The following is a 57,212-nucleotide window of genomic DNA, read 5'->3' on the forward strand; positions in this document are numbered from 1 at the left end:
CCAGTCAGTGATGACTGGGGTTTTTTGCTTTTCGCCAAAGCATTCGTCAACACCAACGCGCGAATGACCACAACAAGGCAGACGTAAAAAAACCCGATGAATACATCGGGCTTTTACCAGTTGAATCAGCTGAAAATCAGGCAGCAAGACGCTGCTCGATCGCAGCCTTGGTTTCTGGCAGTTCCTTCGGCAGATGGTGCTCCAGCTGCTTGAAGAGTTCTTCATGAAGCTTCAATTCGGCCTCCCACGCGGCCTTGTCGATGCTGGTCACTGTGGCAAATTGCTCGGCGCTGAAGTTCAGGCCGGTCCAGTTCAGATCTTCATAGCGCGGGCTCACGCCGGTCAGGTGCTCGATGCCTTCCGTCTGGTTGCCCTCGACGCGGTCGATCATCCATTTCAGCACACGCATGTTCTCGCCGTAGCCGGGCCAGACGAACTTGCCGTCGGCGCCCTTGCGGAACCAGTTGGTCGTGTAGATCCTGGGGAGCTTGGCGCCCGAAGCCTCGAGCTTCTTGCCCAGGTCGAGCCAGTGCTGGAAATAGTCGCTCATGTTGTAGCCCATGAAAGGCAGCATGGCGAACGGGTCCCGGCGAACGATGCCTTGCTGCCCCGCCGCTGCAGCGGTGGTTTCCGAGCCCATGGTCGCGGCCATGTACACACCTTCCACCCAATTGCGGGCCTCGGTCACCAGCGGCACGGTCGTCGAGCGGCGGCCGCCGAAGATGAAGGCGTCGATGGTCACGCCTTTCGGATCGTCCCACGCATCGTCGAGCGCCGGGTTGTTTGTGGCGGCCACGGTAAAGCGTGCGTTCGGGTGGGCGGCCTTGGCGCCCGTTTCCTTGGCGATTTGCGGAGTCCAGTCCTTTCCCTGCCAGTCGATCAGGTGGGCCGGCAGCGCCTTGCCTGGCGCATCCTGCTCCATGCCTTCCCACCACACGTCCCCATCGTCCGTCAGCGCCACGTTGGTAAAGATCACACCGTCGTCCAGGCTGCGCATGCAATTCGGATTGGTCAGCATGTTGGTGCCGGGGGCCACGCCGAAATAGCCAGCCTCGGGGTTGATGGCGCGCAGCGACCCGTCGGCCTGCGGTTTGATCCAGGCAATGTCGTCGCCGATGGTCGTGACCTTCCAGCCTTCGAAGCCGGCGGGTGGCACCAGCATCGAGAAGTTCGTCTTTCCGCAGGCGCTGGGGAACGCCGCGGCCACGTGGTACTTCTTGCCTTCAGGATTCGTCACGCCCAGGATGAGCATGTGCTCGGCCAGCCAGCCTTCGTCGCGGCCCATGTTCGATGCGATGCGCAGCGCGAAGCATTTCTTGCCCAACAGCGCGTTGCCACCGTAACCCGACCCGTAGCTCCAGATCTCTCGGGTCTCGGGGTAGTGAACGATGTACTTGGTTTTATTGCAGGGCCAGGACACGTCCTCCTGTCCGGCCTCGAGCGGTGCGCCCACGGTGTGCACGCAGGGCACGAAGTCGCCATCGGCGCCCAGCACCTCGTACACGGCCTTGCCCATGCGGGTCATGATGCGCATGTTGACCGCCACATAGGGCGAGTCGGAGAGCTCGATACCGATGTGGGCAATGGGCGAACCCAGCGGGCCCATGCTGAACGGCACGACATACATCGTGCGGCCTTTCATGCAGCCGTCGAACAGCGGCTGCAGCGTGGCACGCATTTCGGCCGGCGCCATCCAGTTGTTGGTCGGGCCGGCGTTTTCCTCCTTCGCGGAGCAGATGTAGGTGCGGTCTTCGACACGCGCCACGTCGCTCGGGTCGGACACCGCGAGGAACGAGTTGGGGCGCTTGGCCGGATTGAGCTTCTTGAAGGTTCCGGCGTCCACCAGCTGCTGGCACAGCAGGTCGTATTCTTCCTTGCTGCCGTCGCACCAGTGAATGGCTTCGGGTTTGCACAGCGCGGCCATCTCGGCCACCCAAGCGATCAGTTTCGCGTTCTTGACGTATGAGGGCGCCTGAATGGTCAGGCCCTGCATCATGGGTGCGTTCATCGGAAAATCTCCTAAGTTGAAAAATCGTCTTTCCGAACGGGGCGCCGAGCCTGCTCAGGCTCGGAGGTCCGTTTGAGAAAACGTTTCGCTTCGGGAGACTGCGTCAACGCGGGCCGCACAGCCCGCGGACAAGAGCGCGACTGCCTGTCAGCGTCAGGCCAGAAAGACGGCGATCGACGCCAGCAGCAGCATCAGCACGCCGCCGGCCAGCGGGAGCACCAACGGCATCAGGTGAACGACCGACTCGACGGCGTCTTTTTCGACAGCGGCGGCATGGCTCGGCTCGGTGGGAGGGGGGTTGGACATCGGGAAGTACCTCGAATACGCAAATTGACAGACTCCAGCCATTTTACCGGCGGGTAGCCTCCGGCAGGTCTAGGGGGTTGCGAGCCCCTCGATCAGGTTAACCGGGGGTGATCTCGCTGCTCAATGCTGCTCCTCGGCCTCGAAGCCAGCGTCCTTCAGCGCGACCAGCACGCTGGCCAGGTGCGCCCGCCCACGGGTCTGCAGGACCAGTTCGATGTCGACGTTCTGGGCTGCCAGCATGGTGAAGGCGCGCTGATGGTGAACCTCGTCGACGTTGGCGCCCGCTTCGGCCACAGTGGCCGTGATCTCGGCCAACGAGCCCGGCACATCGCGCGCACTGACGCGCACGCGGGCCAGCCGCCCAGCCCGCACCATGCCGCGTTCGATGATGGCCGCGAGCAGCAGCGGATCGATGTTGCCCCCGGAAAGCACCAGCCCCACGCGCTTTCCCTTGAAGCGCTCCGGGTGCCGGATCAATGCCGCCAGGCCCGCGGCGCCGGCACCTTCGACCAGCGTCTTCTCGATTTCGAGCAGCATCAGCACGCCCTGCTCGATGTCGCCCTCGTCCACCAGCAGCAGGTCGTCGACCTTGCTCGCAATGATTTCCCGTGTCAGTACCCCCGGCGTGCCGACCGCGATGCCTTCGGCGATCGTGCTCTTGCCCTGCACATGGTGCGTGCCCTTGACGGCATTGACCATCGCCGGAAAGCGCGTGGTCTGCACACCGACGATCTCGATGTCGGGCCTGCGCGCCCGTGCCGCCACCGCCATGCCTGCGATGAGCCCGCCGCCGCCGACGGCCACCACCAACGTGTCCAGGTCTGGCACGGCGTCGAGCATCTCGAGCGCCACCGTGCCCTGGCCCGCGATGATGGCCTCGTCGTCGTAGGGATGCACGAACGTCAGCCCCTCGCGCTGCGCAAGCTCCAGTGCATGGGCGCGTGCCGCGTCGAGCGAGTCGCCGTGCAGCACCACTTCGGCGCCGAAGCCCCGCGTGCGCTCGATCTTCACGCCGGGCGTGAAGCGCGGCATCACGATCAGCGCACGCAACCCGAGCCGTTGCGCGTGATAGGCCACACCCTGCGCATGGTTGCCGGCAGACATGGCGATGACTCCGCGTGTACCGTTGTCGGAAAGATCGACCAGCTTGTTGCACGCACCCCGTTCCTTGAACGAGGATGTGAACTGCAGGTTCTCGAACTTCAGGAACACCTGGGCACCGACGATCTCCGACAAAGTGCGCGATTCCACGCAGGGCGTGTTGAGCAACTGACCCTGCAGGCGCGCCGCGGCGCGCTGGATTTCTTCGATTCCGACCATGGCGCGCATTGTGGCTGGAATCGCGCCATCAGGGTTTTTACCGTTTGCGAGTCTTCCCGAAGCCAAAAGTCTGCGTTATGGTCTCTCCGAGATTTTCCTCGTTGGAGGTTGCCTGATGGCCAAGCGTGCGGGTGTCGATGTGGTGGCTGCTGCGGTACGCGGGCAGGCATTGCCGTCGCCCGGCCTCAAGGAAGCACCTGTGCTGGAGCTCATGTGCTCGCACTTCGTGCTCACGCTCGCGGCCAAGCAGGGGCCGCGTTTCAATGTGCGGCGCGACATCAACGGCCTGCTGTCGCTCACCGGGCGCCATCTGGTGTGGCCCGCCGCGGTGTTGCATCGGCTGCGCGAATTCCTCGGACGCCGCTGCGCCGGCAACGAGGCGTGGAAGGGCGTCGAGAACCTCGACGGCCGCACGCTGCTGGAGCGGCACGGCGTGTGGCGCGGCCCGTACGAAGAAGGCACGCTCTTCTTCTACCTCGACGAATACGCCAAGGACCAGCCGAAGGACCTGCTTTCCGTGCTGACCGTCACGCGCGACTGGCTCACGCATGCGCTGCGCAAGCAGTCGACGCTGGTCGAGAAGAACATCGAAGCGCTCGCGGGCCTGCTGCAGCTCAACAAGGCCGAGCGCGCGCTGCTGCTGTACGGCACGCTCGCGCGCTACCAGCGCGACCTGCGTTCGCTGCTGGTCGAGTTCAAGGTCAACAACGCGCCCGAGGCCTACGCGGCCATCGCGGACATTGCGGGCGTGAACGCCAGCGAAGTGGGCGAAGCCCTGCGTGCGGGCTCCCGCCTCGAGCGCATCGGCCTCGTCGAGAACCTGATTTCCGAGCACAACATCACCGACCTGGCCGACCTCATGAAGGTCAGCGAGAAGCTGCCGCCGGTGCTCATGCGCGAGTACCGCGACCAGAACGAACTGATGGCCGTGTTCACGCGGCCCTCGGCCAAGAGCGCGCTCACGCCGCACGACTTTTCCTTCGTGCAGGAAGACGCGCAGATGCTCGTCACGCTGCTGCGCGCCGCGGTGGCGCGCAAGGAGCCCGGCGTCAACGTGCTGCTCTACGGTCCGCCCGGCACCGGCAAGACCGAGCTCGCCAAGGTGGTCGCGCAGGCTGCCGGCCTCGAACTCTTCGAGGTCGAATATGCTGACCGCGACGGCAACTCGCTGAGCGGGCGCGACCGCTACCGCTCGCTGCAGATCGCACAGGTGTTCCTCAAGGGCAGCGCGCACGCCGCGCTTCTGTTCGACGAGGTCGAGGACGTCTTCCCGCCCATCAGCACCGAGGCCGCGCAGTTCATGGCGCGCGCCGAGCAGGTTCCCGCGCCCACCAGCGGCAGCGTCAGCGGCAAGGCCTGGGTCAACCAGATCCTCGAAGCCAACCCCGTGCCCACGCTGTGGGTCACCAACCGCATCGAGCAGATCGACCCCGCCTTTCGCCGCCGCTTCGCGTACCACCTCGAGCTGAAGTCGCCGCCACCCGGCGCGCGCGAGCAACTCGTGAAGAAGACGCTCGAAGGCGTGGTCGTGTCCGAAGCCTTCACGGCCAAGCTGGCCGAGCGCAAGGGCCTCACGCCCGCACAGATCCGCACGGCGGTGCGCTTCGCCGGACTCGCGCGAACCGACGATGCTTCGGTGGAGGCGCTCATCGAGCGCCAGTTGCGCAACGCCGACCTGGCCTTGGGCACGCTCGATGCCGGCCGCGGCGAGCGCCGCAGCGTCACCACCTACGACCTCGACATGCTCAACGTCGAGACCCGCTTCGAGATCCCGCGCGTGGTCGAGGCGCTGAAGGCGCGCGGCCACGGCACGCTGTGCTTCTACGGTGCGCCCGGCACCGGCAAGACCGCGCTGGCCGAGCACATCGCCAAGGCCATCGGCCGGCCGCTCATCATCAAGCAGGCGAGCGACCTCATGAGCAAGTACGTCGGCGAAACCGAGCAGAACATGGCCGCCATGTTCCGCGAGGCCGAGAACGAGAAGGCCGTGCTGCTGCTCGACGAGGCCGACAGCTTTCTGCAGGACCGGCGCGGCGCGCAGCGCACCTACGAGGTCACCGAGGTCAACGAGATGCTGCAGGGCATGGAGCGCTTCAACGGCATCTTCGTGTGCACCACCAACCTGCTCGACCGGCTCGACCAGGCTGCGCTGCGGCGCTTCACCTTCAAGATCAAGTTCATGCCGCTCACCACGGCGCAGCGCGAGCGCATGTTCGTGACCGAAGCGCTCGCGGGCGACAGCGAACGGATGACCGGCGTGCTGAGCACCCGGCTCGCGCGCCTAAGCCAGCTGTGCCCGGGTGATTTCGCCGCCGTGAAACGGCAGACCGATATCCTGGCCACCGAGTTTTCGGCCGACGAGTTTCTCGACCAGCTCGAAGCTGAGCACCGCATCAAGCCCGAAGTGCGCGAGTCGCGCGGCATGGGCTTCGTGCAGTAGAGAAGAAACAGCGCAGAACAGAACCGCGTGGGATGCCCGGCAAGCGCAGCGCGGGCCGAGCGGTCGCCGGTTGCGAAACATCCGTCCGCCATTGCGGGCACAAGGAGGAGCACATGGGCTTTCGAGCGATCGACCTGCGGCGTCTGCCGCGTCCTGGCGCCTGGGTTGCACATGCCGCGCTCGCTGCGGGCTGCCTGCTGGCGGGCTGTGGGGGCGGTGGCGGAGGGGGCGGCGGCGCGGGCTTGCCGATCGGCCTGCTCCCCGGCGTCACGGCGCCGCCCGCCGGTGGCGGTGACGGCGGCGACAGTGGCATCGTGCCCTCGGCCACCGTTGCCGGCCAATGCGCCGTGCCGCGAAGCGGCACCAACCCCGCCACCGGCGCTGCATTTCCCGACGGCGCCGGCTCGCTCGACACCGAAAAGCGCTGGGTGCGCAGCTGGATCGACGAAACCTACCTCTGGTATGCCGAGGTGCCCACCACCCTCAAGGCCAGCGACTACGCCACGCCTGTCTCCTGGTTCAACGTGCTCAAGACGCCGGCCACCACGGCCTCGGGCCGCGCCAAGGACCGCTTCCACTTCACCTACGACACCGAGGTGTACCGCCAGCTTTCGCAAGGCGGCGTGTCGGCCGGCTACGGCATGCAGACCGCGTCCGTGCGCAGCTCGCCGCCGCGCGACATCCGCATTGCCTTCGTCGAGCCGAATTCGCCGGCCGACCGGCTGGGCCTGCGACGCGGCGCGAAGATCCTCGGAATCGACGGCGTCGATGTCGTCGGCAGCACCGGCACGGCCAACGTCAACGCAATCAACCGCGCCCTTGCGCCGCAGGCCGTGGGCGAATCGCACAGCTTCACCTTCGAGGTGGGCGGCACGCCGCAGGCCGCGGTCACGCTGAAGGCGGAGAACGTCACCAGCACGCCGGTGCAGAACGTCCAGGTCATCGACACCGGCGGCGCCCGCGTGGGCTATCTGCTGTTCAACGACCACATCACCACGTCGGAGGCGCTGCTCATCGATGCGGTCAATTCGTTCAAGCAGGGCGCCGGCATCAGCGACCTGGTGCTCGACATGCGCTACAACGGCGGCGGACAGCTCCTCATCGCCAGCCGGCTGGCCTACATGATCTCTTCGCCGGCGGTGACCGCGGGCAAGACCTTCGAGCAGCTGGTCTACAACGACAAGAACCCGTTTCGCCAAACGCTCGCGCAGACCCTGACGCCCTTCGTCGGCACCAGCCGCAGCGGCCAGGCGCTGCCCACGCTCGGCCTGTCGCGCGTCACGGTGCTCACCGGTCCCGACACCTGTTCGGCCAGCGAGTCGGTCATCAACAGCCTGCGCGGCGTGGGCGTCACGGTCAAGCTGGTGGGCGGCACCACTTGCGGCAAGCCCTACGGCTTCATTCCCCAGGACAACTGCGGCACCAGCTACTTCGCCATCCAGTTCAAGGGCACGAACCAGAAGGGCGAGGGCGACTACAGCGATGGTTTCGCACCCGACTGCACCGTGGCCGACGATTTCACCCACCCGCTCGGGGACAGCGCCGAAGCCCGCCTGGCGGCCGCACTCGCCCTGCGCGGCAATGGCGCATGCCCGGCGGCCGGCTCGACCAAGGCCGCGGCCAGGTCAGGCCTTGAAAAGTCGCAGGCCGCACCGGCGCTGGAGCAGCCCTACCTGCTCGACCGCTCGCCGCTGCGCGAGAACCGCCTGATCGAGGCTGCGCCCAACCCGGGCTGATCCGCGGATCTTCCCCGCGGAAAACCCCTAGGCCATGGTGCTTGCCACGCACATGGCTCGCGCCGTAGAGTTTGGCAAACGTTTGCGCAAAGCTTTGCGCAAACGTTTTTATTTCGGTTCTCCCGAGCGGAGGGAGACCGAAAACCAAACCTACAACTCAGGGAGAAAAAAATGCGCAAATGGCTAGCGACGATGTTCGTCGTCGTCATGGCGGTACTGGCGGGATGCGGTGGCGGAGGGGGCGGTGGCGCGGGCATCGGCCTCGGGTCGTTCGGCTCCCAGGGCGCCACGGCACAGAAGATCATCATCGACAGCGACTACAACACCATGAGCGACGACGGCCAGCTCGGCGTCATGGCCGCACAGCTGCAGGCGCAAGGCAAGGTGCAGGTCATGGGCATCAGCGTGGTGTCGGGCAACCAGTGGCTCAGGCAGGGCGTGGCCGACGCGCTCATGTCGGTGGAGCGGCTGGGCGTGGGCGAGCGCATCGGCGTGTACGTGGGAGCGAACTACGCGCTCAACCACACCTTCGCCGACGTCGAGGCAGAAATGACCGCGGGCGCAGGCGGCGACGGCTACCTGGGCGCCTGGGGCGGCCCGGAACCCAAGACCGACGCCGACCTGAAGCCTTCGCCCGACGGCTTCGCGAAACACACCGTGGTGCAGCGCAAGAGCGCGGTCGACTTCATCGTCGACACCGTGAAGGCCAACCCGGGCGAGGTCACGATCCTGGCCATCGGCCCGCTCACCAACATCGCGCTGGCGGTGAGGCAGAACCCCGAGATCGTTCCGCTCGTCAAGCAGATCATCTACATGGGCGGCGCCATCGACGTGCCGGGCAATACCACCAAGGCCGCGGAGTTCAACTGGTGGTTCGACCCCGACGCCGCGCAGTTCGTGGTGCGCCTGCCCATTCCGCAGGTGGTGGTGCCGCTGGACGTGACCGACACCGTGTTCCTCACCAAGCCCCTCTACGACCGCATCGCGCATCCGACCCGGCCCACGGCCGTGACCGACGTGTTCCAGAAGCTCAACGGCTACGGCTTCGACGGCAAGAACGGTTTCGAGACCAATGCCAGCTACACGCAGAACATCTGGGACACGCTGGCGCTCGCCTACCTGATCGATCCGAGCTATGCCACGCGGACGTCGGAGCGGTATGTCGACGTCGTGGCCAAGCCGGGCGCGGCCGACAACGGCCGCTCCATCGGCTACACCGCGCAGCCGGCAGGGCCTGCGCTGCAGAAGATGACGGTGGTGCAGAAGTTCGACAACGCGCGCTTCTTCGAGCTGTACGTCGACCTGCTCACGCGGCCGGTGCCGGTGGTGTTGCCGGCCGCGACGAACTGAGGGCGTCATAAGCCATGCTTATCTAAACGCAACCAGGAGACGCGTTCCCAACAGGTGTTGCCTTGCGGATACTCGCCCACGTTCGCACACCGCGGACGTTCAACGAATCCGAGGCAGACAACGCCGTGTCTTTCGTCGCCCCTTCCGACACTTGCGCCATCGCCGGCGTCGACAGCCATGCCCATGTGTTTGCGCATGGCCTGCCCCTGGCCGCGGCGCGCCGTCATGCGCCCGACTACGAGGCCACGCTGGCCGAGTACCTGGCGTTGCTCGATGCGCACGGCGTCTCGCATGGCGTGCTGGTGCAGCCCAGCTTCCTCGGCACCGACAACAGCTTTCTGCTCGGCGCGCTGCGCACCTGTCCCGCGCGGCTGCGCGGCGTTGCCGTGGTCGACCCGGCCGCGGCAGACGAGGCCCTGCTGCCCGCCATGGCCGAAGCCGGTGTCTGCGGCATCCGCCTCAACCTGGTGGGCCTGCCGCTGCCCGACTTCTCCCGGCCCGAATGGACGTTGCTCTTTGCCCGTGTGCAGGCGCTGGGCTGGCATGTGGAGCTGCACCGCGAATCGCGCGACCTGGCACGGGCTGCGCAGCCCGTGCTCGATGCCGGCTGCGCGCTGGTGGTGGACCATTTCGGCCGACCCGCGTCGGCGACGGCCAATGCCGATGAGGGCTTCGCCTGGCTGCTGGGCGCCGCGGGCTGCGGGCGCCTCTGGGTCAAGCTCTCGGCCGCCTACCGAAATTGGCCCGGGGCCGCCGGCGCCGTGGCCGCGCGCGCCGCCGCCCAGGCGCTGCTGAAAGCCTTCGGCCCCGCGCGCATGGTGTGGGGCAGCGACTGGCCGCACACCCAGCACCGAGAGATGGCCGACTACACCACCGCCCACGCGGCGCTGGCCGACTGGGTGCCCGACGCCGCCGCGCGCCGCCGCATCCTGGTCGATACGCCGGCCCGTTTGTTCAAGTTCAAGACAGGAGACATCAATGACCAATGAACTCTCGCGCGCACGCTTGCTGCGTGCCCTTCCGCGTGCCCTTGGTGGCGCTGCGCTGCTGCTCGCCGGGTTCTGCGCCCACGCCGAGGCCTGGCCGTCCAAGCCCGTGCGGCTGGTCGTGAGCTATCCGCCGGGCGGCACGGTCGACGCGGTCGCGCGCATCGTCGCGCCCAAGCTGTCGGCGAAGCTGGGCCAGCCGGTAGTGATCGACAACCGCGGCGGTGCCGGTGGCGCCATCGGCGGCGACCTGGTCGCCAAGAGCGCCCCCGACGGCTACACCGTGATGCTCGATGCCTCCAACCATGCGCAGAACCCGGCACTGCGCAAGATGCCTTTCGACACGCTGCGCGACCTGGCGCCCGTGTCGCTGCTGGTGAAGGTGCCCAACGTGTTGGTGGTGAACCCGTCGGCGCCGATCCAGAGCGTGGCCGACCTGATCGCGCAGGCCAGGGCGAAGCCGGGCGGCATCAACTACGCCTCTTCCGGCAACGGTTCGGCGCAGCACCTGGCGGGCGAGCTGTTCGCCTCGATGGCGGGCGTGCAGATGACGCACGTGGCCTACAAGGGCGGCGGTCCCGCGCTCACCGACGTCATGTCGGGGCATGTGCCGGTGTTCTTCGCCAGCCTGGCGTCGAGCCTGCCCTTCATCCAGGGCGGCAAGCTGCGGGCGCTGGCCGTCACAGGCAAGGCGCGTTCACCCGCCCTGGCGCAACTGCCGACCGTGGCGCAAGCCGGCTTGCCGGGCTACGAGGTCTATGAGTGGAACGCGGTGTTCGTGCCGGCCGGGACGCCTGCGCCGGTGGTGGAGCGGTTGTCCAAGGAGCTCGCGGCGACGCTCAAGGATCCCGAGGTGCGCGCCCGGCTCGAAGCCCTGGGCGCCGAAGTGATCGGCTCCAGCCCGGGCGAACTCGATGCGTTCCGCCGCGCCGAGATCGCCAAGTGGACCCGGCTTGCCAAGGACAACAAGATCCAGATGGAGTGAGGCCGGCCGCCGCACGGTGCGCGTGTCAGCCGGCCAGCATGGCCGCGAAGGCGTCGGCGAAGGTCGGCCGCGACCGCGCCAGCCACAGCGCTGACAGTTCGAAGGCCGGCAGCGGCGCGCCGTCGCGCACTTCGGCATAGCGCACCCCCTCGTGCTGCAGCGCGCGCACCGAGCGCGGCAGCAGGGAGCAGCCGAGCCCTGCGGCCACGCAGGCCAGCACCGTCAGCGTGCGGTTGGCATCCTGCACCACCCGCGTCTCGTGGCCGGCGCGGCGCAGCGCGCCCAGCAACTGGGCGCGCAGTGCGGGGATCTGCTCTTCGGGAAACCACACCAGCCCGTGCCGTGCGATGTCGGCGAGCGACACGCAGCCGTCCTCGGCCATCGGCCAGGCGGCGGGCAGCGCGGCCACCATCGGCTCCTCGCCCAGCCGCAGTTCGTGCACCCGGGCCGTGACCGTCACCGGCGGATGCAGCAACGCGATGTCGATGCGTCCGCCCTCGAGCGCGGCCACCTGCTCGGCATTGCTCATCTCTCGCAGCACCACGTCGAGCTGCGGGTGCGCCGCGCGCAGCCGGCGCAGCGCGTTCGGCAGCACCTCGTAGACCGCATGCGTGACGAAGCCCACCGTGAGCCGGCCTGCGCGCCCGGCGCCCATGGCGCGTGCGCGTTGCGCGGCCGCGTCGCCGTAGGCCAGGCTGGCGCGCAGGTCGTCGAGGATGGCAAGGCCGGCGTCCGTGAGCGTGGCGCCGCGGCGCGAGCGCGTGAAGATGCGGATGCCGAGCTCCTGCTCGAGGCGGTTCAGCGTCTGCGTCAGTGCGGGCTGCGCCAGCCCGAGCCGCTCGGCCGCCTTCGTGAGACTGCCCGCCTCGGCAATCGCGACGATGCAGCGCATCTGGCGGGTGTCCATGGCAGGCCCCTCCCTCAGAACGCTTCGCAGACCCTCAGCACCTCGGCGCCATAGGCCTCGAGCTTCTTGGTGCCGATGCCGCTGATGCCCTGCAGGTCTTCGAGCGTCGCGGGTGCGCGCTCGGCAATGGCGGCCAGCGTGGCGTCGTGAAAGATCACGTAGGCAGGCAGGTTGTGTTCCTTGGCCACCTCGGCGCGCCAGGCCTTGAGCGCCTCGAAGCGCTTCTTGCCGGTGTCGTCCAGCGAGGCGGCGGCCGGCGAGGGCGCGCCCTTGGCCACCTTCTCGCGCCGGGGCTTGCGCTCCGCCGGCGACGACACCGACTCGCGCAGCGACACCATGGCCTCGCCCTTGAGCACCGCGCGCGAGCCCTCGGTGAGCTTCAGCGTGTTGAACGCCTCCGCGTCCACCGCCAGCGCGCCGGTGGCGATCAGCTGGCGCAGCACGCCGCGCAGCGCCACCTCGCTGAACTCCGCGCCGATGCCGAAGGTGCTGATGCGCTCGTGCCCGAACTGCTTGACCTTCTCGGTCGACTTGCCGCGCAGGATGTCCATGATGTGCCCCGCGCCGAAGCTGATGCCGCTCAGCTGCTGCACGCGGTAGATGGTGCTGAGCAGCTTGCGCGCGGCATCGGTGCCGTCCCACACCTGCGGCGGGTTCAGGCAGTTGTCGCAGTTGCCGCAGGGCGTGCTCTGCTCGCCGAAGTAGCCCAGCAGGCGCACGCGCCGGCAGTCGCTGGCTTCGGCCAGGGACAGCAGGGCGTCGAGCTTGCCGCGCATCACCTGCTTGAACTCTTCGCCGGCCGGGCTCTCGTCGATCATGCGGCGCTGGTTCACCACGTCGTTCAGGCCGTAGGTCATCCAGGCGTCGGCGGGCGCGCCGTCGCGGCCCGCGCGGCCGGTTTCCTGGTAGTAGCCCTCGATGTTCTTGGGCATGTCCAGGTGGCCAACGAAGCGCACGTCGGGCTTGTCGATGCCCATGCCGAAGGCAATGGTCGCGACCATCACCACGCCTTCCTCGCGCAGGAAGCGGTCCTGGTGCTTCTGGCGCACCGCCGCATCGAGACCCGCATGGTACGGCAGCGCGTTGATGCCCGCGTCGCGCAGCGTCGTCGCAAGGTCTTCCACCCGCTTGCGCGACTGGCAATAGACCACGCCCGCATCGCCTTCGTGCTCGCGCTCGATGAAGCGCAGCAACTGCGTGGTGGCGTCCTTCTTCTCGACGATGGTGTAGCGGATGTTCGGCCGGTCGAAGCTGGAGACGAACTGGCGGGCTTGTTCGAGCTGCAGCCGCTCGACGATGTCGGCCCGCGTCAGGTCGTCGGCCGTGGCGGTGAGCGCGATGCGCGGCACGCCGGCATAGCGCTCGTGCAGCACGGTGAGCGCGCGGTATTCGGGGCGGAAGTCATGGCCCCACTGGCTCACGCAATGCGCCTCGTCGATCGCGAACAGCGACAGCTTGCCGCGCTCCTTCAGCGAATCGAGCTGCGACAGAAAGCGCGGCGTGTTCACCCGCTCGGGCGCCGCGTACAGCAGCGTGATCTCGCCGCGCAGCATGCGGCGCTCGACGTCCTGCGTCTGCTCCCAGTCGAGCGTGGAATTGAGAAAGGCCGCGTTCACGCCGGCCTCGTGCAGCGCGCCCACCTGGTCGTGCATCAGCGCGATGAGCGGCGACACCACGATCGACACGCCGTGCCCCGCGCGCTGGCGCGCGATGGCCGGAATCTGGTAGCACAGCGACTTGCCGCCGCCCGTGGGCATCAGCACCAGCGCGTCGCCGCCGCCCACCACGTGATCGACGATCTCCTGCTGGGCCCCGCGGAACTGCGAATAACCGAAGACCTCGTGAAGGATGTCGGCGGGTGCGCTGCTGCCGGAGGCGTCGATGGGGCGGGGAGCGAGAGAGGACACAGGCAACAAACAGTTATGACGCTATGAAATTAACAGCTTCCGCGCTGGAGCGGACGTCGATTCGACTTGGGTTCCAGCTCCTGCTGGCGAAGGGCGATTGTCGCTTGCCGATGCGCACGCAGTCAGCAGGCCGGAGCGCCTTGGAGCGTGGAGAATTGACCAGTTGCCGTGCCATTCAACCAAATCCATTGTCCGTGTCCCGTACCCGTGATGTGCTTGCGGGTCGATGCTTCGGCCATTCGCCCCGGCCTGCTGTTCAATGTCCATCAAGCTCCCCATCAATCTCGACGACCTCCTGCATCAGCGCACCGTGGAGGGTGAGCGCATCGAATACAAGGCCGGCTGGAACCCCGACGCGATCCTGCGCACCGTCTGCGCATTTGCCAACGACTTCGCAAACCTGGGCGGTGGCTATGTGGTCGTCGGGCAAGACTGCGATGCCGATGGCCAGCCTCTCTTTCCTCCGGTGGGCCTTGCCGACCACCAGCTCGACAGGATCCAGCAGGAGCTGCTCGCGCATTGCCAGTTGATCCAGCCGCCTTACTTCCCGGTGCTCGGTATCGAAGAGGTCGAGGGCCGCAAGCTCATCGTGCTGTGGGCGCCGGGCGGCCAGACCCGGCCTTACAAGGTGCCGGCGTCTGTCACTGCCAAGCACAAGAGCTGGCACTACTACATTCGCCGGTATTCGAGCACGGTGTAGGCCAAAGGCGAGGTCGAGCAGGAGCTGTTGAGCCTCACGGCCAAGGTGCCGTTCGATGATCGGTTCCAGCAGATGGCGCGTTTAGACGATCTGTCCCAGCCCCTGATGGAAGCCTTCTTGCGCGATGTCGGCAGCGAGTTGGCCGATGACGCGGCTGCGCTCCCCTTGGAGGCCTTGGGTCGGCAGATGAATGTGGCGGGAGGCACTGTCGAAGCGCCCATGCCCAAGAACGTGGGCCTGCTGTTCTTCAACGATGCACCCGAGCGCTTCTTTCCGGGCACGCAGATCGACGTGTTGTGGTTTCCCGAGGGTGCGGGTGGTGACCGCTTCGATGAAAAGACCTTCAAGGGGCCGCTCGGGCGCATCACGCGCGAGGCGCTCGACTACATCCGACGCAACTACCTCGTCGAAACAGTCATCAAGCATCCACAGCGCGCGGAGGCTGAACGGGTCTGGAACTTCCCCTATGCCGCGATCGAAGAAGCGGTGGTCAACGCGGTGTATCACCGCTCCTATGAAGAGCGAGAGCCGATCGAGGTTCGCATCGACCGCGACGAACTGGTGGTGCTGAGCTTTCCGGGGCCGGACCGCTCCATCACGTTGGCCGATCTCCAGGCGGGCCGCGCCGTGAGCCGTCGCTATCGCAACCGGCGCATCGGCGAATTTCTGAAAGAGCTCGATCTGACCGAGGGGCGCGCCACTGGCATCCCCAAGATCTTGAAGGTGATGGCCGCCAATGGTTCGCCGCAGCCCGTGTTCGAGAGCGACGACGAGCGCACCTCGTTCCTGATCCGGCTGCCGGTGCACCCCAAGGTGCGGACAGTGCCGGAAGTCACCCCGGAAGTCACCCCGGAAGTCACCCCGGAAGTCACCCCGGAAGTCACCCCGGAAGTGGCGCGAGTCATCGTGGCCCTGGGAGGCGAGTGGCCGCGCCATCAGCTCCAGCAGGCTCTGGGCTTGAAAGACGACGAGCACTTTCGCAAGGCGTACCTGTTGCCATCGCTTGAAGCCGGAATGATCGAAATGACGTTGCCCGACAAGCCTCGCAGCAGCAAACAGCGCTACCGCCTGACCGCCCGGGCCCGGCAATGGCTGCAACAACACACCGGTGCGGCCGCTCCGTGACCGGAGTGGACCGGCACTGGCACGAGGTTTGCAACAGTCACCCCCGTCCCGCAGCCTCTCTTGTCTAGACAGCAAACCGGTGCATTTCCCTGAGAAGTGCACCAAAAAAGACCTTCCGGGTTATCCTGTATATACAAGTTGGGGCGCTTGGCAACAATGCGAGGCGCGCGCAGCCCCGTCACCGGGATGTACCGCCGAGCCTTTCCAAAGAACAGAACCAGGAGTACCCATGGTCAAGACGACGGTAGTTGTGAAATTCGCTTCGCTGCTGGCAGCCGCTGCATGTGCAGCGGGCATGGCCCAGACGGCCGCCGCCCAGGAAACGAAGATTGCGCTCGGCATGTCCGGCTGGACCGGCTTCGCGCCGCTCTCGCTGGCCGACAAGGCCGGCATCTTCAAGAAGAACGGCCTGGACGTCGACCTGAAGATGATCCCGCAGAAAGACCGCCACCTGGCGCTGGCCTCCGGCGCGATCCAGTGCGCGGCCACCACGGTGGAAACGCACGTGGCCTGGAACGCCAACGGCGTGCCCATCGTGCAGATCTTCCAGATGGACAAGTCCTACGGCGCCGACGGCCTCGCGGTGCGCGGCGACGTTGCCAAGTTCTCCGACCTCAAGGGCAAGACCATCGGCGTGGACGCGCCCGGCACCGCCCCCTACTTCGGCCTGGCCTGGATGCTCAACAAGAACGGCATGACGCTGAAGGACGTGAAGACCACCACGCTGTCGCCGCAGGCCTCGGCCCAGGCCTTCGTGGCCGGCCAGAACGACGCCGCCATGACCTACGAGCCCTACCTGTCGACCGTGCGCGCCAACCCCGCCGCCGGCAAGATCCTGGCCACCACGCTCGACTACCCGATGGTGATGGACACCGTCGGCTGCGCGCCCACCTGGCTCAAGGCCAACGCCAAGGCCGCCGCGGCACTCACCAAGTCGTACTTCGAGGCGCTCGACATGATCAAGGCCGAGCCCGAGAAGTCGAACGAGCTCATGGGCTCGGCCGTGAAGCAGAGCGGCGAGCAATTCGCCAAGTCGTCGGCCTTCCTGCGCTGGCAGGACAAGGCCGCCAACCAGAAGTTCTTCGCGGGCGAACTCACCAGCTTCATGAAGGAAGCCACCCCCATCCTTCTGGAAGCCGGCGTGATCCGCAAGGCGCCCGAAGACCTGGCCGTGACCTTCGATGCAAGCTTCGTCAAGTAAGGCGATGCAGCAGGTGCCTGCCGCCGTGTCGGCGGCGGTGCCTGCGCAGGCCGTGTCCTTCAAGCCCGCGCGCAGGCGCGGCCTGGCGCCGCTGGAGCCCATCGGCGCGCGTGCGCGCGTGCTGCTGGGGCTGGCGTTCTTCGTCTTCTTCGTGCTCGTGTGGACGCTCGCAACGCTCGGCGGCTTCGTGCCGCCGACCTTTCTCGCGAGCCCGCCGACCATGGTCAAGGAAGGCTGGCTGCTCTTCACCGAGTACGGCTTTCTGGGCGACATCGGCATGACCGTGTGGCGCGTGTTCGGGGGCTTCCTGATGGCGGCCGTGTTCGCGGTGCCGCTGGGCATTGCCATGGGCACGTGGAAAACGGTGGAGGCCTTCTTCGAGCCCTTCGTCTCGTTCTGCCGCTACCTGCCGGCCTCGGCCTTCATTCCGCTGCTGATTTTGTGGGCGGGCCTGGGCGAGATGCAGAAGCTGCTGGTGATCTTCATCGGCTCGTTCTTCCAGATCGTGCTGATGGTGGCCGTGACCGTGGGCGGCGCGCGGCGCGACCTCGTCGAGGCCGCCTACACGCTGGGCGCCAACAGCCGCGGCGTCGTGGCGCGCGTGCTCATTCCGGGCGCGGCGCCGGGCATCGCCGAAACGCTGCGCCTGGTGCTGGGCTGGGCATGGACCTACGTGATCGTGGCGGAGCTGATCGGCTCGTCCTCGGGCATCGGCCACATGATCACGGACAGCCAGGCGCTCTTGAACACCGGGCAGATCATCTTCGGGATCATCGTGATCGGCGTCATCGGCCTGTTGTCCGACTTCGCTTTCAAGGCGCTCAACCGCCGTCTCTTTGCATGGGCCGCACTGTGATGACGACGCAGAACCAACTCTCCATCCAGGGCGTGTCGCGCGTCTTCACCGGCACCAAGGGCCAGCGCACGCAGGCGCTGCAGCCCATCGACTTCGAGGTGCGCGAGAACGACTTCGTCACCATCCTCGGCCCCTCGGGCTGCGGCAAGTCGACGTTGCTGCGCATCGTGGCGGGCCTGGACTTTCCGACAACTGGCCAGGTGCTGCTCGACGGCGAGCGCATCGACGGCCCGGGCGCCGACCGCGGCGTGGTGTTCCAGAGCTACACGCTGTTCCCCTGGCTCACGGTGGCGCAGAACATCCGCTTCGGCCTGCGCGAGCGCGGCATGAGCGAGGCCGACCAGAAGGAACGCAGCGAGTTCTTCATCGCCAAGGTGGGCCTGCGCGGTTTCGAGCAGCACTTTCCCAAGCAGCTCTCGGGCGGCATGCAGCAGCGCACGGCCATTGCGCGCGCGCTGGCCAACGACCCCAAGATGCTGCTGCTCGACGAGCCCTTCGGCGCACTCGACAACCAGACGCGCGTGCTGATGCAGGAGCTGCTGCTCGGCATCTGGGAGTCGGCGCAGAAGACGGTGCTGTTCGTCACGCACGACATCGACGAGGCGATCTTCATGGCCAACCGCGTGGCGGTGTTCAGCGCGCGGCCGGGGCGCATCAAGACCGAGATCGCGGTCGACTTTCCGCATCCGCGCAGCTACACCATCAAGACCTCGCCGGAGTTCATGGACATCAAGGCGCGGCTGACGGAAGAAATTCGCGCCGAGTCGATGGCCGCGGCGGAGCACTGAAAGCACGATGAAACGCGACCTGCCGACCCTGGCGCTCTATGCGCAAGTCAAGGACCACATCTCCCGCAAGATCCAGGACGGCACGTGGCCGCCCGGACACCGCCTGCCGTCCGAGCACGAACTGGTCGCCCAGTTCGGCATGGCGCGCATGACGGTGAACCGCGCGCTGCGCGAACTGGTGGAGCAGGGCCGCATCACACGCGTGGCCGGTGTCGGCAGTTTCGTGGCCGAGAACAAGCCGCAGTCCACGCTGCTGCAGATCGCCAACATCGCCAGCGAAATCCGCCAGCGCGGACACGATTACCGCTGCGACATGATCGAAGTCGAACGCATCGCCGCCTCGCCGGACGTGGCCGCCTGGCTCGACCTGCGCGCGGGTGCGTCGGTGTTCCACAGCGTGTGCCTGCACCTGGAGAACGGCACCCCGGTGCAACTCGAGGAGCGCTACGTCAATCCGCAGGTCGTGCCCGACTACCTCGAGCAGGACTTCGCCGCCATGCCGCCCAGCGAGTACCTGGTGCGCAACGTGCCCTTCGACCAGATCGAACACGTGGTCGATGCCGTGCTGCCCACCGCCGAACAGGCCGAGCGGCTCGCCATGGAACCCACCGCCCCCTGCCTGCTGCTCACGCGCCGCACCTGGAGCCGCAACACGCCCGTGACCTGGGTGCGCTGCCTGCATCCGGCCTCGCGCTACAGCCTGGGCAGCCGCTTCAAGGCCGACGGCAACGCCACCTTCGGCTGATTTTTTTGTCCACGACGACCTTTCGTTTTCTCTCGCCCCTACTTGTATAGACAGGTTCACATGCCAAGCACACCCACCACCTCCTCCGAAGCCTCCCTGACCCTCACGCTGAAGCCCGGCCAGGTCGACCTGGCGATGCTGCGACGCATCCAGGCCGGCGGTGTTCGGCTGGCGCTCGATCCGTCGGTGCAGGGCGGCATGAAGAAAGCCGAAGCTGCGGTGCGCCACATCGTCGAGAACGACCAGGTCGTCTATGGCATCAACACCGGCTTCGGCAAGCTGGCGAGCACGCGCATCGGCAACGACCACTTGGCCGAGCTGCAGCGCAACCTGGTGCTGTCGCACAGCGTGGGCACCGGCGAGCCGCTGGCCGCGCCGGTGGTGCGCATGGTTCTCGCGACCAAGGCCGTGAGCCTGGCGCGCGGGCACTCGGGCGTGCGGCCCGCGCTGGTCGACGCGTTGCTGGCGCTGTTCAACGCCGGCGTCACGCCCAGCATTCCGTGCAAGGGCTCGGTGGGTGCCTCGGGCGACCTGGCGCCGCTCGCGCACATGGCCTGCGTGCTGATCGGCGAAGGCGAAGCGACGCTGGCCGACGGAGCGGTCGTCGGCGGTGCCGAAGCCATGCGCAGCATCGGCCTCGAACCCTTCGTGCTCGGCCCGAAAGAAGGCCTGGCGCTGCTCAACGGCACGCAGGTGTCGACCGCACTCGCGCTCCACGGCCTGTTCGGCGCGGAAGACGTGTTCGCCTCGTCGCTGATGTCGGGTGCGCTGTCGCTCGAAGCCATCCAGGGCTCGATCAAGCCCTTCGACGCACGCATCCACGCGGCGCGCGGCCAGCTGGGCCAGGTGGCAGTGGCCGGTGCCGTGCGCACCCTGCTCGAAGGCAGCGAGATCGTGCCCTCGCACGCCGACTGCGGCCGGGTGCAAGACCCGTATTCGGTGCGCTGCATCCCGCAGGTGATGGGCGCCTGCCTCGACAACCTCGCGCACGCCGCGCGGGTGCTGGTGATCGAAGCCAACGCCGCCTCCGACAACCCGCTGGTGTTCTGCGACACCGGCGAGGTCATCTCCGGTGGCAACTTCCACGCCGAGCCCGTCGCCTTCGCGGCCGACATCATCGCGCTGGCCGTGAGCGAGGTCGGCGCCATCGCCGAGCGCCGCATCGCGCTGCTGCTGGACACCGGCCTGTCGGGCCTGCCCCCGTTCCTGGTGCGCGACGGCGGCCTCAACTCGGGTTTCATGATCGCGCAGGTGACGGCTGCCGCACTGGCGTCGGAGAACAAGTCGCTCGCCCACCCCGCCAGCGTCGACAGCCTGCCCACGTCGGCCAACCAGGAAGACCATGTGTCGATGGCGACCTTCGCGGCGCGGCGCCTGGGCGACATGGTCAACAACACGGCGGTGGTGGTCGGCATCGAAGCCATGGCCGCTGCGCAAGGCATCGAACTGAAACGCGGGCTCAAGAGCTCGCCGCTGGTCGAGGCCGAGTTCACCGCCATCCGCAAGAAGGTCGCCTTTCTCGAACGCGACCGCTACCTCGCGCCCGACATCGAAGCCATGCGCCTGTGGGCGCTGAAGGCTGCCATGCCGGCCGCGCTGCGCGACATCCTGCCCAGTCACTCGTAAAACACCACCCGATTAGGAGAACCACGCCATGAACGCTCCCGAGAAATTCGCTCTGAACAACCCTGTTGCCACCGACCCGCGCCACGACCCGACGCGCGTGATCCGCGCCCCGCGCGGCAGCGAGCTCAACTGCAAGAGCTGGCTCACCGAAGCCCCGTTCCGCATGCTGCAGAACAACCTCGACGCCGAGGTGGCCGAGCGGCCGCAAGACCTGGTGGTGTATGGCGGCATCGGCCGTGCCGCGCGCGACTGGGCCTGCTACGACCAGATCCTCGCGTCGCTGAAGGAACTGAACGACGACGAGACGCTGCTCATCCAGTCGGGCAAGCCCGTGGGCGTGTTCAAGACGCACGAGAACGCGCCGCGCGTGTTGCTGGCCAACTCGAACCTCGTGCCCAAGTGGGCCAACTGGGAGCACTTCAACGAGCTCGACCGCCTGGGCCTGTTCATGTACGGCCAGATGACGGCCGGCAGCTGGATCTACATCGGCAGCCAGGGCATCGTGCAGGGCACCTTCGAGACCTTCGTCGAAGCCGGCCGCCAGCACTACGACAACAGCTGGGCGGGCAAGTGGATCCTCACGGCCGGCCTGGGCGGCATGGGCGGCGCGCAGCCGCTGGCGGCCACGCTGGCGGGCGCGGTGTCGCTCAACATCGAGTGCCAGCAGTCGAGCATCGATTTTCGCCTGCGCACCCGCTACGTCGACAAGCAGGCGCGCGACATCGACCATGCGTTCGAGCTCATCAAGCAGCACACCGGCGCGAAGGAAGCCGTATCGATCGCGCTGCTGGGCAACGCGGCCGACATCTTTCCGGAACTCGTGAAGCGCGCGAAGGCCGGGGCGCACAAACCGGACCTGGTCACCGACCAGACCTCCGCGCACGACCTGATCAACGGCTACCTGCCTTCGGGCTGGAGCGTCGCGCAATGGCAGGCCGCCATGAAAGACCCGGCGCAGCACGAGGCGCTCACGAAGGCAGCCGCCCGGTCGTGCGCCGTGCACGTGCAGGCCATGCTCGACTTCCAGGCCATGGGCATTCCCACGGTCGACTACGGCAACAACATCCGCCAGGTCGCGTTCGACGAAGGCGTTCAGCGCGCGTTCGACTTCCCCGGCTTCGTGCCCGCCTACATCCGTCCGCTGTTCTGCGAAGGCAAGGGCCCGTTCCGCTGGGTCGCGCTTTCGGGCGACCCCGAAGACATCTACAAGACCGACGCCAAGATCAAGGAGCTGTTCCCCGAGAACACCCACACCCACCGCTGGCTCGACATGGCGCGCGAGCGCATCGCCTTCCAGGGCCTGCCGGCGCGCATCTGCTGGCTGGGCCTGGGCGAGCGCCACATCGCCGGGCTGGCCTTCAACGAGATGGTGAAGAACGGCGAGCTGAAGGCGCCCATCGTCATCGGCCGCGACCACCTGGACACCGGCTCGGTTGCGAGCCCCAACCGCGAGACCGAAGCCATGAAAGACGGCACCGATGCGGTGAGCGACTGGCCGCTGCTCAACGCGCTGCTCAACACCGCGGGCGGCGCCACCTGGGTCAGCCTGCACCACGGCGGCGGCGTGGGCATGGGCTACTCGCAGCACTCGGGCGTGGTGATCGTGGCGGACGGCACCGACGCGGCGGCCAGGCGCATCGAGCGCGTGCTGTGGAACGACCCGGCCACGGGCGTGATGCGCCACGCGGACGCGGGCTACGACATTGCGGTGGCCACGGCCAAGGCCAAGGGGCTGAAGCTGCCGATGGTGAAGTGACAGCGAGTGGCAACAGGCCTGAAACGACGGTAGAAAGAAAATTCGCGGCCATTCCCACTCGTTGGGAATAGGGGCTTGGAACTGAGAACGGCGAGCAAGATACTGCAAGCCGGTTTCACTTCCGTTCGCGACCGCCCGCCATGACCCTCACCAGCGACACTCCCGCCAACGACCGCGCGCTCTTCGTGCTGTCGGTGCTGGCGCAGAGCAAGTCGGCGATGACGGCGGCCGAGCTGGTGCTGGCCACCGGCCTGTCGCAGAGCACGCTGTACCGGCAGATCGGCACGCTGCGGCGCTGGGGCTTCGTGATGGAGTCCGACGGGCGCTACTCGCCGGGCCCGGTGAGCGTGCAGCTGGCCAGCGGCTTCGACGGCAACTCCGACCTGGTGATGGCCGCGCGCGCCGACATGCGCGCGCTGGCCCAGCAGACGCACGAGAGCGTGGCCCTGGTCACGGTGGTGAACGACCGCGTCGTGTGCCTGGAGATGATCGACAGCGAGCAGTCGCTGCGCTGCTCCTTCGACCGCGGCCGCAGCGTGCCCGCGCGCGACGGCGCCAGCGCCAAGTGCCTGCTGGCGCACCTGCCGCCCGACCAGCGCGATGCCCTGCTCGAAGGCCTGGACGAAACGCCCGAACGCCGCGCCGCGCGCGCCGCCGAACTCGACGCCATCCGCGACGCCGGCCATGCCGTGACGCACGGCGAGGTCGACGCCGGCGTCTGGGGCGCGAGCGCCCCGGTGCTCGCCACGGGGCGCCGCCTGCGCGGCGCGATCACGCTCATGGCGCCGCTCACGCGCGTCGAGGGCATGGAAGCTGCATTGCGCCACATGACCGTCGTCACGGCGGCCCGCATTTCCCGCGCCCTGCAGTAGTTGCGCGCTGCTTTTCATTTCTTTCTCATTCCCACGGAAGCCTTGCCACCATGAACACCCGCCGCACCCTCGTCGCCGCCGCACTTTCCAGCCTTGCCTTCGCCGGCCTTTTCGGCCTTGCCGCCGGCGCCCACGCCCAGGGCGAGCCGCTGCGCGTGGCCACCGACGCCACCTTCCCGCCCATGGAGTTCGTGGAGAACGGCAAGCGCACCGGCTTCGACGTGGAGCTGGTCGAAGCCATCGGCAAGACGATGGGCCGCAAGATCGAGTGGATCGACATCGACTTCAAGGGCCTGGTGCCGGGGCTGATCTCCAAGCGCTTCGACATGGCCGTGTCGGGCATCTACATCACCGACGAGCGCAAGAAGGTCGTCGACTTCACCGTGCCCTACTACGCGGGCGGCCTGGTCGTGATGGTGAAAGAAGGCAACACCGCCATCAAGACGCCGGCCGACATCAACGGCAAGAAGGTCAGCGTGCAGGTGGGCACCAAGTCGGTCTCGTTCACCAAGGAGAAGTACCCGCAGGTGCAGCTGATGGAAGTCGAGAAGAACCAGGAAATGTTCAGCCTGGTCGACATCGGCCGCGCCGACGCCGCCGTCACCGGCAAGCCTGCCGCCTACCAGTACGTGCGCACGCGCGGCGGCCTGAAGGTGTTGCCCGAGCAGATCACCACCGAGGAATACGGCATGGCCATCCGCAAGGACACGCCCGAACTCACCAAGGCGGTGAACGGTGCCATCGAGAAGCTGAAGGCCGACGGCACCTACGACCAGATCGTGAAGAAGTGGTTCAGCGCCAACAGCAAGTAAGCGCGAAGCAGCACCATGGATCTCGATTTCTCGCCCGTCTGGCAAGGCTGGCCCGACCTGCTGCGCGGCGCGCTGGTCACGGTGGAGATCACCGCCTGCGCGCTGGCGCTCGGCTGCATGCTGGGCCTGGTGGTCGGCATTGGTCGGCTCAACCCGAAGCGGCGCTGGATCTACAGCGTGTGCACCGCGTACGTGGCGGTCATTCGCGGCACGCCGCTGCTGGTGCAGCTTTTCATCCTGTTCTTCGGGCTGCCGCACTTCGGCATCCTGCTGCCGGCTTTTCTGTGCGGCGTGCTGGGGCTCGGCGTGTATTCGGGCGCGTACGTGTCGGAGATCGTGCGCGGCGCAATCCAGTCGATCGACAAGGGCCAGACCATGGCCGCGCAATCGCTGGGCATGACGCCCGGCGTGGCGATGCGCCAGATCGTGCTGCCGCAGGCGGTGGTGCGCATGATTCCGCCGCTGGGCAACGAGTTCATCGCGCTCATCAAGAACTCGGCGCTGGTGTCGCTGCTGACCATTCACGACGTGATGCACGAGGGGCAGAAGATCATCAGCGTGTCGTACCGGTCGCTGGAGGTGTACCTGGCGATCGCGGTCGTGTACTTCGTGTTGACGGGAACGATGACGCTGGTCTTGCGGCACTTCGAGCAGAAGCTGCGCCAGGGCGGGTTGATGCGATGAGCAGTGCGGCGGTATTGGTATTTGCATGGCTCCCTCCCCCGCTGGGGGAGGGCAGGGGTGGGGGCACGACGGCCTTGACCCGAGCAGGGCGCTCGTTGGGCGCTGCCCCCATCCCGGCCTTCCCCCGGAAGGGGACGGGGCAAGAGGGGCGGTCATGACCAGCGTGCAGCATTTCTCACGCGCGACCCTGCCGGTCACGCCCTGGAAAAACGGCGGCGGCACCACGCAGGAAATCGCCAGCTGGCCGCAGGGCGCGGCGCTCGACAGCTTCGGCTGGCGCGTGAGCATCGCCACCATCGCGGCGGCCGGGCCGTTCTCGGTGTTCGCGGGCATCGACCGCGTCATCACGCTGCTCGAAGGCGACGGCGTGCGCCTCTTCACGCACGATGCGCGCATCGACCACCGGCTCGACGCGCCCCACCGACCCTTCGCCTTCAGCGGCGACGAGGCCATCGACTGCACGCTGCTAGGCGGTGCGTCGAACGATTTCAACGTGATGACGCGGCGCGGACAGTGGCGCGCGGACGTGCGAGTGCTGGCCAACGCCTCGGCCATCGAGGCCGCGCCGCATGGCGTGCTGCTGGCGCTGCGCGGCGCATGGCGCCTCGATGACGAGCCATGCCTTGAAGGCGAGGGCCTGCGCTGGGCCGATGCCGCACAGGCATGGCAGGCGCTGCCGGACGGCCCGGGCGCGCGATTGATGGCCGTGCGCATCCTTCCGGCCTGACCCCGGACAACGACGACCCGAGAGACGATGAACCCCGCCCACAACTTTCCCTCGGCCGACGGCCTCTGGACCGGCCTGCGGCTCGCGTCCGAACCGAACGAAGACGCCGCCATCGCGGTGGTGCAGGGCACCGTCCGCTGGGTCGGCGCACGCAGCGCACTGCCCGCCGAGTTCGCGGGCCTCGCACCGCACGACGGCGGCGGTGCGCTCGCCACGCCGGGCCTGGTCGACTGCCACACGCACCTGGTCTACGGCGGCCAGCGCGCCAACGAATTCGCGATGCGGCTCGCGGGTGCGACGTATGAAGAAGTGGCACAGGCCGGCGGCGGCATCGTGTCGTCGGTGCGCGCCACGCGCGAGGCCGACGAGGACACGCTGCTCGCGCAGGCCGCGGCGCGGCTGGAGCAACTGCTGGCCGACGGCGTGTGCGCCATCGAGATCAAGTCGGGTTACGGGCTGTCGCTCGAACACGAACGCAAGCAGCTGCGCGTGGCGCGTCGCCTGGGCGAGGCCTATGGCGTGACGGTACGCACCACCTTCCTCGGCGCGCACGCATTGCCGCCCGAGTACGCCGGTCGCAGCAGTGACTACGTCGACCTCGTCTGCAACGAGATGCTGCCCGCGCTCGCGGCCGAAGGCCTGGTCGACGCGGTCGACGTGTTCTGCGAACGCATCGCCTTCTCGCTCGAAGAAACCGAGCAGGTCTTCCAAGCCGCGCAGGCGCTGGGCCTGCCGGTGAAGCTGCATGCCGAGCAGCTGTCGGACATGGGCGGCGCCGCGCTGGCCGCGCGCTACGGTGCGCTGTCGTGCGACCACGTCGAGCACCTGTCGGCCGACGGCATCGAGGCGATGCGCCGCTCGGGCACCGTGGCCGTATTGCTGCCCGGCGCGTACTACACGCTGCGCGACACCCACCTGCCGCCCATCGATGCGCTGCGCGCCGCGGGCGTGCCGATGGCGGTGTCCACCGACCACAACCCCGGCACGTCGCCGGCACTGAGTCTTCTGCTGATGGTGAACATGGCCTGCACACTTTTCCGCCTCACCGTGCCCGAGGCGCTGGCCGGCGTCACCGTGCATGCCGCGCGCGCGCTGGGCCTGCAGGCCACGCACGGCGCCATCGCACCCGGCATGCCCGCCAACTTCGTGCTGTGGAACGTGCGCGAAGCGGCCGAGCTCGCCTACTGGTTCGGCCAGCAGCCCGTGCGCACCGTGGTGCGCCAGGGCCGCATCGCCATCGGAGCGCAGGCATGACACACACGCTTTTCGCAGCCGATGCACTGCTGCCCGAGGGCTGGGCGAAGAACGTGCTGCTGGCGTGGAACGACGCGGGCCAGTTCACGCAGGTGCAGGCTGGCGCACAGCGCCCCAGCGACACACCCACCGTCAAGGGCCCGCTGATCCCCGGCATGCCCAACCTGCATTCGCACGCCTTCCAGCGCGCCTTCGCCGGTCTCACCGAGCACCGCGCCGGGGAGCACGACAGCTTCTGGAGCTGGCGCACGCTGATGTACCGCTTTGCCGCGCGCCTCGGCCCGCAGCACATGGAGGCCATCGCCACCTGGCTCTACGCCGAGATGCTCGAGGCCGGCTACACCAGCGTGTGCGAGTTCCAGTACGTGCACCACGACGTGGACGGCCGCCCGTATGCCGACGACGCGACGCTGAGCCTCGCCTTGCTGCGCGCCGCGAAGAAGGCCGGCATCGGCTTCACGCTGCTGCCGGTGCTCTACCAGACCGGCGGCTTCGGCGACATGCCGCCCACCGACGGGCAGCGCCGCTTCATCCGCTCCACCGACGCGATGCTGCGGCTGCTCGAGGCGCTCAAGCCCGTGTGCGACGCGCAGGGCGCACGCCTGGGCCTGGCGCCGCACTCGCTGCGCGCCGTGCCGCCCGAAGGGCTGCGCGAGGCCATCGCGGGGCTCGAAGCCATCGACCGCACCGCGCCCATCCACATCCACATCGCCGAGCAGACCAAGGAGGTGGACGACTGCGTGGCCTGGAGCGGCCTGCGCCCGGTCGAGTGGCTGCTGGACCACGCGAGCGTCGATGCGCGCTGGTGCCTGGTGCATGCCACGCACATGAACGACGCCGAGTACGAGTACGCCGCGCAGAGCGGCGCTGTCGCGGGCCTGTGCCCGACGACCGAGGCCAACCTGGGCGACGGCATCTTCGACTTCGCCAAGTGGCGCGGCCACGGCGGCGCCTGGGGCGTGGGCTCTGACAGCCACGCCAGCGTGAACGCGGCGGAAGAACTGCTGATGCTCGAGTACAGCCAGCGGCTTGCCAGGCGACAGCGCAACGTGGGCGCGACCGCCGCGCAGCCGCATGTCGCGACCGCGTTCACGCTGGCCGCGGTGCAGGGCGGCGCGCAGGCGTCGGGCCGCGCTGCACCGGGTTCGGCGGGCCTGGCCGTGGGCCAGCAGGCCGACTTCGTCGTGCTCGACGCATCGCACCTCGCGCTGCAAGGCCTGGGCGCGCCCGATATGCTCTCGGCCCACGTCTTCGCGAGCCACCGCACCTCGGCCATCGACGCCGTCTGGGTGGCGGGCCGCGCGCGCGTGTCGGCCGGCCGCCATGCGCTGCACGGCGAGGCCGCGGCCGCCTTCGTGGCCGCGCGCACCCAACTACTCAACGATTGATCGACCCCACCATGCCCACCTTGGCCTTCACCACCACCGAACCGCCATTCCGCTTGCGCCAGGGCACGCGGCCGCTGCTCATCTCGATGCCGCACGTCGGCACCCACGTGCCGCCCGCGCTGGCCTCGCGCTTCACCGACGAGGCGCGCCACGTGCCCGACACTGACTGGCACCTCGAGCAGCTCTACGACTTCGCCGACGCGCTCGGCGCCTCGGTGCTCGTGGCCACGCACTCGCGCTACGTGGTCGACTTGAACCGTCCGCCGGACGGCGCCAGCCTGTACCCGGGCCAGAGCGTCACCGGCCTGTGCCCGGTCGACACCTTCGACGACACCCCCGTCTATGCGAACGCCGCCGACGTGCCGGGCGACGAAGAAATCGAGCAGCGCCGCGATGCCATCTGGCACCCGTACCACGCGAAGCTGGCCGAAGAGCTCTCGCGCATTCGCGCGCAGCATGGCGTGGCCGCGCTGTGGGACGCCCACTCGATCCGCTCGGTGCTGCCGCGCTTCTTCGACGGCAAGCTGCCCGACCTGAACCTGGGCACCGGCAAGGGCACCAGCTGCGACCCGGCGCTGGCGAAGACGCTGCTCGGCATCGCCGAGCGCGCCACCGGCTACACCGGCGTGCTCAACGGCCGCTTCACCGGCGGCTACATCACCCGCCAGTACGGCAACCCGGCGCGCAACGTTCATGCGGTGCAGCTGGAGATGACGCAGTCGAGCTACATGCAGGAAGCGCTGCCGTTCGACTACCTGCCCGAGGTGGCCGCGGGCGTGAAGCCGCACGTGCGCTCGATGCTGGAGGCGGTGCTGGCCTTCGTGGAGGCGCGCCCGAAGAAGTGACAAAGGGCCGGCGGGCGCCGGGGCCGGCCTGCGGTTTCTACAATCGGGGGCTATGAAGTCCATCGTTTACACCCGCGGCCAGGCACTTGCCGGCATCCTCGAAAAGCGCATCGCCATCCTCGACGGGGCCATGGGCACGATGATCCAGCGCTTCAAGCTCACCGAAGCGCAGTACCGCGGCGAGCGCTTCAAGGACTTCGAGCGCGACGTGAAGGGCAACAACGAGCTGCTCTCGCTCACGCGCCCCGACGTGATTCGCGACATCCACGAGGCCTACCTGGCCGCCGGCGCCGACCTGATCGAGACCAACACCTTCGGCGCGACCACCATCGCGCAGGAGGACTACAAGATGGCGCACCTGGCGCGCGAGATGAACCTCGAATCGGCCAAGCTCGCGCGCGCGGCCTGCGACAAGTTCAGCACGCCCGACAAGCCGCGCTTCGTGGCCGGCGCCCTCGGCCCGACGCCCAAGACCGCGAGCATCAGCCCCGACGTGAACGACCCGGGCGCACGCAACGTCGATTTCGAGTCGCTGCGCGCGGCCTACTACGAGCAGACCGAAGCGCTGGTCGAGGGCGGCGCCGACGTGATCCTGGTCGAGACCATCTTCGACACGCTCAATGCCAAGGCCGCGCTGTTCGCGGTGGACGAGTATTTCGACAACAGCGGGCAGCGCCTGCCGCTGATCATCAGCGGCACCGTGACCGACGCCTCTGGCCGCATCCTGAGCGGGCAGACCGTCACCGCCTTCTGGCACAGCGTGCGCCATGCGCAGCCGCTGGCCATCGGCCTGAACTGCGCGCTGGGCGCCGCGCTGATGCGCCCGTACATCCAGGAACTGGCGCGCGTGGCGGGCGACACCTTCATCAGCTGCTACCCGAACGCGGGCTTGCCCAACCCCATGAGCGACACCGGCTTCGACGAGACGCCCGACGTCACCTCGCGCCTGCTGCACGAGTTCGCGGCCGCGGGGCTGGTGAACATCGTGGGCGGCTGCTGCGGCACCACGCCCGACCACATCGCGGCCATTGGCAGGGCGGTGGCGCCTGTGGCGGGCCGCGCGCTGGGCGGCAGCAACGGCTTCTACCGCGAAGCGGCCTGAATTTAGCGACTCTGGCGACTCTGGCTTGGCCTCAGGCTGCGCGCACTTCGTGTCGCCGATGGGCTCCACAGGGTGACGGGGCGAGCCTGCCGGGCGGGGGCCACGGCCGGTGACGCACCCGGCCGCTAGAGCCCGCCGGCCTTGACGCCGCACTCCCCCGCCGCCTGGCGGTTGCGCGCAATGAGCGCCACGAAGCGCTGCGCGCCCAGCCCGAGCGGACGCTCGCGCGACCACACCACGTCGACCCACAGGTCCAGCCCGTTGCTCAGGTTCTCGAACGGAATCTCGATCAGCGCGCCGGCCGCCACATGCGGCTTGGCGAAGTTGCGCTGCAGCCAGCCCCAGCCCAGCCCGGCGGTGATCAGGCTCAGCGCGGCCAGCGCGTTGTCGGTGCGCCAGACGTGGCGCGCGAACACGAAGCGCGGGTCGCTGGTGGTCAGGTCGCGCCCGGCCACGACGATCTGCCGGGTGTTGGTCAGGTGGTCCTCGCGCAGCCGGCCGCCGTTGGTGGCGAGCACGGGATGGTCGGGCGCGATCACCGCCACCATCAGGTCGCTGCCCACCTCCTGAAAACCTTCGCGGCCGTCCAGGCTGGGGCGCTCGAACACCAGCGCCAGCTGCGCGCGGCCGCTGTGCAGCAGCGCCAGCGCATCGGCCTGCGGCGCCGCCAGCACCTCGACCTGCAGCAGCGGGTGCTCCCGCGCCAGTTCGGCCAGCGGGCCGCTCCAGGGGGCGGCCAGCAGCTCGGGCGCGATGGCCAGCGTGAGCCGGTCTTCCAGCCCCTGGGTCAGCGCCAGCGCCTGCACCTGAAGCTGCTTGAGCTGCGAGGCCAGCAGCCGCGCCTGGGGCTCCAGGGAGCGTGCGGCGGGGGTGGGCTGGGGCTCGCGGCCGCTGCGGTCGAACAGCGGCAGGTCGAGCTCGGCCTCCAGGTTGGCGATGGCCATGCTCACGGCCGACGGCACCTTGCGCAGCGCCCGCGCCGCCGCCGAAAAGGAGCCGTGGTCGATCACGGCCAGGAAGACCTCGACGTTGTCGCTGGAGAAAGCCATGGCGGTCGACCTATCAGTAAAACTGAAACAAGTTAACTTTTTATATCAGTGAATGACACATAAAGTCCAGTCATCGCAGTCACGAATCAAGAGAAGAAGTCATGCAGGGCATTCAACGTCGCATCGTTTACATCGGCCTTTACGAGGGCATTGCCATCGTCGCCGCCAGCGCGGGGCTGGCCCTGATGACGGACGCCGGCCTCGGCCATTCGGGCATGTTGGCGGTGGGCGCCTCGGTCATCGCGGTGATCTGGAACCTGGTGTTCAACGCGCTGTTCGAGCGCTGGGAGTCGCGCCAGGCCGTGCGGGGGCGCAGTGTGCGCCGCCGCATTGCCCATGCCATCGGCTTCGAGGGCGGGCTGATCGCCTTCCTGGTGCCGATGTTCGCCTGGGGCCTGGGCGTGTCGCTCTGGCAGGCGCTGGTGATGGACCTGGGCCTGGTGGTGTTCTTCCTGGTCTATACCTTCGTCTTCAACTGGGCTTTCGACCGGGTGTTCGGCCTGCCGGCCTCGGCCATGGGCGAGGCGCAACCAGCGTAAGCCTGCGCTTACTTAGCTGCTATCGTCGACCGGCTTTCGCTGCCCGGCAGCGCGCATGGCCAGGGCTCCGCTCAGGCGCAGGCGCTCGGTGTCGGTGAACAGCGTCGCGCCCAGCTGAGCCTGCTCGGCCTCGGACGCGCCTGCATAGCGTTCCAGGCGGGCGTTCCATTCCTGATTTTCCTGGTCGAGCGCAGCCAGCCCGCGCGCCACCTCGTGGCCATAGGCCTCGCTGCGCACGGCAAAGCGCTCCTGGGGGCTGGCGCCGCGTGCGTCGAGCGCCTCGGTCTGCGCCATCACGCCGACGTGGACCACGGCCTCCTTGCGCGCCTCGCGTTGCTCCGTCGACAGCCAGGCCTGTTCGCTCTGCGCAATCGCGGTGGCGCGCTGCCCGGGCGTGAGGGCGGGGTTGGCCAGCGCCTCCATCTTGTCGACCATGAAGTTGTCCTGGCGCATCTGCTCGCCGAACAGGCCTTCGATTTCCTCGGGCCTGAAATACCGGCGGCGCAGCGCGTCCTGGGCCCGCAGGGTGCGTCGCAGGTACGCCGGGTCGCCCGGTTGCGGCGGCGGCGTGGCTTGCAGGGCCTCCTGCATGTCCACGTAGCGCTCCAGCAGGCCCAGGGCGCGCACGCGCCAGTCTTCGCGCAGGTACTTGGCCAGCAGTGCGGGGGCCTTGGCCATCAACGCGGCCTTGTCGGGGGCCTGCGCTTCGAAAAGGACCTGGTCGAAGACTGAAATCAGCGCGCTGGTCAACAGCGCATCCGGCGCGGCGGGCGCGACGGTCTCGGGCACCGCCGAGGTTCCCACGCCCTGCGCGGTTTCGATGCCGCCCGGGGATGCCTCGACCGCCTCGGGGCCCGTCGCCCACCAGCAGCCGAAGGCGATCAGCCCCGCGCAGCCCGCGCTCGTGAATATCCAGCGCTTGTGCATGCGAGGGTCCTCAGAGCCCGGCGCTTTTCAGCCGCATCGCATGGTCCTTGAACAGCTGCGGCACCTTCTTCTCAAAAGACGGAAACCTGCTGCCATAGGTATTGCCCAGCACCTGGTTGATCGCGTCCAGGTGGTTCTGGCGATAGTCGCCCAGGTGCGTGCCCAGCCGCGTGGTGCAGGTGGCGAGCATGCCGTCGTTGGGCTCGCTCAGGAAGACCAGGTTGCCGACGGCCTGCAGCGGGAGGTCGCTCAGGTCGAACACGTTGAAGCCGGTCGACGCGCCGGCCCACGAGTAGTAGCGCACGCCGTTGACCGATGCCGCGCCGCTGGTCACGTCGCAGGACGAGCCCGCGGGCGGCCGCCCCTGCGGGTACTTTCTGTCGAAGGCCGCGCCGCCGGCCGTGGTCAGCGACGCCAGGGCGTTCAGCGGCGCTTCCGGAAAGTCGTTCGGGTTCCTGCCCGACAGGATGCCTATCGCCCGGTTCCAGTGGTTGACCACGTTCAGCGCGATCCGTTGGAACAGCCCGCCTTCGCGCAGCCGGGCCAGTGCGTCCGCGACCTTCGATCCGCCGTTCACGCCGCTCACCGACGTGACCGACGCGACGAGGTCCGGCGCCACGGCGGCGACGTAGCGCGCCGTGGGCGCGCCTTGCGAATGCCCGATCAGGTTGAACTTCTGCGCCGGGTTCCTCGACAACAGGCGCAGCAGCTTCAGTTGATACAGCAACTGCTCGCCGCGCACCTCCGAGGTGTTGGCGCCCGACAGCACCGAGGCCTGCACCTTGGCGCCGGCCTCCTGCAGCGTGCGTGGAATGTCGTAGAAGTAGTCGATGCCCAGCACGTTGTCGAAGCCGAGCAGGCCGTGGACCAGCACGATCGGGTACCTGGTCTTGGCTTCATCGGACGCCGCGTGGGCCGTGAGCGTCGTTGCCGCCGCGGCGGCAAGGCCGCAGCAGATGGCGATGGCGTGCACGGGGTTGGCTGCAGGTCGCAGCGATGCATGGTTGTTTCTGGCCATTTTGGCTCTCTCCCTTTGCGTTGCTTTACAAAAAAGAACGACCGTTCGAAAACGATCGGCCGGATTCTGTGTGCGTGCGCGAATATTGAAACTGGGGTTTTCCCCGGCCCGATTCGAATCGCCCTAAAATGCGCCCCTTCCCAAGGAGCGTTGCAGCGGTGGGCCTCGCAGGCCGACCGTCAGGCTTGGGGCGACAACGACGCTCGCCTGTTCGACTCTTCCGCAGGTGAGGCCATGTCCCAGATTTCCGCTCCAGCTACCCCCGATTCCGCGCCCCTGGCGCCCCCGCCCATGAAGCTGTCCGGCCTCGAGCCGGTCGCCATCGGCCAGGGCACGCTGTTCGTCAACATCGGCGAGCGCACCAACGTCACCGGCTCCAAGGCCTTCGCGCGGATGATCCTGAACGGCCAGTTCGAAGAGGCCCTGGCTGTCGCGCGCCAGCAGGTCGAGAACGGCGCCCAGGTCATCGACATCAACATGGACGAGGCCATGCTCGACAGCAAGGCCGCGATGGTTCGCTTCCTGAACCTGATTGCCAGCGAGCCCGACATCGCGCGCGTGCCGGTGATGGTCGACAGCTCCAAGTGGGACGTCATCGAGGCGGGCCTGCGCTGCATCCAGGGCAAGGGCATCGTCAACTCCATCTCCATGAAGGAGGGCGTGGACAAGTTCAAGCACGAGGCCAAGCTGGTGCGCCGCTACGGCGCCGCCGCGGTGGTCATGGCCTTCGACGAGAAGGGCCAGGCCGACACCTACGCGCGCAAGGTCGAGATCTGCGAGCGGGCCTACCGCATCCTGGTCGACGAGGTGGGCTTTCCGCCGGAAGACATCATCTTCGACCCCAACATCTTCGCCATTGCCACCGGCATCGAGGAGCACGACAACTACGCGGTCGACTTCATCAACGCGGTGCGCTGGATCAAGCAGAACCTGCCGGGCGCCAAGGTGTCGGGCGGCGTGAGCAACGTGAGCTTCAGCTTCCGCGGCAACGACCCGATGCGCGAGGCCATCCACACCGTGTTCCTGTACCACGCCATCCAGGCGGGCATGGACATGGGCATCGTCAATGCCGGCATGGTCGGCGTGTACGACGACCTGGAACCCACGCTGCGCGAGCGCGTGGAAGACGTGGTGCTCAACCGCCGCCCCGATGCCGGAGAGCGCCTCGTCGAAGTTGCCGAAACCGCCAAGAGCGGCGCCAAGGACGAAAGCAAGCGCCTCGAATGGCGCGGCACGCCCGAGAACTTCGTGCACGTCAACCAGCGCCTGTCGCACGCCATGGTGCACGGCATCACCGACTTCATCGTGCAAGACACCGAAGAGGCCTACCAGCAGATTTTGGCCAAGGGCGGCCGTCCGCTGCACGTGATCGAAGGGCCGCTGATGGACGGCATGAACATCGTGGGCGACCTGTTCGGCGCCGGCAAGATGTTCCTGCCGCAGGTGGTGAAGTCGGCGCGCGTCATGAAGTCGGCCGTGGCCCACCTGCTGCCCTACATCGAGGAAGAAAAGCTGCGCGACGAAGCGGCGGGCCGCGACGTGCGCACCAAGGGCAAGATCATCATCGCCACCGTCAAGGGCGACGTGCACGACATCGGCAAGAACATCGTCACCGTCGTGCTCCAGTGCAACAACTTCGAGGTGGTGAACATGGGCGTGATGGTCCCGTGCCACGAGATCCTGGCGCGTGCCAAGGTCGAGGGCGCGGACATCGTGGGCCTGTCGGGCCTGATCACGCCCAGCCTCGAAGAAATGCAGTTCGTGGCCGGCGAGATGCAGCGCGACGACCATTTCCGCATCAAGAAGATTCCGCTCATGATCGGCGGCGCCACCACCAGCCGGGTGCACACGGCCGTGAAGATCGCGCCGCACTACGAAGGCCCGGTGGTCTACGTGCCCGATGCCTCGCGCAGCGTGAGCGTGGCGCAGAGCCTGCTCTCCGACCAGGCCGCGGCGTACATCGCCGAGATCAACGCCGACTACGACAAGGTGCGCACCCAGCACGCCAACAAGAAGCAGGTGCCGATGTGGCCGCTGGCCAAGGTGCGCGCCAACAAGACGCCCATCGACTGGTCGAACTACACGCCGCCGGTTCCCAAGTTCATCGGGCGGCGCGTGTTCAAGAACTACGACCTGACCGAGCTCGCCAAGTACATCGACTGGGGCCCGTTCTTCCAGACCTGGGACCTGGCCGGCCCGTTCCCCGCCATCCTGAAGGACGAGGTGGTCGGCACCGAGGCCGTGCGCGTGTACGCCGACGGCCAGCGCATGCTCAAGCGCCTGATCGAGGGCCGCTGGCTCAGCGCGGCCGGCATCGTCGGCTTTTGGCCGGCCAACACGGTGAACGACGACGACATCGAGATCTACACCGACGAGACGCGCAGCGAAGTCGCGCTCACCTGGTACGGCATGCGCCAGCAGACCGAGAAGCAGGCCATCGACGGCGTGATGCGCCCGAGCCGGTGCCTGGCCGACTTCGTCGCGCCCAAGGCGAGCGGCCTGAAGGACTACGTGGGCGTGTTCGCGGTCACTGCCGGCCTGGGCGTCGAGAAGAAGGAGAAGTACTTCATCGACGACCTGGACGACTACTCGGCCATCATGCTCAAGGCCCTGGCCGACCGGCTGGCCGAGGCCTTCGCCGAGTCGCTGCACCACCGCGCGCGCACCGACCTGTGGGGCTACGCGGCCGACGAGGGCCTGAGCAACGAGGAGATGATTGCGGAGAAGTACCGCGGCATCCGTCCCGCGCCGGGCTACCCGGCCTGCCCCGACCACAGCGTGAAGGGCCCGATGTTCGACCTTTTGAACTGCGCGGACATTGGCATGACCCTGACGGAAAGCCTCGCTATGATGCCCGCCGCCAGCGTGAGCGGTTTCTACCTGAGTCACCCCGATGCGACGTACTTCAACGTCGGCAAGATCGGGCACGACCAGCTGCAGGACCAGGCCGCGCGGCGCAAGCAAAGCGAAGCCGAGCTCGAGCGCCTGCTGGCGCCCAATCTTTGACGGTCTTTTGAACCTGCCGGCCGGCGTGGCCGACCGGCACCGGGAGTTGTTATTCAGAAGCTGATGTTTGCAGCCGCGCACTACGCGGCGTTGGCGGTTTTCGTGTTCAGCTGCTGGGGGTACGGCCGCGCACTGCTGGTCCGTCTGGCCCCGCCGCCGCGCCGCGACGCGGGGCTCGAAGCGGCCATGGCCGTGACATTGGGCGTCGGCCTGTTCATCTGCGCCTTCCAGGCGCTCGCCATCTTCGGCCTCTTCAAGACCGGCGCTACCGTGGCCCTGGTCGTGGCGGGCTTCGTGGCCGCGGCGATCCAGTTGCCGCTCTGGTTGCGCGAGCGGCGTGCCTTGCGCGCGAGCGAGCCCGCCGCGGCGCCGTGGACCTACGTCGAGCGCGTCGCGCTGATCGCGCTGGCCCTGGTCGCGCTGCCCGCGCTGGTCGCGCCGCTGGCCCCGCCGATCGCCTTCGACGAGCTGATGTACCACCTGCCTTATGCGCGCCAGGTGGCGCAGCAGGGCGCGCTGGGCATCCACGAATGGCTGCGCTACCCCTGGTTCCCGTACAACTACAACCTGCTGTACGCCGCCGCGCTACAGGTGAGCGACGACGTGCTGCCGCACTTTCTGAATGCCCTGGCCGGCGCGCTGTCGGTCACCATGGTCTACCGGCTGTGCATGCTGCACGTCAACCGGCTCACGGCCTGCATCGGCGCGGCCATCTGGCTGGGGCTGGGCGACTATTCGAACGCGCTGATCGACATGAGTGTGGCGCTGTTCGTGCTGTCGGCCTGCGTGGCGCTGTGGTGGTGGCGCGAGTCCGAGCCGGGCCAGCCCGCGAACATCGGGCGCGGCGTCCACGGCGGCATGCGCTGGCTCGGCGTGGCCGCGTTCTTTCTCGGCGTGGCGGCCGGCTCCAAATACCAGGCGCTGATCTTCCTGCCGCTGGTGACGCTGTTCGTCGTTCGCCACGAGCGTCGCCCCAAGGCCTGGGCGCTGGTGTTCGGCTGCTTCCTGCTGCCGTGCGTGTACTGGTACGCGCGCAACGCCGTCATGACCGGCGACCCTTTCAACCCCATCGGCGCGCGGGTGTTCGGTTTCACCGAATGGACGCCGGCCGACTACGTGCAGCAGGTGGCGGACGTGCGCGACCATGCGGCGCTGCCCAACGCGCTGCTCTGGGCCGTGTTCTTCGCGCCGTTCAGCGTGTGGTGGAAGCGCTCGGCCGCGGTGCGCGCCGCCGGCTGGTTCTGCCTGTACTCGGTGGCGGTGTGGGCCGTGACCTCGCGCTACCCGCGCTACCTGATGGCCTCGTTCCCGCTGCTGGCCGCAATCGCGGCCATCGGCTGGCAGGTGCTGTTCGGCTGGGCCGCGGCGGGCGTGCGGCGCCTGTTCGGCGCGCGGGGGAAGTCTGGCGCCGAAGCCGTGGCGAAGGGCGCCACCGGTGCGATGAGCCGCGACACCGCGCGTTCCGGCGCGCGCATGGCCGACTGGGTGCCCGTGCTGCTGCTGGCCGTGCTGGCCGCCGTGTCGGTGCGCCAGACCGCGGTGAAGGTCGCGATGATCTCCGTCACCCCCGAGGCGCGCGAGGCCGTGCTGCGCCAGCACGTGCCGGGCTACGCCGTCATGGACTACCTGCGCCGCAACGCCACCGGCCGCGTCTACCAGATCGCGCTGAACGAGGCCATCTACTACGGCCCCAACCCCATCTGGGGCGACACCCTGGGGCCGTGGCGCTACACCGACTTCGGGGCGCTGTCGGGCGGCGACCTGGCACGCAAGCTCGGCGGCCTGGGCTTCACCGCCATCGTGCTGCCCAACGCCGTGGTGCCGGTGCTCACCGCGCGCACGGACTTCGACAAGTACTTCGCGGTGCAGTACGAGAAAGACGGCAGCCGGGTCTACCGTATCCTTCCCGCCGCACCATGACCGACATCGAAGCCTCCGCCTCCCACCGCAGCAGCGCCCTGCGCATTGCCGTGGTGATCCCCTGCTACAACGAGGCGCTGGCCATCGCGCGGGTGGTGACGGACTTTCGCGCCGCGCTGCCCGAAGCCGAGATCCACGTCTTCGACAACAACTCGAGCGACGACACCGCACCCGTCGCGCGCGCGGCCGGCGCCGTCGTCACGCACGTGGCCCTGCGCGGCAAGGGCAACGTGGTGCGGCGCATGTTCGCCGACGTCGAAGCCGACGTGTACGTGATGGTCGACGGCGACGCCACCTACGACGCCGGCGCGGCGCGCCGGCTCATCGAGCGGCTGGTGGCCGGCAACCTCGACATGGTGGTCGGCAACCGCGTGGACGACGGCCACGACGCGCACACCTACCGCGCCGGCCACCGCCTGGGCAACCGCATGCTCACCGGCGCCGTGGCGCAGCTGTTCGGCGGCGCGCTCACCGACATGCTCTCGGGCTACCGTGTGTTCTCGCGGCGCTATGCCAAGTCGTTTCCGGCGCTGTCACGCGGCTTCGAGACCGAGACCGAGCTCACCGTGCACGCGCTCGAGCTGCGCATGCCCTATGCCGAGGAAAGCACCGCCTACAGCACGCGCCCTGAAGGCTCGGTGAGCAAGTTGTCGACCTACCGCGACGGCTGGCGCATCCTCAAGACCATTTGCAAGCTGTTCGTGAGCGAGCGGCCGCTGCAGTTCTTCTCGATCATCGCGGCGCTGCTGGTGCTGCTGGCCATCGTGCTGGTGGTGCCGCTGTTCATGACCTTCATGCACACCGGCCTGGTGCCGCGGCTCCCCACGGCGGTGCTGGCCACGGGTGCGATGCTGGGCGCCATGCTGTCCTTCGTGTGCGGCATCGTGATGCACACCGTCACGCTCGGGCGGCAGGAGACCAAGCGGCTGCGCTACCTGGCGATTCCCGGCGTGCGGGAAAGCGCTTCGCGCGAAGCGCGATGAAGATCGGGCGCGAGCTTCTCTCCTTCGCCGTGGGCGGCGTGATCGGCTTCGTCGTCGACGTGGTGCTGCTGTACCTGCTGGCGCCGCTGCTGGGCTGGTACGGAGCGCGCGTGGTGTCGTTCCTGGCGGCGGCCACCACCACCTGGGTGTTCAACCGCCGCTACACCTTCGCGGCCAGTGCGGCGGCAAGCGGCGCATCGGCCTGGCGCGAGTACCTGGCGTACCTGGCCACCATGGCCGGCGGCGCGGTGCTCAACTACGGGGCCTACGTGCTCGTGCTGCACTGGGTGGAAGGCCGATGGGCGGCCGCCCTGGGCGTGGCGGTCGGCAGCCTGGCCGGCATGAGCGTCAACTTCTTGTCGGCGCGCTACCTGGTCTTTCGCTCGCACCGCGGCGGCTGAGGCCGCCGGGCGCGCAAGGCGTTCAGGGCGCTCAGTGCGCGCCTGAAACCACCACCGGAATCTCGGTCGCGGGCGGCGTGTTGCGGCTGCGGCCCGAGCGCACGATGCCGTCGATCATCACCATGCCCACGCCCGGAATGTCGCCCAGCTGCACGCTTTCGAGCAGGCCCGTCGCGGGCGAATGCTGCGCGCGGTCCATGAAGACGAAGTCGGCGTCGCGGCCCACCTCGATCAGCCCGCAGTTCAGCTTGCGGATGCGCGCCGTGTTGCCCGTGGCGAAGCAGAACACCAGCTCGGCCGGAATGTTCGCGATGGACGACAGCATCGCCACCATGCGCAGAATGCCCAGCGGCTGAACGCCCGAGCCCGCGGGCCCGTCGGTGCCCAATATCACGCGGTGCGGGCACTTCAGTTCCAGCGCCGCCTTGGCCGCCGCAATGGCCACTTTCTCGTTGCCGTTGTGCACGATCTCGATGGCGCGCGAGCTCTTCTCGCACAGCTCGCACACGTGTGCCTCGGGCAGCGAGGTGTGGCCCCCGTTGATGTGGCCGATGATGTCGGCGTCGGCCTCCAGCACGACGTCCTTGTCGATCAGGCCCGAGCCTGGAATCGACGGGCCGCCCGTGTGGATCGTGCTTTGAATGCCGTACTTGCGCGCCCACGCCACCATCTCCTTGGCCTCGTAGCCGGCCTTGACCGAGCCCAGGCCCACTTCGCCGAGCAGCGTCACGCCGGCTTCGGCCAGTTCCTTGAAGTCGCTCTCGACCATGCCCTGCTCGATGATGGGCGCGCCCGCCAGCACCTTCACGCCGCCGGGGCGGAAGTTGTCGAAGGCACGCTGCGCGGTGATGGCCAGCGCCTTCAGGCCGACGATGTCCTTGGGCCGGCCCGGCAGGTGCACTTCGCCTGCGGAAATCATGGTGGTCACGCCGCCGTGCATGGTGGAGTCGATCCAGCCGATCTGCCCCTGGCGCGGCGTCCAGTCGCCGAACACCGGGTGCACGTGGCTGTCGATCAGGCCTGGGGCCACGCAGGTCTTGCGCGCATCGATGACGGTTCGCGCGCCTTCGAGGTCGCAGTCTTTCTCCTTGCCGACCGCCACGATCAGCCCGTCGTTCACCACGATGGTGTCCGCGTCGAGGATGGGCTTGTCGATGTCGCCCGAGAGCAGCAGCCCTATGTTCTTGATGACGACCTTGCCCGACTTGCCGCCGGTTGCGATTTCTGCCATTTCGATGTGTCCTCGTGGGGTGGGGTGATGTTGTTGTCTGGCGGCCGTTGCGGCGCTGGCGGCTCGTCCGCGCGCACCGTGCGCAGCAGCGTCTCGATCACGAAGTCTTCCCAGTGCGTGACGGCTTCCGGCGACTCCAGCGGCTCGCCGAGGAAGGCGGTGAGCGTGTGCCGGTTCGACGTGTAGAAATAACCCGTGGACGCGATCAGCAGGTAGATGTCGCGCGCCACCAGGTCCTTGCGGAACAGGCCCTGCGCGGCGCCGCTGGCCAGTATTTCCGCAATGATCGCCACCGCGCGCGACGAGTACTCGCGTGCGCGCAGCGACTTCGAAATGTGCCGGCCCTTGTGCAGGTTCTCGGTGTTCAGCAGCGTGACGAACTCGGGGTTCTTGCGGTAGTAGCCCAGCACGAAGCGAATGACTTCGGTGAGCGCCTCCACCGGGCGCGTGGCGTCGAGCGCAATGGCGGCCTCGGCGTCGTCCATGCGTTTGTAGATGCCTTCGAGCACCGCAATGAAGAGGCCTTCCTTGCTGCCGAAGTAGTAATAGATCATGCGGTCGTACGACTTGGCGGCCTTGGAGATCTTCTCCACGCTGCCGCCGTCGTAGCCGTACTTGGCGAACACCTTGGTCGCCGACTTCAGGATGCTGTCGCGCGTGGCCTGGGCCGCCGCCTCGCGCACGCCGGTGCGGCGCTGCGGCTTGGTTGCCTTTGCCTTCGTGGCGGTGCGGCTGTCGGCCATCGGGCGCGCGGCTTCTTGCGCTTACTTTTCGGCGAAGGCGCGCTCGACGACGAAGTCGCCCGGCGTGCTCGTGTTACCTTCCTTGAAGCCGCGCTTCTCCAGGATGTGCTTCAGGTCGACCAGCAGGCCGGGGCTGCCGCACAGCATGACGCGATCTTCCTCGACGTTGAGCGGGGGCAGGCCCAGGTCGTCGGTGAGCTTGTTGCTCTCGATCAGGTCGGTGATGCGGCCCTGGTTGCGGAACTCTTCGCGCGTGACCGTCGGGTAGTACAGCAGCTGCTTTTCGATCATCTCGCCCAGGATCTCGTGCTTGGGCAGGTGGTCGGTCACGAGGTCGTGGTAGGCCAGCTCGTCGACCTGGCGCACGCCGTGCACCAGGATGACCTGTTCGAACTTCTCGTAGGTGTCCGGGTCGCGGATGATGCTCATGAACGGTGCAAGGCCGGTGCCCGTGCCGAACAGGTACAGGCGCTTGGCCGGCAGCGTGTAGTCGATCAGCAGCGTGCCGGTGGGCTTGCGGCCCACGATCACGGTGTCGCCCACCTGGATGTGCTGCAGCTTCGAGGTGAGCGGGCCTTCCTCGACCTTGATGCTCAGGAACTCGAGGTGCTCCTCGTAGTTCGGGCTCACGATGCTGTAGGCGCGCAGCAGGGGCTTGTTGTTGACCTTCAGGCCGATCATCGTGAAATGACCGTTCGAGAAGCGCAAGGCCGGATCGCGCGTGGTGGTGAAGGTGAACAGGCGGTCGGTCCAGTGGTGGACGCTCAGGACACGTTCTTCGCTGAATGCACTCATACGGAACTCAAGAGTTGGTTGAAGACAGGGGAGGTTGGCTGAGCCGACGTGCACGCCCTTGGGGCGAAAACCGTCGGCCGGCTCCGAACCCTCGATTGTCGTTGGTCGGAAAAACCCCGATGGATACCGCGAGAAAACACCATTGCAAGCATCGGGCCTGTTTGCTACATTGATCGCGAATGTAGTGAACGCAACATGAAAGTGTAGGGAATGCTACACAAACGCAAGTCGCCGCACAAGCGGGCAGACGGCACGTTTGTTGCAACGATCCGTGCACCCGATTCGTCGTTCACACATGCCCGACACGCCCCACGAGATCGCCCCGATGACAGAACACACCAAGACTGATGGCCTCCCCGGCATGGACATGCCCGTGCCGGCCGAAGCCGGCGCCTTCGGCAAGGCGCCGCCGCGCAACGAGCGCATGAGCACGGCCAAGGTCGAGTGCAACGCCTGCCCGGTGCTGTGCCAGATCTCCGACGGGCGCACCGGCGCGTGCGACCGCTACGCCAACAAGGAAGGCGTGCTGGTGCGCGTCGACCCGGTGGTGCTGCTGCGCCGCACCGTGCAGAGCGAGGCGCCGGCGCTGGTGCCTTTCAACCGCTCCGGCGGCGACACGGTGGATGCCGACGCTGCCATCGCCGACCCCGACTGGAACGGCGACCTGCTGCACGCCGACGAGGTCTTCGTCACCGGCGTGGGCTCGTCCACCACCTACCCCGACTACAAGCCCGCGCCCTTCATCGTGGCCTCCAGGGCGCAAGGCGTGGACATGGTCACCGTCGTCACCGAAGGCATCTTCAGCTACTGCAGCTTCAAGGTGAAGATCGACACCGACCGCTTCCTTGGCTCCGAGCAGGCCAACGTGCGCTACCGCGGCGAGGTGGTGGGCCACGTCACCACGGCCGAATACGGCTCGCAGATGCTGTCGCTGGGCGGCGTGCACCATCTCACCGGCGGCAGCAAGAAAGAAGGCCGCATGACGGCCGAGCTGATGCAGTTCCTGGGCAACAAGAAGGCCGTGGAGTGCACCATCGACGGCGGCTCCACCCTCGTCATCCAGGCCGGCAAGGCGCCCATCGTCAACGGCGTGGAAGAGCAGCGCATGCGCGTGGGTTGCGGCTCGGCCGCGGTGGGCATCTTCGCGCGCCAGTTCGCGGGCGTGGCCGACGAGGTGGTGGTGGTCGACGACCACATCACCGGCGTGCTCACCGAGCACCAGGCCGGGCGCTGCCTCGACATGACGCCCTCGGGCATCCGGATGCTGGGGCGCAAGTCCACGCCGGGGCGCTACTTCCAGGTGGCCAACCCGGGCAACGGCTGGGGCGGCACCGACATCGCCGATCCGCTCGCGATCATCGAAGGCTGGGAAGAGGGCGTTGCGCGCCCCGGCCTGCGCCTGCTCATGACCTCGACCACCGGCGAGCATGCGCAGTGGTACGTGCTCGACGAGGCGCTGAAGCCAGTGGAGCAGGACATGCCCGCCGAGGTGAAGCGCATCGTCGAGCGCATCGGCGAGAACTGCGAACCCTCGCTGTGCACCGTGCTGTTCCTCGGTGGCGCGGGCGGCAGCCTGCGCGCGGGCGTCACCGAGAATCCGGTGCTGCTCACGCGCGCCATCAAGCGCGCGCTGGTCAACGTGACCTGCGGCGGCGCACCGGCCTATGTGTGGCCCGGCGGCGGCATCACCGTGATGGCCGACGTCATGCGCATGCCCGACAACAGCTTCGGCACCGTGCCCACGCCGGCCATCGTGGCGCCCATCGAGTTCAGCATGCGGCGCGACGACTACGAGGCGCTTGGCGGCCACATGGAACACATCTTTCCGCTCGAACAGGCGCTCGCGCGCGGTGCGTGGCAGGAAGACGGCGCACCGCTCGCACGCCAATGGCTTGTGATGGACGAGGCCAATCCGTGGCCGCTCGGCCACGCACCGATGCTGGGCTGAACCATGCCCGCGTTGCTCTCGTTCATGCGCGCCGTGGCTGTTGCTCCTTCCCCCTTTGGGGGAAGGCTGGGATGGGGGCAGGCAGAGCGCGCCATGGATGCGCCGCGTGCCCCCACCCCGGCCCTCCCCCGGAAGGGGAGGGAGAAATGCGCACAGCCCGGAGGCGCGCCATGACGGCCCAACGCACGGCGCTCGACAAAAGCCGCTGGCACTTCAACCACGGCCCGATCGACATCGTGGCCGAGGCGCACGGCGACCCGTACGCCGTGGCCGCCGCGCACGACGCGGCGTGGGCGCGCTTCGGCCACGTGCTCGACGAACTGGTGCGCGAGTTGCCGCTGCTGCGCCTGCCCGTCACCGACAGGATGCGCCCGCGCAGCGTGGTCGCACGCCGCATGTGGGACGCCTGTGCCGCGTTCTCGCCGACCTTCATCACGCCGATGGCGGCCGTGGCCGGCTCGGTGGCGCAGGAGCTCATCGCCTTCTACCAGCGTCCCGGCATCGAGCGCGCCTGGATCAACAACGGCGGCGACATCGCGCTGCACCTCGCGCCCGGCCAGTCGGCGCGCGTGGGCGTGTTCGCCGACCTTGCGCGCTTCGACTGGCGCGATCACGTCGGCAACGCCGGCGGCGTGCTCACCACCGACGGCCAGTTCGAACTGCACGCGGACCAGCCCGTGCGCGGCGTCGCCACCAGCGGCTGGCGCGGGCGCAGCTTTTCGCTGGGCATCGCCGACAGCGTGACGGTGCTGGCCCCCACCGCGGCGCAGGCCGACGCGGCCGCCACCGTGATCGCCAACGCCGTCGACGTGGACGACCCGGCCATCGCGCGCCGCCCGGCAAGCGAATGCAAGGACAACAGCGACCTCGGCGACACCCTGGTGACCGTCGACGTGCCCGCGCTGGCCCCCGCGCAGGTGCGCAACGCACTCGATACGGGCGTGGTGTGCGCCAAGGTCCTGCAAAAAGGCGGGCTCGTGTGGGCCGCTCTGCTCGTTTGCCAGGGGCAGTGGCGACTCGTCGAGCCCTTATGCTCCAAGGCGCTCAAGGCAGAGCTGCCGAAGACAGTTGGTTCAGTATTTGCTTAACGAAAAGCAAGGTTCTTTTTCATGATCGAAATACGTCGCGTCTTCACCCATGTCGAGCACATCCACCACGAGTTCGGTCCGCGTGCCGACACGCCGCTGGTGCGCGGTGCCATCGGCGCCGTGCTGACCAATCCCTTCGCCGGCCGCTACGAGGCCGACATCCTGCCCATGATGGCCTTGCTCGACCCCGTGGGCGTGGACATGGCGCACCGGCTGCACGCCGCCATGGACGTGCCGCTGGAGCAGATCGCCACCTACGGCAAGGGCGCCATCGTCGGCGCCGACGGCGAACTGGAGCACGGTGCGCTGTGGCACGTGCCCGGCGGCTACGCCATGCGCGAGCTGCTCGGCTGGAAGGGCGACCGCGCCGCCTACACCGCGGGCAAGGCCGAAGCCAAGACGGGGCAGCCCGGCAATGCGCTTTCCATCGTGCCGTCGACCAAGAAGGTCGGCGCGCCGGGCACCACGCTCGACGTGCCGCTGACCAACATCAACGCCAGCTACGTGCGCGGCCAGTTCGACGCCATCGAAGTGCGTGTGCCCGGTGCGCCGGCCGCGGACGAGATCGTCTTCATCCTCGCGATGAGCACCGGCTACCGCATCCACGCACGCGTCGGCGGGCTGCTGGCCAAGGACATCGCCAAGTGGGACGGCCTGCGCTGACCCGTACAGAGACAAGACAAGGAACACACAGAACATGACCGCCAACATCCGCAAGCTCGTCATCCAGGTCGACGAAACCCGCAAGGAAATGGGCCAGGACGTGTCGCCGCCCACGCGCCGCGCCGTTGCCATCGCCGTCATCGAGAACCCTTACGCAGGGCGCTACAGCGAGAACCTCGACGAGCTCATCGCCATCGGCGAAGAGCTTGGCGCGCTGCTCGGCCAGAAGGCCGTGAAGGCGCTGGGCATCGAGCCCGGCCAGGTGCAGAGCTACGGCAAGGCCGCCATCGTCGGCGAACGCGGCGAGCTCGAACACGCTGCCGCCATCCTGCATCCCAAGCTCGGCGCGCCGCTGCGCGTGGCGGTCGAGAAGGGCGCCGCGCTCGTGCCCTCGGCCAAGAAGCAGGGCACGCTGGGCACCGCCATCGACGTGCCGCTCGGCCACAAGGACGCCGCCTTCGTGCGCAGCCACTTCGACGCCATCGAGGCCCGCGTGTCCGACGCGCCGCGCGCCAACGAGATCGTGGTGGCGGTCGCCGTCACCGACAGCGGGCGTCCGCTGCCGCGCATCGGCGGCCTGCAGGCCGGCGACATCAAGGGCGAGGACGGCCTGCGCTGACTCGCCGTCTTCTTGCCACCATCTTCTTGCACCATTCACGCCGTTTCCCTTTCTCTTTCGATCCCAAGGAGTTTCCCCATGAACCCATTGCGTCACGTCTTCAGCGCCGCGGCCCTCGCCGCGCTGACCACCGCTCTCGTTCCCGCGCATGCGCAGGGCGTGATCAAGATCGGAGAGGTCAACAGCTACAAGGCGCAGCCCGCCTTCCTCGAGCCCTACAAGAAGGGCATGGAGCTGGCCGTCGAAGAAATCAACGCCAAGGGCGGCGTCAACGGCAAGAAGGTCGAGCTCATCACGCGCGACGACAACGCCAACCCCGGTGACGCCGTGCGTGTGGCAGAGGAACTGGTGGCGCGCGAAAAAATCGACGTGCTCACCGGCACCTTCCTGTCGAACACGGGCCTGGCCGTGGCCGACTTCGCCAAGCAGAAGAAAATTTTCTTCCTGGCCGGCGAGCCGCTCACCGACAAGATGACCTGGCAGGGCGGCAACGAATACACCTTCCGCCTGCGCCCCGGCACCTACATGCAGGCCGCGATGCTGGTGCCCGAGGCCGTCAAGCTCAAGAAGAAGCGCTGGGCCGTGGTGTACCCCAACTACGAATACGGCCAGTCGGCCGTGGCCGCGTTCAAGACCCTGCTGAAGGCCGCGCAACCCGACGTGGAGTTCGTCGCCGAGCAGGCGCCGCCGCTGGGCAAGGTCGATGCGGGCGCCGTGGCGCAAGCCCTGGCCGACGCCAAGCCCGACGCCATCTTCAATGTGCTGTTCGGTGCCGACCTGTCCAAGTTCGTGCGCGAAGGCAACACGCGCGGCTTGTTCAAGGACCGCGCGGTCGTCAGCGTGCTGACCGGCGAGCCCGAGTACCTCGACCCGCTGAAGGACGAAACGCCCAACGGCTGGATCGTCACCGGCTACCCCTGGTACGGCATCCAGACGCCCGAGCACAAGGCCTTCTTCCTCGCGTACCACGAGAAGTACAAGGACTATCCGCGCCTGGGCTCGGTGGTCGGCTACAGCATGATCAAGTCGGTCGCGGCCGGCATCGCCAAGGCCAAGAGCACCGAAACCCCCAAGCTCGTGGCCGCCTTCAAGGGCCTGCAGGTCGACACGCCGTTCGGCAAGATCAGCTACCGCGCCGAAGACCACCAGTCCACCATGGGCGCCTTCGTCGGCAAGACGAAGAACGACAACGGCAAGGGCGTGATGGTCGACTACACCTACTTCGACGGCGCCAAGTTCCAGCCCACCGCCGCCGACGTGAAAAAGTCGCGCGCTGCTGACTGACCCTTTCACGGAACGCTTGCACCCATGAGCCTCTCGTCCCTGCTGCTGCAGTTCCTTACCGGGCTGTCGTCGGCTTCGTCGCTGTTCCTCGTGGGGGCCGGCCTTTCGTTGATCTTCGGCGTCACGCGCATCGTCAACTTTGCGCACGGCTCCTTCTTCATGGTCGGCATCTATGTCGCCTACACGCTGGCCGAGAAGCTCGGCGGCGGTGTCGGCTTCTGGTCGGCGCTGGTGATCGCGGCCGTCGCGGTCGGCGTGCTGGGCGCGCTGATCGAGATGGTGCTGCTGCGCCGCATCTACAAGTCGCCCGAGCTGTTCCAGCTGCTGGCCACCTTCGCGCTCGTGCTCGTCATCAAGGACGCGGTGCTCTACCTGTGGGGCCCCGACGAACTGCTGGGCCCGCGCGCGCCGGGCCTCTCGGGCTCGGTCGAAATCCTGGGGCGGCAGTTCCCGACTTACGACCTGTTCCTGATCGTCGTCGGCCCGCTGGTGCTCGGTCTCATGTGGCTGCTGCTCACGCGCACCCGCTGGGGCACGCTGGTGCGCGCCGCCACGCAAGACCGCGAAATGGTCAGCGCGCTGGGCGTCAACCAGGCCTGGCTCTTCACGGCCGTGTTCGCGCTCGGCGCCATGCTCGCGGGCCTGGGCGGTGCGCTGCAGCTGCCGCGCGAACCGGCCACGCTGGCCATGGACCTCAACACCATCGGCGCGGCCTTCGTGGTGGTGGTGGTGGGCGGCATGGGCTCGATTCCGGGCGCCTATGCGGCGGCGCTGCTGCTGTCCGAAATCAAGGCCGTGTGCATCTGGCTCGGCGTGGTCGACATCTTCGGCTACAGCATCTCGTTCTCCAAGCTCACGCTGGTGGTCGACTTCATCGTGATGGCCGTGGTGCTGGTGTGGCGTCCGTGGGGCCTGTTCGGCCGTCCGCAGGCACCCAGCCGCTACGTGGGCATGGCCGAGGAGCCGCTGCGCCGCGCGAGCAAGGGCTACCTGTGGCTGGTCGCCGCGCTGGGCGTGGTGCTCATGGCCATGCCGCTGCTCACCGCCGATTCGCCCTACACCACGGTGCTGATGATCGACCTGCTGATCGCAGCGCTGTTCGCCGCGAGCCTGCACTTCATCATGGGGCCGGCGGGCATGCACTCGTTCGGGCATGCGGCGTACTTCGGGCTCGGAGCCTATGGCGCCGCGCTGCTGGTGCGTGCCAGCGGCCTGCCGATGGAGGCGGCGCTCATCGTGGCGCCGCTGGTGGCGGCCATCGGTGCCCTGGTCTACGGCTGGTTCGCGGTGCGGCTGTCGGGCGTGTACCTGGCCATGCTCACGCTGGCCTTCGCGCAGATCACCTGGGCCGTCGTCTACCAGTGGGACTCTTTCACCGGCGGCAGCAACGGCCTCACGGGCGTGTGGCCCTCTGAGTGGCTGTCGGACAAGCGCATGTACTACTGGCTCACGCTGGTGCTGGTGGCCGCGGGCATCCTGATGCTGCGCCGCGTGCTGTTCTCGCCCTTCGGCTATGCGCTGCGCGCGGGGCGCGATTCGGTGCTGCGCGCCGACGCCATCGGCATCGACGTCAAGCGCATGCAATGGACGGCCTTCGTCATCGCGGGCACCGCGGCCGGCCTGGCCGGCGCGCTCTACGCCTTCTCCAAGGGCAGCATCTCGCCCGAGAGCCTGAGCGTGGACAAGTCGGTCGACGGCCTGGTGATGGTGCTGCTGGGCGGCATCCAGACGCTGGCCGGGCCGGTGGTGGGTGCCATCACCTTCAGCTGGCTGCACGACACCGTGGCGCGCAACACCGACTACTGGCGCGCGACGCTCGGCGCCATCATCCTGATCCTCGTGCTGCTGTTCCCGCAGGGCATCGCAGGTTTCGCCAAGCAACTGACCGACAAGCTGATGCGCCGCGGCAAGGCCGATGCGCCTGCCGCCGCCAAGGCGAAGGAGGCCAAGGCATGAGCACCCCGAACACTCCCACCGCCCCCCTGACGCCTCCCCTGCTCAAGGTCGAGAACCTGGGCAAGTCCTTCGGCGGCGTGAAGGCCGTCGACGGCATCAGCTTCGAGCTGCACGCCGGCGAACTGCTCGCCCTCATCGGCCCCAACGGCGCCGGCAAGTCGACCACCTTCAACATGGTCAACGGCCAGCTCAAGGCCGACCAGGGCTCGATCGTGTTCGGCGGCCACGAACTCGTGGGCCAGAAGCCGCGCGCCATCTGGCGCATGGGCGTGGGCCGCACCTTCCAGATCGCCGAGACCTTCGCTTCGCTCACCGTGGTCGAGAACGTGCAGATGGCCATGCTGTCGCACGACGGCAAGCTGTTCTCCATGTGGCGCCGCGCGGCGGACCACAAGCGCGACGAGGCGCTGGTGCTGCTCGATCAGGTCGGCATGAAGGCCCAGGCCGACCGCCCGTGCAGCGAGCTGGCCTACGGCGACGTCAAGCGGGTGGAGCTGGCCATTGCCATGGCCAACGCACCCAAGCTGCTGCTGATGGACGAGCCCACTGCCGGCATGGCGCCCAAGGAGCGCAACTCGCTCATGGCGCTGACCAAGGACCTGGTGATCCAGCGCGGCCTGGCCGTGCTGTTCACCGAGCACAGCATGGACGTGGTGTTCGCGTACGCCGACCGCATGATCGTGCTGGCGCGCGGGCGCCTCATCGCGCAGGGCAAGCCGCTGGAAATCCGCGACCACCCGAAGGTGCAGGAGGTGTACTTCGGCAGCGGCAAGACATTCGAAAAGATCGCCGAGAAGGCTGCGGCCGTGTCGGCTGCTCTGGGAGAAACCGCATGAGCGGCGCAGAACTGTTGTTGGAAGCGAAGGCCGTGTGCGCTTGGTACGGCGCCGCGCAAATCCTGTACGACGTCGATCTCGAAGTGCGGCGCGGCGAAGTGGTCGCGCTCATGGGGCGCAACGGCGCGGGCAAGTCGACCACACTCAAGACGCTGATCGGCATGCTGGCCAAGCGCCGCGGCGCGGTGCGCTTCCTGGGCCACGACATCTCCAGGAGCGAGCCGCATGTGGCCGCGCGCCTGGGCCTGGGCTTCGTGCCCGAGGACCGGCGCGTGTTCACCGACCTCACTGTCACCGAAAACCTCGAGGTGGGCAAGCAGCCCGCGCGCCGCTGGGCCGACGGCACCGACGCGCCGCTGTGGACGCCCGAACGCCTGTACAAATTATTCCCCAACCTCGGCGAAATGCCCCACCGTCCGGGCGGGCGCATGAGCGGCGGCGAGCAGCAGATGCTGACGGTGGCCCGCACGCTGATGGGCAACCCGTACCTGGTGCTGCTCGACGAACCTTCCGAGGGCGTGGCCCCGGTGATCGTCGAGCAGATGGCCAACATGATCCTCGAGCTCAAGTCGCAGGGCGTGAGCATCCTGCTGTCGGAGCAGAACATGCACTTCGCCGAGCTGGTGTCCGACCGGGCCTATGTGCTCGAGAAGGGGCAGATCCGCTACCAGGCCACGATGGCCGAGCTTGCGGCCAACGACGAAGTGCGCCGCGCCTACCTCAGCGTCTGAGTCTCAGCTTCCGCATCTCTCTTCAACCCTCCGGAGTCCACGCCATGCATCGCAGAACCCTCGTGAAATCCGCCGCCGCCCTCGGGCTGGCCGGCGGCCTCGGCAGTTTCGGTTTCAACGCCTTCGCGGCCGGCAAGGTCAAGCCCGGCGCCAAGGCGGCGCTGATCGTGGTGGACGTGCAGAACTGCTTTCTCGACGGCGGCACGCTGGCGGTGAAGGGCGGCAACGAGGTCATTCCGGTCATCAACGCGCTGGCACCGGCGTTCGCCAACATCGTGGTCACGCAGGACTGGCACACGGCGGGCCATGCGTCCTTCGCCAGCACCTACAGCGGCAAGAAGCCCTTCGAGACCACCAGGCTCAGCTACGGCACGCAGGTGCTGTGGCCCGACCACTGCGTGCAGGGCACGGACGACGCCGCGCTCGGCAAGGAGCTGAAGGTGCCGACCGCGCAACTCATCATCCGCAAGGGCTTCCACAAGGACATGGACAGCTACTCGGCCTTCGAGGAAGCCGACCACAGGACGGGCACGGGCCTGGCCGGCTACCTGAAGGCGCGCGGCATCAAGACGGTGTTCGTCACCGGGCTGGCCACCGACTTCTGCGTGGCCTGGACAGCGATGGACGCACGCAAGGCCGGCTTCGACGCCTACGTGATCGAAGACGCCACGCGCGGCATCGACCTCAACGGCTCGCTGGCGGCGGCGTGGAAGCAAATGGCGTCCAAGGGCGTCAAGCGCATCCAGTCCGCCGACATCCAGGCCGCATGAGCGCCGTCGCTCGCAGCCCCGTGCACGACCATCCAACGCCGGAAACCCGCAACGCATGAAGCTCCCGATCTCAAGGCGCGCCATGCTGGCGGGCAGCGCGGCCCTGGCCCTCGGCCCCGGCCTCCTGCGGTCGGCCCGCGCGGACAACGGCGTGAGCGACACCACCATCCGCATCGGCCAGTCGGCCGTGTTCAGCGGACCGGCCAAGGACTTCGGCGTGGACTACCGCGCCGGCATCAAGCTGTACTTCGACCGCGTCAACAAGGCGGGCGGCGTGAACGGCCGCAAGATCGAACTCATCAGCTACGACGACGCCTACGACCCCGCGAAGACGGCCGTCAATACGGCGAAGCTGATCGACGAGGACAAGGTCTTCGCCCTCACCGGCTACGTGGCCACCGGCAACCTGGCGGCGGCGATGCCGCTGGCCGAGAAGGCCGGCGTGCCGATGTTCGCGCCGCTGGTGGGCACCAGCTCGTTCCGCGCCAAGACCAACCGCTACCTGTTCCACGTGCGCGCGGGCTACGACGTGGAGCTGCGCAAGATCATCAGCCACCTGTCGACCATCGGCATCCAGTCGATCGCGGTGGTCTACCAGGACAGCGCCTTCGGCAAGTCGAACCTCGTCACCTGCGAGGAGCTGGCCGCCGACTACAAGGTGAAGGTGCTGAAGACCTTCCCGCTGGCCATCGCGGCCGAAGACGCGAAGACCGTGGTCGCCGGCCTGGCGGAAGCCAAGCCCGGCGCGGTCGTGATGATCATGGCCGGGCGCATGGTCGAGGTGTTCATGCGCGACTACCGCGCGAGCGCGGGCGGCGCGCCGCTGTACACGCTGTCGGTGGGCATCACCGACGCGGCCGGTTCCGCCAAGCGGCTCGACGGCAAGCTTGCCGGACTGGTCACTGCCAGCATCGTGCCGCCGCCCCAGGCGCTGCGCGTGCCCATCGTGGCCGACTACCAGCGCGACCGCGCGGAGTTCGGCGAAAAGATCGACAGCTACACCTCGCTGGAGGGCTACATCGTGGCGCGCGTGATGGTGGAGGGCCTGCGTCGCGCGGGCAAGGCGCTCACGCACGACAGTTTCATCGCCGGGCTGGAGAGCATCGGCAGCACGCGACTGGGCGAGTTCCCCGTCGAGTACAGCGCGAAGAACCACAACGGCTCGACCTTCGTGGACCTGGAGATGTACACCCGTGACGGCCAGTTGCGGCGCTGAGCCGCTGCAGCTGCGGGTCAACGGCCGGGCCTGTTCGTTGCCGGGCGTGCCGCGCGAGGCCTCGCTGCTGCACCTGCTGCGCAACGACCTGGGGCTGAACGGCCCCAAGTACGGCTGCGGACTGGGGCAGTGCGGCGCGTGCACGGTGCATGTCGACGGCGTGGCGGCGCGCGCCTGCGTGATTCCCGCGCACGGCGTGGCGGGCCGCGCGATCACCACGCTCGAAGGGCTGGCGGATGCGACCCCCACGCTCGGCACTTTCGTGTCCTCGCTGCCCCCCGAGGGGGCTGCCGCGCCTTGGGGCGGCCCGGCGGCGCTGCGCGGCGACTGGCACCCGGTGCAGGCCGCGTTCGAAGAGGCGCAGGCCGCGCAGTGCGGTTATTGCCTGAACGGCATGGTCATGCAGGCGGCGGCGCTGCTCGCGCGCGACCCGCAGGCGAGCGAGGTGCGCATCCGCAGCGAGCTCTCGGGCAACCTGTGCCGGTGCGGCACGCACATCGAGATCCTCGACGCCGTGCAGCGCGCGGCGGTGCGCATGCGCGCAGAGGTACAGCCATGAGCGGCTCGTGTTGTCCCCTCTCCCTCTGGGAGAGGGCTAGGGTGAGGGCATCGGCCTTCGCACAAGCACAGCCTCTGCTGTCGCCGCTCGCCCTCGCCCCAACCCTCTCCCCAAGGGGAGAGGGGGCAAGAGCGATCGCGCGCCGTGCAGGTCCACTGTCTTGTCCCCTCTCCCGCTTGCGGGAGAGGGTTAGGGTGAGGGCCGGGGCCTTCGCAGAAGCACAGCTGCTGCCATGGCCGCTGGCCCTCACCCCAGCCCTCTCCCCAAGGGGAGAGGGAGCAAGAACATGACACGCCGCGCCGACCTTCCGCAGACCCGCGCCGAATTCCTGTCGGCCGACGGCGTGCTGCTCGTCGTGCGCGAGGCCCCGCCCGCACCGCCGCCCGCCAAGGGCCAGCCCGCGCTGATCGCAGGCAACCCCATCGAGGGCGACGAGGTCCTGCTCGCCGTGTGGGACGACGGCAGCGCCTCCGCGCTCAACGGCCACGTCGACCTGGGCACCGGCATCCAGACCGCGCTCGGGCAGATCGTGGCCGAGGAGCTCGAGCTCGGCATGCCCTGCGTGCGCGTGATGCTCGGCGACACCGCGCGCGTGCCCAACCAGGGCGCGACCATCGCGAGCGCGTCGATCCAGATCCATGCGCAGCCGCTGCGCCTGGCCGCCGCGCAGGCGCGTGCCTGGCTGCTCGCGCGCGCGGCCGAGCGGCTCGGCGTGGCCGTCGAGGCACTGCAGGTGCGCAACGGCGTGGTGCGCGTCACCGAGGCGCCGGACCGCCACCTCGGCTACGGCGAGCTCGTGGCCGGCCAGCGCACCTTGCTGCGGCTCGACCTGAATGCGCAGCCCAAAGACCCGGCCGACTACCGCATCGTCGGCACGCGCCAGGCGCGCGTCGACATTCCGGCCAAGCTGGCCGGCGAGCTCGTCTTCGTGCACGACATGCGCGTGCCCGGCATGCTGCACGGGCGCGTGGTGCGCCCGCCGTATGCGGGCGCGGACCATGGCGAGTTCATCGGCAACACGCTCGAAGCGGTAGACGCGGCGTCCATCGCGCACATTCCCGGCATTCGCGCCGTGGTCGTCATCCGCGACTTCGTCGGTATCGTGGCCGAGCGCGAAGAGCACGCCGAGCAGGCGCTGCGCGAACTGCGCGTCACCTGGAAGCCGTGGCCCGGCTTGCCCGACCTGAGCGACGTGGCGCAGGCCCTGCGCGACAACCCGTCGACGCAGCGCCTGCTGGTCGATGAAGGCGATGTCGACGGCGCGATCGCCTCGGCCGCGCAGCCGATGCAGCGCACCTACGTGTGGCCGTACCAGATGCATGCGTCCATCGGGCCGTCATGCGCGCTGGCCGACTGGCAGCCTGCCGACGGCAGCGGCATGCAGCTGCGCTGCTGGGCCGGCTCGCAGAACCCGCACGTGCTGCGCGCCGATCTGGCAAAGCTCATGGCCGTGGAAGACGTGCAGGTCGACATGGTCCGCATGGAGGCCGCGGGCTGCTACGGCCGCAACGGCGCCGACGACGTGGCCGCCGACGCGGCACTGCTCGCGCGCGCGGTCGGCGCGCCGGTGCGCGTGCAGCTCACGCGCGAGCAGGAACATGCGTGGGAGCCCAAGGGCGCCGCGCAGCTCATGGAGATCGACGGCGGCCTGACGGCCGACGGCCGCGTCGCCGCCTACGACTTCGAGACCTCGTACCCGTCGAACGGCGCCCCCACGCTGGCGCTGCTGCTCACCCGAACCATCGAGCCGGTGGCGCAGGCCTACGAGATGGGCGACCGCACCGCGCGCCCGCCCTACAGCTACGACAACCTGCGCGTGAAGGTGAACGACATGGCGCCGATCGTGCGCGCCTCGTGGCTGCGCGGCGTGTCGGCGCTGCCGAGTTCGTTCGCGCACGAGTCGTACATCGACGAGCTGGCCACTGCAGCGGGCGTGGACCCGGTGCAGTTCCGCCTGCGCTACCTGCAGGACCCGCGCGCGGTCGAACTCGTGCAGGCCACGGCGCAGAAGGCCGGCTGGCGCATGCGCACCGGCCCGCAGGAGCATGCGGACGGCGGGCTGGGCGAGGGCGGCGACATCCTCTTCGGCCAGGGCTTTGCGTATGCGCGCTACATCCACAGCAAGTGGCCGGGCTTCGGCGCCGCGTGGGCCGCGTGGGTGGCCGACGTCGAGGTCAACCGCAAGACCGGCGAGGTGCATGTGCGCCGCGTGGTGGTGGGACACGACGCGGGGTTGATGATCAACCCGGCGGGGGTCGAGCACCAGATCCACGGCAACGTGATCCAGACCACGAGCCGGGCGCTGAAGGAGCGGGTGGAGTTCGCGCCGCAACAACCACGGCAGCAGGCGCGAGGCGGTGCGCAACTGCCGGGCGTGCTGCCCTCGGGCGTGCTGCCCTCGGGCGTGGTGGCCAGCCGCGAATGGGGCAGCTACCCGATCATCAATTTCCGCGAAGTGCCGGTGATCGAGGTGATGCACATGCCCCGGCCCGGCGAGCCGTCGC

Annotated in this window: 49 protein-coding genes and 1 riboswitch (1 of these 50 running past the window's edge); of the genes, 38 read left to right on the forward strand and 11 right to left on the reverse strand. The window is 68.1% G+C overall.

Going from position 1 to position 57,212, the window contains the following annotated elements; all coding sequences use genetic code 11:
* Positions 1–136: 136 nt before the first annotated feature.
* The 3 genes from ACSFA5_RS24105 to ACSFA5_RS24115 all read right to left on the reverse strand — a co-directional run bounded on the left by ACSFA5_RS24105 (position 137) and on the right by ACSFA5_RS24115 (position 3,634).
* The gene (locus ACSFA5_RS24105) at positions 137–2,008 is read right to left on the reverse strand and encodes a phosphoenolpyruvate carboxykinase (GTP) (RefSeq protein ID WP_435446575.1); all 1,872 of its coding nucleotides are present in this window, start codon (positions 2,006–2,008) and stop codon (positions 137–139) included.
* A 153-nt stretch (positions 2,009–2,161) separates the two neighbouring features.
* A complete protein-coding gene (locus ACSFA5_RS24110; RefSeq protein ID WP_435446576.1) occupies positions 2,162–2,314 on the reverse strand; it encodes a hypothetical protein in 153 nt (50 codons plus the stop codon).
* Positions 2,315–2,434: 120 nt separating this feature from the next.
* Positions 2,435–3,634: a threonine ammonia-lyase gene (locus ACSFA5_RS24115; RefSeq protein WP_435446577.1), complete on the reverse strand. Its 1,200-nt coding sequence runs from the start codon at positions 3,632–3,634 to the stop codon at positions 2,435–2,437.
* Positions 3,635–3,749: 115 nt separating this feature from the next.
* On the opposite strand from ACSFA5_RS24115, the gene ACSFA5_RS24120 reads away from it, so the two are divergent.
* From ACSFA5_RS24120 to ACSFA5_RS24140, 5 genes are all read left to right on the forward strand, one after another.
* Positions 3,750–6,074 (forward strand): ATP-binding protein, encoded by a 2,325-nt coding sequence (locus ACSFA5_RS24120; RefSeq protein ID WP_435446578.1) that lies wholly within the window; start codon positions 3,750–3,752, stop codon positions 6,072–6,074.
* Positions 6,075–6,187: 113 nt separating this feature from the next.
* A complete protein-coding gene (locus ACSFA5_RS24125; RefSeq protein WP_435446579.1) occupies positions 6,188–7,810 on the forward strand; it encodes a S41 family peptidase in 1,623 nt (540 codons plus the stop codon).
* 171 nt (positions 7,811–7,981) lie between these two features.
* A complete protein-coding gene (locus tag ACSFA5_RS24130) occupies positions 7,982–9,160 on the forward strand; it encodes a nucleoside hydrolase (protein WP_435446580.1) in 1,179 nt (392 codons plus the stop codon).
* Between the two features lie 125 nt (positions 9,161–9,285).
* Positions 9,286–10,149 (forward strand): amidohydrolase family protein, encoded by an 864-nt coding sequence (locus tag ACSFA5_RS24135; RefSeq protein WP_435446581.1) that lies wholly within the window; start codon positions 9,286–9,288, stop codon positions 10,147–10,149.
* On the forward strand, positions 10,139–11,131 hold the full coding sequence (locus ACSFA5_RS24140; RefSeq protein WP_435446582.1) for a tripartite tricarboxylate transporter substrate binding protein: 993 nt from the start codon (positions 10,139–10,141) through the stop codon (positions 11,129–11,131). The genes ACSFA5_RS24135 and ACSFA5_RS24140 overlap by 11 nt, the downstream gene beginning before the upstream one ends.
* A gap of 25 nt (positions 11,132–11,156) precedes the next feature.
* Here the strand turns inward: ACSFA5_RS24140 and ACSFA5_RS24145 are convergent, their stop codons facing one another.
* Positions 11,157–12,038, reverse strand: a complete 882-nt coding sequence (locus ACSFA5_RS24145) for a LysR family transcriptional regulator (protein WP_435446583.1) — start codon at positions 12,036–12,038, stop codon at positions 11,157–11,159.
* 14 nt (positions 12,039–12,052) lie between these two features.
* A complete protein-coding gene (gene recQ, locus ACSFA5_RS24150) occupies positions 12,053–13,945 on the reverse strand; it encodes a DNA helicase RecQ (protein WP_435446584.1) in 1,893 nt (630 codons plus the stop codon).
* Positions 13,946–14,204: 259 nt separating this feature from the next.
* Between recQ and ACSFA5_RS24155 the strand changes: the two genes are divergently transcribed.
* The 16 genes from ACSFA5_RS24155 (at position 14,205) to ACSFA5_RS24230 (ending at position 30,426) form a co-directional block, all read left to right on the forward strand.
* Positions 14,205–14,645 carry an AlbA family DNA-binding domain-containing protein gene (locus tag ACSFA5_RS24155; RefSeq protein WP_435446585.1) on the forward strand — a complete coding sequence of 147 codons (441 nt, stop codon included), beginning with the start codon at positions 14,205–14,207 and terminating at the stop codon, positions 14,643–14,645.
* Between the two features lie 27 nt (positions 14,646–14,672).
* The gene (locus ACSFA5_RS24160) at positions 14,673–15,770 is read left to right on the forward strand and encodes a Fic family protein (RefSeq protein WP_435446586.1); all 1,098 of its coding nucleotides are present in this window, start codon (positions 14,673–14,675) and stop codon (positions 15,768–15,770) included.
* A gap of 229 nt (positions 15,771–15,999) precedes the next feature.
* Entirely contained in the window at positions 16,000–16,971 is a 972-nt protein-coding gene (locus ACSFA5_RS24165; RefSeq protein ID WP_435446587.1) for an ABC transporter substrate-binding protein, read from the forward strand.
* 4 nt (positions 16,972–16,975) lie between these two features.
* Positions 16,976–17,827, forward strand: a complete 852-nt coding sequence (locus tag ACSFA5_RS24170) for an ABC transporter permease (protein WP_435446588.1) — start codon at positions 16,976–16,978, stop codon at positions 17,825–17,827.
* Positions 17,812–18,615 (forward strand): ABC transporter ATP-binding protein, encoded by an 804-nt coding sequence (locus tag ACSFA5_RS24175; RefSeq protein WP_435446589.1) that lies wholly within the window; start codon positions 17,812–17,814, stop codon positions 18,613–18,615. Before ACSFA5_RS24170 ends, ACSFA5_RS24175 begins: the two co-directional genes overlap by 16 nt.
* A 7-nt stretch (positions 18,616–18,622) precedes the next feature.
* A complete protein-coding gene (hutC, locus tag ACSFA5_RS24180; RefSeq protein ID WP_435446590.1) occupies positions 18,623–19,360 on the forward strand; it encodes a histidine utilization repressor in 738 nt (245 codons plus the stop codon).
* 60 nt (positions 19,361–19,420) lie between these two features.
* On the forward strand, positions 19,421–20,986 hold the full coding sequence (gene hutH, locus ACSFA5_RS24185; protein ID WP_435446591.1) for a histidine ammonia-lyase: 1,566 nt from the start codon (positions 19,421–19,423) through the stop codon (positions 20,984–20,986).
* Positions 20,987–21,014: 28 nt separating this feature from the next.
* A complete protein-coding gene (gene hutU, locus ACSFA5_RS24190; RefSeq protein WP_435446592.1) occupies positions 21,015–22,742 on the forward strand; it encodes a urocanate hydratase in 1,728 nt (575 codons plus the stop codon).
* A gap of 140 nt (positions 22,743–22,882) precedes the next feature.
* Complete coding sequence (locus tag ACSFA5_RS24195; RefSeq protein ID WP_435446593.1) at positions 22,883–23,614, forward strand: IclR family transcriptional regulator; 732 nt, start codon at positions 22,883–22,885, stop codon at positions 23,612–23,614.
* Positions 23,615–23,664: 50 nt separating this feature from the next.
* Positions 23,665–24,426: a transporter substrate-binding domain-containing protein gene (locus tag ACSFA5_RS24200; protein ID WP_435446594.1), complete on the forward strand. Its 762-nt coding sequence runs from the start codon at positions 23,665–23,667 to the stop codon at positions 24,424–24,426.
* Positions 24,427–24,441: 15 nt separating this feature from the next.
* Positions 24,442–25,110: an amino acid ABC transporter permease gene (locus tag ACSFA5_RS24205; protein ID WP_435446595.1), complete on the forward strand. Its 669-nt coding sequence runs from the start codon at positions 24,442–24,444 to the stop codon at positions 25,108–25,110.
* Between the two features lie 154 nt (positions 25,111–25,264).
* Positions 25,265–25,837 (forward strand): HutD/Ves family protein, encoded by a 573-nt coding sequence (locus ACSFA5_RS24210; protein WP_435446596.1) that lies wholly within the window; start codon positions 25,265–25,267, stop codon positions 25,835–25,837.
* Between the two features lie 27 nt (positions 25,838–25,864).
* A complete protein-coding gene (gene hutI / locus ACSFA5_RS24215) occupies positions 25,865–27,091 on the forward strand; it encodes an imidazolonepropionase (protein WP_435446597.1) in 1,227 nt (408 codons plus the stop codon).
* A complete protein-coding gene (locus ACSFA5_RS24220; protein ID WP_435446598.1) occupies positions 27,088–28,479 on the forward strand; it encodes a formimidoylglutamate deiminase in 1,392 nt (463 codons plus the stop codon). The genes hutI and ACSFA5_RS24220 overlap by 4 nt, the downstream gene beginning before the upstream one ends.
* A 20-nt stretch (positions 28,480–28,499) precedes the next feature.
* On the forward strand, positions 28,500–29,324 hold the full coding sequence (gene hutG / locus ACSFA5_RS24225) for an N-formylglutamate deformylase (RefSeq protein ID WP_435447061.1): 825 nt from the start codon (positions 28,500–28,502) through the stop codon (positions 29,322–29,324).
* A 52-nt stretch (positions 29,325–29,376) separates the two neighbouring features.
* Positions 29,377–30,426 (forward strand): homocysteine S-methyltransferase family protein, encoded by a 1,050-nt coding sequence (locus tag ACSFA5_RS24230; RefSeq protein WP_435446599.1) that lies wholly within the window; start codon positions 29,377–29,379, stop codon positions 30,424–30,426.
* A gap of 125 nt (positions 30,427–30,551) precedes the next feature.
* On the opposite strand, the gene ACSFA5_RS24235 is transcribed toward ACSFA5_RS24230, so the two are convergent.
* Positions 30,552–31,475: a LysR family transcriptional regulator gene (locus ACSFA5_RS24235; RefSeq protein WP_435446600.1), complete on the reverse strand. Its 924-nt coding sequence runs from the start codon at positions 31,473–31,475 to the stop codon at positions 30,552–30,554.
* Between the two features lie 101 nt (positions 31,476–31,576).
* Here ACSFA5_RS24235 and ACSFA5_RS24240 point away from each other — a divergent pair, with 101 nt between their 5' ends.
* Positions 31,577–32,014, forward strand: coding sequence for a PACE efflux transporter (locus ACSFA5_RS24240; protein WP_435446601.1), 438 nt, complete (start codon positions 31,577–31,579; stop codon positions 32,012–32,014).
* Positions 32,015–32,026: 12 nt separating this feature from the next.
* Here the strand turns inward: ACSFA5_RS24240 and ACSFA5_RS24245 are convergent, their stop codons facing one another.
* Both ACSFA5_RS24245 and ACSFA5_RS24250 read right to left on the reverse strand, forming a co-directional pair.
* A complete protein-coding gene (locus ACSFA5_RS24245) occupies positions 32,027–32,941 on the reverse strand; it encodes a lipase secretion chaperone (protein ID WP_435446602.1) in 915 nt (304 codons plus the stop codon).
* 10 nt (positions 32,942–32,951) lie between these two features.
* A complete protein-coding gene (locus ACSFA5_RS24250) occupies positions 32,952–33,959 on the reverse strand; it encodes an esterase/lipase family protein (RefSeq protein WP_435446603.1) in 1,008 nt (335 codons plus the stop codon).
* 136 nt (positions 33,960–34,095) lie between these two features.
* Positions 34,096–34,171: riboswitch (S-adenosyl-L-homocysteine riboswitch) on the forward strand.
* Positions 34,172–34,250: 79 nt separating this feature from the next.
* Between ACSFA5_RS24250 and metH the strand changes: the two genes are divergently transcribed.
* The 4 genes from metH (at position 34,251) to ACSFA5_RS24270 (ending at position 40,269) form a co-directional block, all read left to right on the forward strand.
* Complete coding sequence (metH, locus tag ACSFA5_RS24255) at positions 34,251–36,965, forward strand: methionine synthase (protein WP_435446604.1); 2,715 nt, start codon at positions 34,251–34,253, stop codon at positions 36,963–36,965.
* Positions 36,966–37,028: 63 nt separating this feature from the next.
* Positions 37,029–38,885 carry an ArnT family glycosyltransferase gene (locus ACSFA5_RS24260; protein WP_435446605.1) on the forward strand — a complete coding sequence of 619 codons (1,857 nt, stop codon included), beginning with the start codon at positions 37,029–37,031 and terminating at the stop codon, positions 38,883–38,885.
* Complete coding sequence (locus tag ACSFA5_RS24265; RefSeq protein WP_435446606.1) at positions 38,882–39,868, forward strand: glycosyltransferase; 987 nt, start codon at positions 38,882–38,884, stop codon at positions 39,866–39,868. Before ACSFA5_RS24260 ends, ACSFA5_RS24265 begins: the two co-directional genes overlap by 4 nt.
* Positions 39,865–40,269, forward strand: coding sequence for a GtrA family protein (locus ACSFA5_RS24270; protein ID WP_435446607.1), 405 nt, complete (start codon positions 39,865–39,867; stop codon positions 40,267–40,269). Before ACSFA5_RS24265 ends, ACSFA5_RS24270 begins: the two co-directional genes overlap by 4 nt.
* 31 nt (positions 40,270–40,300) lie before the next feature.
* Here ACSFA5_RS24270 and ACSFA5_RS24275 read toward each other — a convergent pair whose 3' ends face one another.
* The 3 genes from ACSFA5_RS24275 to ACSFA5_RS24285 are packed head-to-tail and all read right to left on the reverse strand — an operon-like array spanning position 40,301 to position 43,038.
* The gene (locus ACSFA5_RS24275; protein ID WP_435446608.1) at positions 40,301–41,500 is read right to left on the reverse strand and encodes an amidohydrolase family protein; all 1,200 of its coding nucleotides are present in this window, start codon (positions 41,498–41,500) and stop codon (positions 40,301–40,303) included.
* Positions 41,446–42,243: a TetR/AcrR family transcriptional regulator gene (locus tag ACSFA5_RS24280; RefSeq protein ID WP_435446609.1), complete on the reverse strand. Its 798-nt coding sequence runs from the start codon at positions 42,241–42,243 to the stop codon at positions 41,446–41,448. Before ACSFA5_RS24280 ends, ACSFA5_RS24275 begins: the two co-directional genes overlap by 55 nt.
* Before the next feature lie 21 nt (positions 42,244–42,264).
* Complete coding sequence (locus tag ACSFA5_RS24285) at positions 42,265–43,038, reverse strand: ferredoxin--NADP reductase (RefSeq protein WP_056515744.1); 774 nt, start codon at positions 43,036–43,038, stop codon at positions 42,265–42,267.
* A 325-nt stretch (positions 43,039–43,363) separates the two neighbouring features.
* Between ACSFA5_RS24285 and ACSFA5_RS24290 the strand changes: the two genes are divergently transcribed.
* The 12 genes from ACSFA5_RS24290 to ACSFA5_RS24345 all read left to right on the forward strand — a co-directional run.
* Positions 43,364–44,986, forward strand: coding sequence for a 6-hydroxynicotinate reductase (locus ACSFA5_RS24290; protein WP_435446610.1), 1,623 nt, complete (start codon positions 43,364–43,366; stop codon positions 44,984–44,986).
* Positions 44,987–45,156: 170 nt separating this feature from the next.
* Complete coding sequence (locus tag ACSFA5_RS24295; RefSeq protein WP_435446611.1) at positions 45,157–46,074, forward strand: UPF0280 family protein; 918 nt, start codon at positions 45,157–45,159, stop codon at positions 46,072–46,074.
* A 21-nt stretch (positions 46,075–46,095) separates the two neighbouring features.
* Complete coding sequence (locus ACSFA5_RS24300; RefSeq protein WP_435446612.1) at positions 46,096–46,737, forward strand: amino acid synthesis family protein; 642 nt, start codon at positions 46,096–46,098, stop codon at positions 46,735–46,737.
* Between the two features lie 34 nt (positions 46,738–46,771).
* Entirely contained in the window at positions 46,772–47,356 is a 585-nt protein-coding gene (locus tag ACSFA5_RS24305; protein ID WP_435446613.1) for an amino acid synthesis family protein, read from the forward strand.
* Between the two features lie 78 nt (positions 47,357–47,434).
* The gene (locus ACSFA5_RS24310; RefSeq protein ID WP_435446614.1) at positions 47,435–48,640 is read left to right on the forward strand and encodes an ABC transporter substrate-binding protein; all 1,206 of its coding nucleotides are present in this window, start codon (positions 47,435–47,437) and stop codon (positions 48,638–48,640) included.
* A 24-nt stretch (positions 48,641–48,664) separates the two neighbouring features.
* Entirely contained in the window at positions 48,665–50,596 is a 1,932-nt protein-coding gene (locus tag ACSFA5_RS24315; RefSeq protein WP_435446615.1) for an ABC transporter permease, read from the forward strand.
* Positions 50,593–51,432 (forward strand): ABC transporter ATP-binding protein, encoded by an 840-nt coding sequence (locus ACSFA5_RS24320; protein WP_435446616.1) that lies wholly within the window; start codon positions 50,593–50,595, stop codon positions 51,430–51,432. The genes ACSFA5_RS24315 and ACSFA5_RS24320 overlap by 4 nt, the downstream gene beginning before the upstream one ends.
* Positions 51,429–52,163, forward strand: coding sequence for an ABC transporter ATP-binding protein (locus ACSFA5_RS24325; protein ID WP_435446617.1), 735 nt, complete (start codon positions 51,429–51,431; stop codon positions 52,161–52,163). The genes ACSFA5_RS24320 and ACSFA5_RS24325 overlap by 4 nt, the downstream gene beginning before the upstream one ends.
* 44 nt (positions 52,164–52,207) lie before the next feature.
* A complete protein-coding gene (gene pncA / locus ACSFA5_RS24330; protein WP_435446618.1) occupies positions 52,208–52,933 on the forward strand; it encodes a bifunctional nicotinamidase/pyrazinamidase in 726 nt (241 codons plus the stop codon).
* 55 nt (positions 52,934–52,988) lie between these two features.
* Entirely contained in the window at positions 52,989–54,149 is a 1,161-nt protein-coding gene (locus tag ACSFA5_RS24335; protein WP_435446619.1) for an ABC transporter substrate-binding protein, read from the forward strand.
* Complete coding sequence (locus tag ACSFA5_RS24340) at positions 54,127–54,708, forward strand: (2Fe-2S)-binding protein (RefSeq protein WP_435446620.1); 582 nt, start codon at positions 54,127–54,129, stop codon at positions 54,706–54,708. The genes ACSFA5_RS24335 and ACSFA5_RS24340 overlap by 23 nt, the downstream gene beginning before the upstream one ends.
* Positions 54,709–54,994: 286 nt before the next feature.
* On the forward strand, positions 54,995–57,212 hold the 5' portion of the coding sequence (locus ACSFA5_RS24345) for a molybdopterin cofactor-binding domain-containing protein (RefSeq protein ID WP_435446621.1). Its footprint extends 1,553 nt past the window's final position; 2,218 of the gene's 3,771 nt are visible here — the first part of the coding sequence; it begins with the start codon at positions 54,995–54,997; its stop codon lies off the right edge, out of view.

The sequence above is a fragment of the Variovorax monticola genome, from assembly GCF_051216855.1.
GTDB lineage: Bacteria > Pseudomonadota > Gammaproteobacteria > Burkholderiales > Burkholderiaceae_C > Variovorax.

What these genes read in the sequence shown, in the direction of transcription:
- ACSFA5_RS24105 (WP_435446575.1), bottom strand. Translation starts at nt 2,008, where the DNA reads ATGAACGCACCCATGATGCAGGGCCTGACCATTCAGGCGCCCTCATAC.
- ACSFA5_RS24110 (WP_435446576.1), bottom strand. Translation starts at nt 2,314, where the DNA reads ATGTCCAACCCCCCTCCCACCGAGCCGAGCCATGCCGCCGCTGTCGAA.
- ACSFA5_RS24115 (WP_435446577.1), bottom strand. Translation starts at nt 3,634, where the DNA reads ATGGTCGGAATCGAAGAAATCCAGCGCGCCGCGGCGCGCCTGCAGGGT.
- ACSFA5_RS24120 (WP_435446578.1), top strand. Translation starts at nt 3,750, where the DNA reads ATGGCCAAGCGTGCGGGTGTCGATGTGGTGGCTGCTGCGGTACGCGGG.
- ACSFA5_RS24125 (WP_435446579.1), top strand. Translation starts at nt 6,188, where the DNA reads ATGGGCTTTCGAGCGATCGACCTGCGGCGTCTGCCGCGTCCTGGCGCC.
- ACSFA5_RS24130 (WP_435446580.1), top strand. Translation starts at nt 7,982, where the DNA reads ATGCGCAAATGGCTAGCGACGATGTTCGTCGTCGTCATGGCGGTACTG.
- ACSFA5_RS24140 (WP_435446582.1), top strand. Translation starts at nt 10,139, where the DNA reads ATGACCAATGAACTCTCGCGCGCACGCTTGCTGCGTGCCCTTCCGCGT.
- ACSFA5_RS24145 (WP_435446583.1), bottom strand. Translation starts at nt 12,038, where the DNA reads ATGGACACCCGCCAGATGCGCTGCATCGTCGCGATTGCCGAGGCGGGC.
- ACSFA5_RS24155 (WP_435446585.1), top strand. Translation starts at nt 14,205, where the DNA reads ATGTCCATCAAGCTCCCCATCAATCTCGACGACCTCCTGCATCAGCGC.
- ACSFA5_RS24165 (WP_435446587.1), top strand. Translation starts at nt 16,000, where the DNA reads ATGGTCAAGACGACGGTAGTTGTGAAATTCGCTTCGCTGCTGGCAGCC.
- ACSFA5_RS24170 (WP_435446588.1), top strand. Translation starts at nt 16,976, where the DNA reads ATGCAGCAGGTGCCTGCCGCCGTGTCGGCGGCGGTGCCTGCGCAGGCC.
- ACSFA5_RS24175 (WP_435446589.1), top strand. Translation starts at nt 17,812, where the DNA reads ATGGGCCGCACTGTGATGACGACGCAGAACCAACTCTCCATCCAGGGC.
- hutC (WP_435446590.1), top strand. Translation starts at nt 18,623, where the DNA reads ATGAAACGCGACCTGCCGACCCTGGCGCTCTATGCGCAAGTCAAGGAC.
- hutH (WP_435446591.1), top strand. Translation starts at nt 19,421, where the DNA reads ATGCCAAGCACACCCACCACCTCCTCCGAAGCCTCCCTGACCCTCACG.
- hutU (WP_435446592.1), top strand. Translation starts at nt 21,015, where the DNA reads ATGAACGCTCCCGAGAAATTCGCTCTGAACAACCCTGTTGCCACCGAC.
- ACSFA5_RS24195 (WP_435446593.1), top strand. Translation starts at nt 22,883, where the DNA reads ATGACCCTCACCAGCGACACTCCCGCCAACGACCGCGCGCTCTTCGTG.
- ACSFA5_RS24200 (WP_435446594.1), top strand. Translation starts at nt 23,665, where the DNA reads ATGAACACCCGCCGCACCCTCGTCGCCGCCGCACTTTCCAGCCTTGCC.
- ACSFA5_RS24205 (WP_435446595.1), top strand. Translation starts at nt 24,442, where the DNA reads ATGGATCTCGATTTCTCGCCCGTCTGGCAAGGCTGGCCCGACCTGCTG.
- ACSFA5_RS24210 (WP_435446596.1), top strand. Translation starts at nt 25,265, where the DNA reads ATGACCAGCGTGCAGCATTTCTCACGCGCGACCCTGCCGGTCACGCCC.
- hutI (WP_435446597.1), top strand. Translation starts at nt 25,865, where the DNA reads ATGAACCCCGCCCACAACTTTCCCTCGGCCGACGGCCTCTGGACCGGC.
- ACSFA5_RS24220 (WP_435446598.1), top strand. Translation starts at nt 27,088, where the DNA reads ATGACACACACGCTTTTCGCAGCCGATGCACTGCTGCCCGAGGGCTGG.
- ACSFA5_RS24230 (WP_435446599.1), top strand. Translation starts at nt 29,377, where the DNA reads ATGAAGTCCATCGTTTACACCCGCGGCCAGGCACTTGCCGGCATCCTC.
- ACSFA5_RS24235 (WP_435446600.1), bottom strand. Translation starts at nt 31,475, where the DNA reads ATGGCTTTCTCCAGCGACAACGTCGAGGTCTTCCTGGCCGTGATCGAC.
- ACSFA5_RS24240 (WP_435446601.1), top strand. Translation starts at nt 31,577, where the DNA reads ATGCAGGGCATTCAACGTCGCATCGTTTACATCGGCCTTTACGAGGGC.
- ACSFA5_RS24245 (WP_435446602.1), bottom strand. Translation starts at nt 32,941, where the DNA reads ATGCACAAGCGCTGGATATTCACGAGCGCGGGCTGCGCGGGGCTGATC.
- ACSFA5_RS24250 (WP_435446603.1), bottom strand. Translation starts at nt 33,959, where the DNA reads ATGGCCAGAAACAACCATGCATCGCTGCGACCTGCAGCCAACCCCGTG.
- metH (WP_435446604.1), top strand. Translation starts at nt 34,251, where the DNA reads ATGAAGCTGTCCGGCCTCGAGCCGGTCGCCATCGGCCAGGGCACGCTG.
- ACSFA5_RS24260 (WP_435446605.1), top strand. Translation starts at nt 37,029, where the DNA reads ATGTTTGCAGCCGCGCACTACGCGGCGTTGGCGGTTTTCGTGTTCAGC.
- ACSFA5_RS24265 (WP_435446606.1), top strand. Translation starts at nt 38,882, where the DNA reads ATGACCGACATCGAAGCCTCCGCCTCCCACCGCAGCAGCGCCCTGCGC.
- ACSFA5_RS24270 (WP_435446607.1), top strand. Translation starts at nt 39,865, where the DNA reads ATGAAGATCGGGCGCGAGCTTCTCTCCTTCGCCGTGGGCGGCGTGATC.
- ACSFA5_RS24275 (WP_435446608.1), bottom strand. Translation starts at nt 41,500, where the DNA reads ATGGCAGAAATCGCAACCGGCGGCAAGTCGGGCAAGGTCGTCATCAAG.
- ACSFA5_RS24280 (WP_435446609.1), bottom strand. Translation starts at nt 42,243, where the DNA reads ATGGCCGACAGCCGCACCGCCACGAAGGCAAAGGCAACCAAGCCGCAG.
- ACSFA5_RS24285 (WP_056515744.1), bottom strand. Translation starts at nt 43,038, where the DNA reads ATGAGTGCATTCAGCGAAGAACGTGTCCTGAGCGTCCACCACTGGACC.
- ACSFA5_RS24290 (WP_435446610.1), top strand. Translation starts at nt 43,364, where the DNA reads ATGACAGAACACACCAAGACTGATGGCCTCCCCGGCATGGACATGCCC.
- ACSFA5_RS24295 (WP_435446611.1), top strand. Translation starts at nt 45,157, where the DNA reads ATGACGGCCCAACGCACGGCGCTCGACAAAAGCCGCTGGCACTTCAAC.
- ACSFA5_RS24300 (WP_435446612.1), top strand. Translation starts at nt 46,096, where the DNA reads ATGATCGAAATACGTCGCGTCTTCACCCATGTCGAGCACATCCACCAC.
- ACSFA5_RS24305 (WP_435446613.1), top strand. Translation starts at nt 46,772, where the DNA reads ATGACCGCCAACATCCGCAAGCTCGTCATCCAGGTCGACGAAACCCGC.
- ACSFA5_RS24310 (WP_435446614.1), top strand. Translation starts at nt 47,435, where the DNA reads ATGAACCCATTGCGTCACGTCTTCAGCGCCGCGGCCCTCGCCGCGCTG.
- ACSFA5_RS24315 (WP_435446615.1), top strand. Translation starts at nt 48,665, where the DNA reads ATGAGCCTCTCGTCCCTGCTGCTGCAGTTCCTTACCGGGCTGTCGTCG.
- ACSFA5_RS24320 (WP_435446616.1), top strand. Translation starts at nt 50,593, where the DNA reads ATGAGCACCCCGAACACTCCCACCGCCCCCCTGACGCCTCCCCTGCTC.
- ACSFA5_RS24325 (WP_435446617.1), top strand. Translation starts at nt 51,429, where the DNA reads ATGAGCGGCGCAGAACTGTTGTTGGAAGCGAAGGCCGTGTGCGCTTGG.
- pncA (WP_435446618.1), top strand. Translation starts at nt 52,208, where the DNA reads ATGCATCGCAGAACCCTCGTGAAATCCGCCGCCGCCCTCGGGCTGGCC.
- ACSFA5_RS24335 (WP_435446619.1), top strand. Translation starts at nt 52,989, where the DNA reads ATGAAGCTCCCGATCTCAAGGCGCGCCATGCTGGCGGGCAGCGCGGCC.